The following is a 57671-nucleotide window of genomic DNA, read 5'->3' on the forward strand; positions in this document are numbered from 1 at the left end:
AACATCTCTCAGCTTTTTTATATTTTTCATTTAATTTATTTAGCTTCAAACAACCTAATTAAAATAACGGCTAATTTTAATTATATTGTTCTATAATTTCATGCTTCTCATCTAAATTTATAATCTTGTTACATATTGATAATATTTCTGGTCTATGCGATATTGTTATTAGTGTTTTGTTATTTGCTGATAAATAGTTATTTAGTTTATCAATTATTTCTTTTTCTAGTCCGTAGTCTAAAGCTGATGTTGCTTCATCAAGAATTAGCAAATCAAAATCTTTTGCTAAAGCCCTGCTTATGCAAACCCTTTGTTTTTGTCCTCCCGATAAGTTATTTCCAAATTCAACTACTTTATGTGCTAACTTATTTTCACATTTATCTACAAATCTGTTTGTCCCTGAAATCTCTAAAGACTTTGCTAGTTGTTCTGTGTTCTCTTTGTCATCATCAAATATAATGTTATCTAGAACATCCCCTTCAAACACAAAAGATTCTTGTTCTACTACTGCTACCATGTCATATATAGATTTTTTAGATATATTTTTTAAATCTATATCATTTATTGTTATTTTACCACTATAATTTTCATATATTTTCATCAACAAGCTACCAATAGTTGTTTTACCACATCCGCTTGCTCCTGTTATTGCAATCTTATCGCCTTTTTCAATATAGAGACTAAGGTTAGTTATAACTTCATCTTCTTCCCCGTAGGAAAAAGATACATTTTTAAATCTTATTGAATTAATCTCTGATATATTATCTTTATCTATACATTCTTGCCCGATATCATTCTTTAGAAAATCTAAAATACGATTACTCATTCCTAATGTAGTTTGTAACCCCATATAATAATCTGATAAATTGTTTATAGGCTCATATACATATGATAAATATGAATAAAATGCGACCAAACTACCTACTGTCAATTCATCTTTCCATACAAGATTACTCCCAACTAATAGAACAACAACTGGTAATAATGACGTTATCAAAGTTGTAACTCCATTAACTAGGCTAGTTAAAAACAGATTTTTCTTGATATATTTAAAGTGTTCATCTAAAGTGTTCTTAAATCTCTCTCTAAAATAATTTTCCTTTCTAAATATCTTTATTGTTGTTATCCCTAGTATTTTTTCTTGGGCTTGATTTGTCAGATTAGAAAACCTAATTCTTTCTTGATTACTAATGCATCTTAGTCGTTTATTTAAAGCATTGAACAAAATATAATATATAGGAATGATCACTAAAGTTATTATTGTAAGTGTAACATTCAAATACACCATGATCGCAAATATTAACAATAATCTAATAGTATTTGATACCACCATAGGTATACCAATAGAAATACATTGAGCTACTATTACAACATCTTGCATTATCTTAGCAAGTATTTCACCTGATTGTACTTTTTTAAAGTAACTAATTTCTTTTCTTAGCATTGTATCAAACATCTTTTTTCTCAAGTGCTTCACTGATTTTTGTCTTAATTTATGCCAGTTATAATTCTGTATTGCATTTAACAACACCGTAATTATTGTAACTATTAATATAATTATCGCTGTCCTTAAAACATACTGATACTTATCCCCTTGTAGTATCCCATCTATTAGTAATTTGATAAGATAAGGGATTCCTACACTTAATGCTGTCGTTACTAAGAGTAATATTGTTATTAATATTTGTTCCTTTCTATAGTTGTTAAGCAATCTGCTTAATTCTTTGAATTTATTCATCTACTTCAACCCATATAAATTTCTGCTCTTCTAAAAAGTTAATAAATTCTTTTAAGTTACTTTCTGTTATATTCATATCATTACTTATTGACAAAAGTCTTTTGATTGTGCATTTATCTTCTGTACGAATTATATTAAATAGTTTCATTGAGAACTTATCTAGATATATAGTTTCAAATGTTTTTGTGTTAAATAATATAAATCTATCTTCTTTTTTAGCGGTTCTTATTGGGTATATAGGTAATGAGATACTCATCATGACACCTCAACTTTCTTTAACATTTCAAAATATTTTATACACTGTGAGACTTTTACTTCTTCATCTTTTTGATGAGGTATAAAACAAGGGTAACATTTATTGCCTAGATATTTGCATTCATTGCATGGCTTGTATTTTGTATAAAATGAACTTCCCTCTGTTAATTGATATGGTATATTAAATACATTATCATTCCAAACTTCAAAAAATTTCTTATCTTTAATGCTAAACTTATCTTTTTCATCTTCTTTTACATAAGTATAGAAAAATCTATCACAAGGTGATAATTGTCCCAAATTATTAAGAAAAGCAAATGTAGTACCTGCTCCACAACCATGAGTTATTTCGGGAAAATCCACTCCTAGAATTTCTCTGCAATAATCTATTATGATAGGTCTTGCAAATTTAGGAACTATTTTAAGTTTATCCTTTACTTGGTTATACTTAATTGATAAGTTCTTGACTAATTTTAACTCTTGCTCATCTGTTATAGCCATATTATTATCAGCATTACCCATAGGAAGTAATGCTAGTAGATTTAAATCATCTACTCCAAGCTCTATGCAAAAATCAACCATATCTAAAACATAATCATAGTTAGTCTTACTTATAACAGTATTGATTGTAATATAAAAATGATCTAGATTATTTTCTTTTTTAAATTTTACTAATGATTTTACATTCTTTATTACTATGTCGAACACATTTTTCCCACGGATTTTATCGTTAATCATGGCATTAGGTCCTTCTAAGCTAATTACAATATTTTTTAAGCTCTTGTTTAAATAAACATCTCTAAATTTTTCAATCTTTATATTTAATCCATTTGTATTAAACCCAAATCGGATATCCTTATCCCCCATATAGTTTGTAATCTCTATGAAATCTTTTCTAAAAGTAGGTTCTCCTCCTAGTATGTGTATGTAATCTATAGGTACTTCACCACTTATATCATCTATTATATTTTTAATCTCACTTGTGTTAAGTTCCTCAACTTTATTATCTAATAATTTTGAGTTAAGACAGTGTTTACAATATAGATTACATTTGTATGTTATATCCCATTTTAGCATTAGCCCCACAATTTCCCCTCCTTTTTTTAAAGGGTTATTTCTTAAATAACGAAATAACCCTCTCTGTTTAAAATTATCTAAGCGTTGGTTCACTCAAGCAACCATTACAACCATTACAATTGTTACCTAAAGCTCCTACTGGGTTATTAGCCTTTATAATTCCGAATGATAATGTGTTCATTAGTTCACCTCCTTATAAAACCAAAGTATATTTTAGTGCTTTATCATCTCATTTTTCTAATGAGATAAATTATACAGAATAAAAAATACTTATTTATTCTTTTAGATAAGTTTTTCTCATTTATTTGTAATATGTATTATGGGATATTATAAAGAAGTGCGATGTGATTTTTTGCGAGACTAAATAGGATAGCACTTTGAATTTACGATCTTTTATTTCTATGATTATTATCTAGCGTTATTTGTTCCCTATTTTTTGTATTATTTAAATAATTATTATATTTTTTATATATTATGGTAAATTAAATCTTATATTAAAAAACACCTAAAATAATTAACGTACAAACATACGTTAACATTCTCGGTGTTTTGTGAATTCTACTCTATCTTTATAGAAATTTATTTAGTCCCAAACAACCTATCTCCAGCATCACCTAGTCCTGGAACTATATATGCATGGTCGTTTAGCTTTTCATCTATGCTTGCTACGTATATATCAACATCTGGATGGTCTTCGTTTACTACCTTGATTCCTTCTGGTGAAGCTATAAGACACATTAACTTTATGTTTGTTGCTCCTCTGTCTTTTAAGAATCCTATTGCAGCACTTGCAGAACCTCCTGTTGCAAGCATTGGATCCAGTACTATTAAATCCCTTTCTTTAACATCTGTTGGTAGTTTGCAATAGTATTCTACTGGTTTTAATGTCTCAGGGTCTCTATAAAGTCCTACGTGTCCAACCTTAGCTGCTGGCAGTAAGTTAAGCATACCATCTACCATACCAAGCCCTGCTCTAAGTATAGGTACTATTCCTAGCTTTTTACCTGCTATAACCTGTGATTTTGTCTTTGATACGGGTGTTTCTATTTCTATTTCCTTTAGAGGTAATGAACGTGTTACTTCATATGCCATTAACATTGATACTTCTTTTACTAGCTCTCTAAATTCTTTTGCCCCTGTGTTTTTGTCTCTTATAAATGTTAATTTATGTTTAATTAGTGGATGATTCATCTCAATAATCTTTGCCATATTAGTCCTCCTTTTTAAAACTATATCTAACCGTGTATTATATCATATTACCTGTCTCTATGTCACTAATTTTATTTACTCTTCTTGCATGCCTTCCGCCTTCAAATTCTGTATTAGCAAAGATATCTACTATTTCTATAGCCAAATCCTCTCCTACGACTCTACCTCCTAGGGCTAGCATGTTAGCATTGTTATGTTGTCTAGACATTCTTGCCGAATAACAATCTGAACAAACTGCACATCTTATTCCTTTAACCTTATTTGCAGCTATTGATATCCCTATACCTGTTCCACATACTAGTATGCCTCTGTCACACTGGTCAGTTACAATCATTTTTGCAGTTTTGTATCCAAAGTCTGGATAGTCTACTGATTCACTTGTGTTAGTTCCACAATCTACTACCTCAATCCCTTTTTTTTGTAGGTGTTTCTTTATTTTTTCTTTTAACTCAAATCCTCCATGATCACTTCCTAATGCTATTTTCACACTATCCTCTCCCTTTTATCTAATCTCGATGATTATATATCATCAAGTTTCCCACTGTTTATTATTGCTTTTATTGAATCCTTAATTTCATTAGCACTTAATCTATAATCATCTATAGGTAATCCAAATGGATCACATACATCCATAGTTGGCAATTTATTATTTAACCTTGTAATTTTAGCTTTGTCAATTTCAAGCTCTGTCTCTATTTCCTGCTCCCATCTTTTTATAGCTTTATCTATAGATTGAAGCTCAATTTGTAATTTGTCTTTTTTATCTAAAAGTGATTTGATTTCTCCTAGTCTTTCTTGTTTTAAAAGAGTCCTTCTTTTATTTAACTGTGTGTATAAGCTATTCGTCTCGTCTAGTATACTATCAAAGTCAATATCTTTTAATGAATATTCTTTTAATGTAAAAACTTTATCTTTTGCCTGATTATACATCTTCAAAATAGCTTCTTTATGATGCTTTGTCATTGTCAATATTAAATCAGCTTCTTTAATTATATCCTCGTTTAATCTTCTAGCTTTGTGACTACTTATATCTATCCCTTGCTCTTTCATTACAAATATAGCTTGAGTAGTTGCTAGGCCATTATCTACTGCACATATTCCTGCTGATTCCACTTTAATATCATTATATTTATCAGATAGCTTTTCTAATGCATCTCTCAGTATAGCTTCTGCCATACTACTTCTACATGTATTACCTGTGCAAACAAATAATATCTTTTTCAACACTAATCCTCCTTTGCAATAATAGTTCTCCCTCCTGCTGATTTACTTAGCCTATTCATTATTGCTACTCCAATTCCTGATTTATCTATTGATTCGGCCAATATTATGTCTGCATTTCTTTTATCAAATTCTCTTAAAACTCTAAATAAATTACTTGCTATAGTAGCTGGATTTGATCTATTTCCTACATTTATAGTGAATTTACCTTGATAATACTTTTCAGTCTGTTTTGTGGACATTATACCAACTTTATATCCCTCAGCCTCATATTCTTCATATAGTTTTATTATTACTTTTGGTATATCTTCTAAAATACCTTCTATTACGTATACTTCTGCCTTTGGAGAATAATGTTTGTATTTTTGTCCCGGTGATTTAGGTATTGTTTTTGCTCCTATTAGAACTGGATCAATATTAACCTTGGGAAATATCTCTAGCAAATCATCTCTTGTTACACCACCTGGTCTAAGTATCGTAGGTATATCTGTAGTCAAATCTAGTACTGTAGATTCTAGACCAATACCAGAGTCTCCACCATTGACTATAACATCTACTTTTCCGTATAAATCTTCCTTTACATGATCATATGTTGTTGGGCTTGGCTTACCTGAAATGTTTGCACTTGGTGCAGCTATTGGCACTCCACTTTTTTTGATAATCTCGAGGGCTATATTATGCTCTGGCATTCTTATTGCCACTGTATCTAAGCCGGCTGTTGTAATTTCTGGTACTATGTCACTCTTTTTTAAAATTAACGTTAATGGTCCTGGCCAAAATTCCTCTATGGCTTTGTAAGCGTCTTTTGTGATATTTGTTGTTATCTCCTTTAATTGCTGTATACATGCTATATGAAGTATCAAAGGATTATCTGATGGTCTTCCTTTTGCTTTAAATATACCTGAAACTGCCTTTTCATCTAATGCATTTGCTCCAATTCCATACACTGTCTCTGTAGGAAAAGCAACTAATCCACCATTTCTTATTGTAACGCCTGCTTCTATCAGTTTTTCCTCTTGCGGGTTCTCTTTATTTATCTCTAGTATCCTTGTGTTCATCTTATTACCTCACTTACATATAGATTATTGGGCATAAGTACATATAACCCAAAACTATTCGTAAAATATTAGCAATCATATTTCTACTATTAATGAATATTTCAGGATAACTATATCTATTCCCTAATTCCAAATATATTATATATTATTATAACTTAAATTCATATACAACTTTTATTTATTTTGTTTAATATATCTACACATCAAAATAGGTCATTTCAAAATAAATCATCTTTGAAACAACCCATTCATTGCTCTTAAGCTATATTATCTGAACCGAGCTTCTTTTCTTTGTAAGCCATCTTTAATAATATCGGAGTTATTATTGTTGATACTAACACAAGCAATATTATTGATGTAAATATGTCATGTCCTATGACTTTAAGCTTTAGTCCCAAACTTGTAACTATTAATGCCACCTCAGCCCTTGGAATCATTCCTATACTTATTTGTAATGACTCTCTAAAATTAAATTTAGATATTTTAGCTCCCAATAAACATCCAATAATTTTTCCAAATATAGCAGCTAGTATTACGGCTATGCTCAGCATAATTGAATCTCCAATGCCCTCAAACGTAACCTTAAGTCCTATATTCACAAAAAATATTGGCGTGAATAATGAATAAGCTATTTTTTGTATCTCATGTGACACTCTATTTCTATGAGGGGTAGTTGAAAATATTACTCCAGTTATATACGCACCAATAATCGCTGCAACTCCCATCTCTTCTGCTATAAATGCCATAAAAAAACAAAAAATCAAAGCTGATGTCAATAGTCTTCCTTCTCTTCTCATTACATCTGAATATTTTGTGATAACTCTTGAAAATCCAAACCCAAATAGCAATGCAATAGCAAAAAACGAAATAATTTTAAGTATTACTAAGAATATACTCGTGCCTTCTGATGGATTTACTGTACTAACTACTAGAGTCAATAAAATTATACCTACTACATCATCTATTATGGCTGCTCCTAGTATCGCCATACCTTGTTTGCTTCTTAACTTCTTTAATTCCCTTAGTGCTTGTACTGTTATACTTACACTGGTAGCAGTTAGAATAACTCCTACAAATAGCTGTTCCTGAAAAGTCGATCCGCTCTTGGCTAAGAATACTGCTAATATACCAAATGCAGCTGGAAACAACACTCCTCCTACAGCTATTATCAAAGAAGATTGACCTGATGCCTTTAGATCTTCTAAATCTGTTTCTAGCCCAGCTATAAACATCAACAATATTACTCCTATCTCTGCCATATGGTTGATAAATACTGTTGCTTTTATAACGTTAAATACTGCAGGTCCTATTATAAGCCCTACAATTATCTGACCTAAAACAGCCGGCTGGTCAAATTTCTTGCTAATGTAGCCACCAATGTTTGCAAATAAAAGTATTAGACCAATTTCTAATAAAAATATTGCACCTTTATCCAAGTTAATCATCTCCCATTTGTGCTTAAATTGCATCTAAGCTGTTCTTTACACACTCATGCAATATAGGTAGAAGAATTATATCACCGAGCATGCTCTTTATTTATTTAAACTAGGATTTCGAGTATATATGTAGTTTTAGTATTTTACTGAGTAATTACCCTTTTAAAGACTGCCTACAGGGGTGCCATATTCGACACCCCTCTTTCATACTCTTTATTTAGTATAATACTTTAGAAAGTATTTTTCAAATGAAATTACAAATATTTAATATTTATCCTTCGACATTTTTCAACTTTTCTGCTTGATCAGTTGTAATTAGAGCATCTACCATTTCTTCAATATCACCATCTAAAAATGCGTCAAGTTTGTATATCGTCATACCTATTCTATGATCGCTTATTCTACCTTGTGGGAAATTATAAGTTCTTATTTTAGCACTTCTATCTCCTGTACCTACTTGACTTTTTCTCTCCTGAGCTATTTCTGCATCTTGCTCTGATTGATATTTCTCGTATAGCCTAGCTTTTAATACTTTAAATGCTTTGTCTTTATTCTTAAGCTGAGACTTTTCGTCCTGCATAGCTACTACTATCCCTGTAGGTATATGTGTCAATCTAACTGCTGAGTCTGTAGTATTTACACTCTGTCCACCATTACCTGAAGATCTATATACATCAACTCTTACATCGTTAGGATTAATATCGATTTCTACATCATCCACTTCTGGCAAAACAGCTACTGTTGAAGTAGAAGTGTGTATTCTTCCTCCTGATTCTGTTGCTGGAATTCTTTGAACTCTATGAACTCCACTTTCGAATTTAAGCTTACTGTAAGCTCCTTTACCTTTTATCATAGCTATTACTTCTTTAAATCCTCCAACGCCTTGATCATTAGCACTCATTATTTCAACTTTCCATCTATTTCTCTCTGCATATCTACTATACATTCGAAATAAATCTCCTGCAAAGATACCAGCTTCATCTCCTCCAGCTCCAGCTCTAATCTCAAGTATAACATTTTTCTCGTCATTTGGATCTTTTGGTATTAATAGCATTTTTATCTCTTGCACTAATGTTTCAAGCTTATTCTCTAACTCTGAAGCCTCAAGCTTAACCATTTCTTTAAAATCTTCTTCTAATTTATCCTTAAGCATTTCTTTTGCATCTTCTAGTTGACTCTCTGCTTCTTTGTATTCTTTGTATTTTCCAACTATTGGCTCTAGTTCTGCATGTTCTTTTACGTATTTTTGCCATATTTTTGTATTGCTTATTACCTCGGGGTCGCTGATTTTATTGCTCAAATCTTGATATTTTTCGGATAAAAATTTAAGCTTTTCTAACATGTTTATCACCTCAAAATTTCACATAATTATTTATTTTCATTTAAGCATGTATAGCAGTAACTACTCTATCTAATCCTGCTAAATCTTTCACTATTCTTACATCTTTGAAACTTTTTGATTTCTCTATTATTTTTATAATATCTTCACCTTGATTATACCCTATCTCTAACGCTAACATTCCATTTTTTTTAAGCAATTTAGGAGCATTAATAACTATTTCTCTATAAAACGTCAATCCATCTTTTCCTCCATCAAGAGCAAGCCTAGGTTCATATTTTGAAACCTCTATTTGCAGGCCCTCTATATCTTTTGACGGTATATAAGGTGGATTTGAAACTATTATATCCAACTGTATTTTTTCTCTTAGTAAAGGGCTTAGCATGTTTCCTTTATACAGCTTTATTCTATCTATAACAGATAATCTCTTGATATTTATTCTTGTTATCTCTAAAGCTATATCACTTATGTCTACGCTGTGCATAGAAGCTCTTTTTTCATGTTTTGCTATGCTTATTCCAATAGCACCGCTACCTGAACCTATATCTGCTATATCAATCTTATTCTTATCTTTTAACTCATTTTTGCAAAAGTTTAATACCTCTTCTACTAGTATTTCTGTATCTGGTCTTGGTACTAACACACCCTCTCCTATATAAAACTCAAGTCCCATAAATTCTTGTTTATTTGTTATATACTGTAGTGGATATCCTTTGCATCTTTCTTCAATGAGATTATTAAAAACTGAAAGCTGTTCATCACTTATACCATCATTTATATGACAATATAGATACGCTCTATCTTTGTTTAAAATATGACAAAGTATCAACTGTGTATCAAGTACTGGATTAGATATCCCAGCATTTTCTAATTTCTTGATACTTTCACTAAGTGCCTCTTTAATCTTTATCAACTGTATCTTCCTCTTCCCCTAATCCTAAAGCTCCTTTTAATGCCACTATAGCTACTTCTAGCTGAGAATCATCTGGTTCATTTGTAGTTATTTTTTGCAATAATAGACCAGGATAAGACACTATAAACGCTAGCATAGATTGACTTTTACCCGTAAATCTATTTATTTCATATGATATACCAGCTATTACTGGAAGCATTACTATACGTGATAAAAACCTCAATAATAAATTTTGCCATCCTAACAATGAAAATACTAATATACTTATAAACATAACCATAAATAAAAAACTTGTTCCACATCTTGGATGCAGTGTTGTATATTTTCTGGCATTCTCTACTGTCAAATCCTCATTGTTTTCATAGCAATGTATTGATTTATGCTCAGCCCCATGGTATTCAAAAACTCTTTTGATATCGTTTAGCCTAGAAACTAATAGTATATACGCCAAAAAAATAGACAATCTTATTAGTCCCTCTATTAGGTTCAACCCTATAGCACTTTTAATTTTACTTTGGAAAAAATTCGTTACAACCGTGGGCCCTAACATAAAAATACTTACGGATAATAGTAGTGATATAAATACTGAAATATAAATTACTACGTCATCTGCTTTATCCTTAAATACTCTTTCCATAAAAGAATCAAATTTACTTTCTTTTGTATTTTCCTCTTCTTCGTAGAATTTAGCCGAATACATTAACGCTTTAGTTCCTATTATCATCGCCTCTATCAATGCCACTGTACCTCTAAAAAAAGGCCAACTTAGAAATTTTAGCTTTTCACTTACAGGTGTTATTTTCTTCTTGTCAAGCTCTATATCACCATCTGGCTTCCTTACTGCTATCGCCACATCATTTTTGCTTTTCATCATAACGCCTTCGATAATAGCTTGACCGCCAACGTTTTTGGGCTCTACTTTATGATATATCTGTTTTCTATCAACACTTAATTTTCCCATAAATTTCACCTTTCTCAATAGACAATCATCTAGTTTGTAATCGTACTATTATATTATATAGCATTATCCTATTTATTACAATTATTATACTCTAACATATTCTTATAGTAACAGTCAGCGCACAATGACTGGTATTCAATTAAATCATTGTCGTCTATTGCAACTTGTTCTCCTTCAAATACGAATTTGCCATTTACCTTTCTACCATTAAATATAGCTTTTTTGCCACATGTACAGATTGTCTTTAATTCTTCAATGCTATGTGCTAATTCTAATAATCTTGTACTGCCTGTAAATCCATTTCTCATAAAATCCGTTCTTAAGCCATAACAAATTGTAGGTATGTTTAGTTTTACTGCTACATCAAAAAGCTGCTCAATGTGATCTCTTGAAAAAAATTGTGCCTCATCTACTAATACACAATCTACTTTGTTGTTACTATTTTGTGAGGATACATACTCAAAAATATTACTTCCTTTTGGTGCTAAAAAATCTACTACTCTTTTAACTCCAAGCCTTGATATTATTGCACTATCTCCTTTTGTATCTATCTTTGATTTTATCAATAATACTCTCATGCCTCTTTCTTCATAGTTGTGGGCAACTTGAAGTAAATTGGTAGATTTACCGCAGTTCATTGCTCCGTATCTAAAATATAGTTTGCTCATAAGAAAAAATGCCTCCCCATTTAACAATACTAAAATAGGGGTATCTCAGAAAAGTATCTAAAAGCACCCCTATCATAAACTAATTTATTTAATTTATTACATACCATATTTCTTCTTAAATTTATCAACACGTCCGCCCTTATCTACAAACTTTTGACGTCCTGTATAGAAAGGATGGCACTCTGAACAGATTTCTACTTTTAAACTATCGTTAACTGAACCTGTTTCAAACTCGTTTCCACATGCACAATGTACTTTAACTTTTTTATAGTCTGGATGAATTCCTTTTTTCATCAAAATCACCTCTTTTCTCACTTACTATATCTATATATGAGTAATTACTTTTCAACTTATATAGTATATCATAATAACAGATGCTATGCAATATACTAAAAAAATATTATTTAAATTTATTTAGAACTCTTACAAAATCTTTATTGTTAGGTGTAGCTATCAATCTATCAATTACCATCTCTGTAACTTCCATTGTTGAAGAATTGCTCATTGATTTTCTTATACCCCATATAGCTTTAAGTTCTTGTGGTTCTAACAATAAATCTTCTCTTCTTGTTCCTGATTTATTTATATCTATAGCAGGGAATACTCTCTTCTCTGATAGCTTTCTATCTAGATGTACTTCCATATTTCCTGTACCTTTGAATTCTTCAAATATGACATCATCCATTCTGCTTCCTGTTTCTATCAAAGCAGTTGCAAGTATTGTCAAGCTTCCTCCAAATTCAATATTCCTTGCTGCTCCAAAAAACCTCTTTGGCTTGTGCAACGCTCCAGGATCTAATCCTCCAGAAAGTGTCCTTCCTGTTGGTGGTATTGTTAGGTTGTACGCCCTAGCCAGCCTCGTAATACTATCTAGTAGTATTACAACATCCTTGCCATGCTCAACAAGGCGTTTTGCTCTTTCTAGTACCATCTCAGCTACCTTTGTATGGTGCTTTGGTAATTCATCAAAGGTAGAATATACTACATCAGCTTTAACAGACCTTTGCATATCTGTTACTTCTTCTGGCCTTTCATCTATTAGCAATATTATTATTTCAATATCTGGATGATTTTTTGCTATGCTATTAGCTATTTTTTTAAGTAATATAGTTTTACCTGCTTTAGGTGGTGCTACTATCATACCTCTTTGACCTTTACCTATAGGAGCTATTAAATCTATGATTCTAGTAGATAATTCTCTACTTGTAGTTTCTAGTGACATTCTCTCGTCTGGATATATCGGTGTTAATGTCTCAAAATCTTTTCTTTTATTACATAACTCTGGATCTAAACCATTAACCCCTTTTACATATAATAGTGCCTTATATTTCTCGTTGGATTTTGGTGGTCTTGTAACTCCATATATTTTATCTCCTGTTTTCAATCTAAATCTTCTTATTTGTGAAGGAGATACATATATATCATCTTCGCTAGATAAGTAGTTTTGACATCTCAAAAATCCATAGCCATCTGTATGCAGTTCAAGTATACCTTCTGCTGTGTTTACTTCTCCACCTGTCTTGCTAACTTCTTCACTTAATCTTTCTGGCATACTCGTTTTTATATCAACTTTGCGTTTATCTTTGTGTGTTTCTTTCGGTCTATTATCTACGCAAAATTCCTTTGTTTTATTCTTTGCATCTAAGTTTTCCACTGTTTTATTATCAACTTTTTTTATTTCCTGATTATCAGTATCTTTATTTGATTCTTGATTCCCACTCTGAATGATAAATTCCAGTAATTCGTTCTTTTTTAGCTTTGTATACCCTTTTAGTCCCATAGCTTTAGCTATATCTCTTAATTCATTCAGTTTCTTACGAACCAATTCTTCATTGTTATTCAAACTTTCTTTCACCTCCAAAAAACACAAAACAAATCACAAATATATATGGTGTATATACACAAATAAATGGATTTTTAATAGAAAAGCTTTATAGACAGGTCATTTTCATAATAGCATTTTATTTAATATTAGTCAACTCTTACGTAAACTATATGTTTCTATTGTTCCTAAAAAATAATATTATAAACATTTATTGTAAAAAAATAAGCTAGGACGTATCTTTCTACCCCCTAGCTTTTATATCTATTTATTATTTATGCTTACTCATAAGCCTTGTTAATAAATCATTCTTATCTAACTTATGGTACGCTTTAACAAATCTCAGTGTACCAGTTTTTGATCTCATAACTATTGACTCTGTGATAGCCATATTATTTTCTTGATAAATAACACCTTTTAGTAGCTCTCCATCACTTATACCAGTTGCACTAAAGAATATATCATTTCCTCTAGCCAAGTCATCTAGTTTAAGAACTTTATTTATATCTTCGTCTGTAAGATTTAAATCTCTGCATCTTTCTAGCTCTTCATCTGATCTAACGTTTAGTTTTCCTTGAATCTCTCCTCCCATACATTTCAGTGCTGCTGCTGCTAGAACTCCTTCAGGAGCGCCTCCTATGCCCATAAGCATATCTACCCCTGTGTTTTCAAAGGCAGTTGCTATACAAGCCGCTACATCCCCTTCAGAGAAGAGTTTAATTCTTGCTCCTACTCGTCTTATTTCTTGTATCAACTCGTAGTGCCTTGGTCTATCCTGAACTATAATTGTCAAATCACTTATGTTTTTGTTGAGTGCTTTGGCCACTGCTTTTATATTATCTTCTACTGATGCCTCTAAATCAATGCATCCAGTAGCTTTTGGCCCTACAGCTATTTTTTTCATATATGTATCTGGTGCATGTAACAAACATCCTTTTGGAGCCATAGCTATAACAGCTATTGCATTAGGTAAACCCTTTGCAACTAAAGTTGTCCCATCTAATGGATCTACTGCAATATCAACTTCGTAAGAATCTTCATTTGATGCACCTATCTTTTCACCAATATAAAGCATCGGTGCTTTATCTTTCTCCCCTTCTCCAATTACAACAGTTCCTTTTACATTAACCATCTCAAATGCCGCTCTCATACCATCAACAGCTGCTTGATCTGCTGATATTTTATCTCCTCTTCCCATGTATTTTGCAGAGGCTAATGCAGCAGTTTCTGTAACTCTGACTAACGATATGGCTAAATTTCTATCCAAAACTAATCCCTCCCAAGTTGTAGCATTATTAAGGAACTGCCAAATCACTTTTTGGCAGTTCCAGTTTTTAATACATTTTAGGTAAAATACTAATCATAATATTTGATATTGTTAAAGTATGAGCTTGCTTGCTTATTTGAATGCATCTTCCCAATCCTTAACAAACCTCTTTATGCCGTCATCCGTCATAGGATGTCTTACCATTGCTTTCAATATTTTATATGGCACCGTTGCTATATGTGCACCTTCTTTGGCTGAATCTAAAACATGCATAGGTGTTCTTATACTTGCTGCTATTATCTCTGTATTTATACCATGTATATCAAAGATATCTACTATGTCTCTAATTATAGCAGTTCCCTCGTTGCCTATATCATCCATTCTGCCTACAAATGGACTAACATAACTAGCACCTGCCCTTGCCGCTAATAGTGCTTGAGATGCTGAAAATACTAAAGTTACGTTTGTTTTTATACCTTTACTAGATAGTACTTTTACTGCTTTTAATCCTTCTACTGTCATTGGTATCTTTATTACAACGTTTGGGTGTATTTTTGCAAGGCTCTCTGCTTCTTTTATCATTAAGCTAGATTCTAAGCTCAAAACTTCTGCACTTATCGGACCATCTACTATATCAATTATTTCTTTTAGCACTTCTTTAAAGTCTCTTCCTTCTTTGGCTATTAGAGATGGATTTGTAGTAACTCCACAGATAACTCCCCAATCATTGATTTCTTTTATTTCATCAACATTAGCAGTATCTATAAAAAGCTTCATATTGATCCTCCTTTATTTCCAAGCTTTCCCTGTTGATCCGAACATTCTCATTTTGTCTGCTATTACTTTTTTCATATCTTCTCTTGCACATCCCACTATCTTACGTGGATCATATGCATCTGGATTTTCGTTAACAAATTTTCTAACTGCATTGCTGAATGCCATTCTTATATCTGTATCTATGTTTATTTTGTTAATACCTAAACTAACGGCCTTTTTTATGCTCTCCTCTGGTACTCCTGATGATCCATGTAATACAAGTGGTATATTTAATTTGTCTTTTATCACCTTTATTCTGTCGAAATCTAACTTTGGCTCTCCTTTGTAAGGTCCGTGGGCTGTACCTACTGCTATAGCTAAGAAATCTACTCCTGTCTCATTTACAAATCTAGCAGCCTCATCTGGGTCTGTAAATGTAGCGTCTTTATCATCTACTGTTATATCATCTTCTGTTCCACCAATTTTACCAAGCTCTGCTTCTACTGATACTCCAACTGCATGTGCAATTTCTGCTATGTTTTTTGTTATCTCAATATTTTTATCAAGATCATGCTTAGATGCATCTATCATAACTGATGTAAATCCATTTCTAATACATTGCATTATTTGTACAAAATCTGTACCATGATCAAGATGTATCGCTACTGGAACAGATGCATTTTTAGCTGCAATTTTTGCCATTTCAGCTATATATTCTACCCCTGCATACTTTAATCCACCTTGACTAGCTTGCATTATAACTGGTGATTGGGTTTCCTCTGCTGCCTCGATTATTGCTTGAACTATTTCCATGTTGTTTACGTTAAAAGCTCCTACTGCATAGTTGTTTTCGTGTGCATGTTTCATTAAATCCTTACCTGATACTAACATTATTTATCCTCCCTCTTGTTTAAACTACATTAAACAAATATATATTTAAACGTTATTTTTTAGTTTATCTCTGTCACATATATTATAATATATTTTTTTTTAAAAGCAAGTATTATAATCAGAACAATTGTTATGTAATAAAAGCTCGATTTCATTGGTTTATTATTACAATATAATCATTTGATTATAACCTGACTGAAATCGAGCTCCATGATGCTATTATTTTTTTATTCCTAGTATCTCTCTAGCTTCATCAGGAGTTGCTACTTCTCTACCAAGTTCTTTAGCTAATCTAACAATTCTCTCTACTAGCTGAGCATTTGAAGTTGCTATTTCTCCCTTTTTATAATAAATATTATCTTCAAAACCTACTCTTACATGTCCTCCTAACATTATAGCAGCTGTTGCTAGAGGTAATTCGTATCTGCCTATACCTGCAACTGTCCATGTACTTCCTGATGGTATACTATCTACAAGATATAGTAAATCTCTTAATTCTCCTGTTATTGCTCCTGGAACTCCCATTACAAAATCGAAGTGTATAGGTGTATCTACTAGCCCTTTTTTGGCTAATGCTAATGCATTGTTAATCATACCTTTTTCAAAAACTTCGATTTCAGGTTTGACCCCTAGTTCTTTCATCTTTTGTGCAAATTTTTCCATATACTCTTGAGAGTTCATAAATACGTCAGCCCCAAAATTACAAGTACCTGCGCTAAGTGTAGCCATCTCAGGCTTAAGCTCTACTGGCTGTAATCTCTCCTCTGGAGTATGCCATGTCGCACCACCAGTTGAAGGTTGAAATATAACAGGACAACGTTTTTCTATCTCTTCTTTTATCTGTTTATACACTTCGTAGTCTTGTACTGGATTGCCGTCTTTATCCCTAGCGTGTACATGAACTATACTTGCTCCTGCCTTATAAGCTTCGTATGCAGCCTCTCCTATCTCCTCTGGAGTAATTGGTAAATTAGGTTGCCTCTCTCTTGTAACTTCTGCTCCTGTTAACGCAGCTGTTATTATAAGCTTTTGCAAATCTCTCCCCCCTTAGTCATTTGATATTTATTTTCTTTGCTTATCTTTCGGTACTACGCATGTCCCTATTGCTTTACATACTATTATTGGCTCATCTAAAGCATCACATGCAGAATCATTGATATCTGGTCTAGGTACTATAACTTTTCTTGCTTCAAACTCCATCTTTCTTGATGAGTTACCAGTTTTGATTATTCTTCCTACTGCTTCTATATAATCTCCTGCGTAAACTGGTGCAAGGAACTGTATATCTTCATATCCTGCAAATAAACCTTCATCTCCATCATTTCTAATAAGTAACTCTGTTGCAACATCTCCAAATAATTGAAGCATCTTAGCTCCATCTACTAAGTTTCCTCCATAATGAGCATCATGCATACTCATCCTTAATCTAATCATAGCTTCATGCATAATCTCTTCCCCCTTAATTCATTTATCTTCTCTATCAAGCTTATATCTTTTAAGGCAAAATGTAAACCCCTAACACAGTCCTTTATCTTTATATTATTTTAATATATTAATTAGTCCTATTTTTCACAAATATAATCAAATCGTCAAATATAGTATACTCCACTATTGTTGTTAATAATACAAAAAATATGGCTAAAAATTTATAAAGAAAAGTTATAGATTTATTATTACCAAAATAAAACATTGACATTAAAACATATTTAAAATCTTAAAAATAGACCTACAAAAAAACACAATCTACTATCTTTTTCAATTACCGCCTTCTTTTATTGATATTAATCTAGTTTTTTTAACAATTTAAACCTATAGTGACATAAAGGGGTAAAAATATAATGTTAATATTATTATAGTCATAGTAATTATTCTACATTTTTACTAAAATTTCATCTACCTACTAATATAAAGTCGCAAAATAATTGCCAATCTATATTAATTAAATGACGATGAATCTATATACTCTTCATGTATTTAAAATAATGAATTTTTAAAATTATATTAAACAAAACAGTTAATAAATTCACTCGTATGGATTTATTATACATTGTTTTCATAGAATTTCTCCTCTTGGGTAGTTTGTTATCATGTCATGAAGATACGTTATATAATATTATTTATCTCAATTGAAATCTTTATGAAAACATACTTAATTAATGTATTTTTAGTTGTTGTAGAATTATGCAACCAACTAAACTTATAAAACAAAGGAGGTGTATATATGGGATACATAGGTAATGCTTATGCTCAAGATGCAAGTGTTATGTGGTGTGGTATAAAGGCTTGTGGTGCAGATGCTTGTCTTGTAGAATGTTGTCCACTTGATTTATGTCCAATAGACGGTTGTCTCGTAGATTTTGTAGTAATACAAAGATAATAGGTGCTATGACTATAGTTTGTTAAACTTAATAAATCTTTAGTAAAAGAGGTGAATTTAATGTACATTGATAATCTTTACGATATTGAATTAGCTTCAATGAAAGGTTGTTTTATAAAAGGTTGCGGAGCTAAAGCTTGTGGTATAAATGAAATAGATTTAGAAACGAGATAACTTTGTTGTTAATTTAAATGAAAATTTAGAAAGAGGTGAAAAGTATGTATATTGACAATCTTTATAATGAAGAAAACCTAGGTGAGAGTATAAGATGTTGGATAGATGCATGTGGAGCTCATGCATGTGGTATAAAAGATATATCATTAGAAACAAGATAACTCTGTTGTTAATGTTACTTAAAAATTTATTAATCTTTTTATATAATCTAAAGATTAAATTATTGTTTTTTTAGAAAGAGGTGAAAAGTATGTATATTGACAATCTTTATAATGACGAAAATCTAGAAGCTCTTTTAAAAAACCTAGAAAATGGTATAAAATGTTGGATAGACTTATGTCCAGCTGATCAAATAGATTAACCTTGTTGTTATTGCCTAGAGATAGAAAAAATGAAAATATGCATTATTAAGAGTTTTTATAACAAAAAGACCTAGGTGAAGTAAATTTAAAAGCTGGATATGTTCACATATGTGGTGTAGCAGTTGACAATCCAGAAATAAGATGCAATTAATATAAGGACTTCCATAATAAAATTTCCTTATTAGGAAGTCCTTATATATACTCTATAGATGAAGGGGATGTTATATATGAAATTATCAAAATTCAATCTGTTTTTGGAATTCAATAAAGAAAAAGATCAATTTATACTGTTTAATACACTTAATGGAAATAGCTTCTTAATTAATTCAGATGTAGTAGATAAAATGAAAAACAATCAAATAGAAAGCTTGCCAAATGAATTAAGAAATGAACTCACCCAAAAAAAAATCATTCTATATGATTATATAGATGAAAATAAATACTTCGATTATTATCATAACAAAACTAAATATGGTAAAAACAATTTGTCTTTTACGATACTTCTAACTTGGGCATGTAATTTAAAATGTGTTTATTGCTATGAAGGAGCCGGAGAAAAGAAAAGTTATTCTATGTCAACTGAAACAGCAGATTTAGTTATAGAATTTATAAAGAGCGAGATCTTAAAGAAATCGTCTAAAGTTGTGAGTATTCTACTATTTGGAGGAGAGCCCTTAGTAAATTATAGTACCGGCGAATACATATTGGAAAAAGTCAATGAATATTGCAAAGAAAAGGGAATAATTCTTACAACTTCTATAGTGACCAATGGTGTATTACTAGATGAAAAAATCATTGAATCATTAATTGAATATAATTGCAAATATGTACAAGTGACATTAGATGGTCCAAAAGAAATCCACAACAAACGAAGAATGAAAAAAGATGGCTCAGGTACATTTGATGATATAATTGAATCATTAGAACTTTTATTACAGTATAAAGATAGACTTCATACTGTAATAAGGGTTAATGTTGATAAAAGCAATATTGAATATATGGATGATTTATTAGCTCTTTTAGAAGAGAAAGGACTAGATCAACTTAATATAGATTTTGGAGTAGTTCATGGTGGCACGGAAGCATGTGTTTCATATGAAGATAATTGTTATAGAGAAGAAGAACTAGGAGAAATGCTTAGTAGTTTATGGGATAGAGCATCTAAAACTGGATTTGATATAACAAGAAGACCTTTAAGAAAATGGGCTTACTGTGGTTTGAACTGTGACAATAGTTTTACAATAGAGCCAAAAGGCGAACTTTATAAGTGCTGGGAGCATGTAGGCGAACAGGCACACAAAATAGGTGATATAGGTAAAAATGGACAACCTTCAGAAATGACTTATAGATATTTTGAATGGATGACTAGAAATCCACTGAATGTTGAAATGTGTAGTAATTGTGTATATTTACCTGCCTGTGGTGGTGGCTGTGGAGCTATTAGCTATAATAATGATGGTGTCTATGAATCTGCCGGATGCTTTAAGATTAAAGGGGTAATAGAAGATCAAGTAAGAAATTATTTTACTGAAAAATTAAATAAACGAGTATAAAGAAAGTTAAAAAATAACAGTGCGCTGTTCAAATTATTTTATAATTGTAATATTAATTAATCGAAACAATATTAAGTAATAATTCTAAAAATAAGACTATAATCCCCAAAATTAATAAGTTAAGTTTAATTTTAAAAAAGTGACAACATAGCCAAAGAAACTAGTTAGCTAATAGTCACTTTTTTTGCGTATTCAAAATAAAGTTAAACTTTTCTATACTCTTTTAATTTTTCTCTTAATATATAAACTTAAATCATCAAATATTGTATAAACTACTGGTATGAATACCAGTATTAAAAATGTAGAAAGTAGCATACCACCTATAACTACCGCTCCTAATGGAGCTAATGCCTCTGAGCCTTCTCCAATACCTATGGCTATAGGAACTAAGCCTAAAACAGTTGTAAATGTAGTCATTAATATAGGTCTTAGTCTTATAGGTCCTGCGTTTAATATGGCGTTTCTTCTATTCTCGCCATCATTTCTCCTAGTGTTTATATAACTAATAAGTACGATAGAATCATTAACTACTATACCTGTCAATATGATAAAACCAATTATAGAAGGTACGCTCAGTGATCTTCTAGTTATAAACAACCCAAGCGCTCCCCCTGCATATGCCAATGGAACTGACAGCATTATAACAAAAGGATGTAATAGTGATTCAAACTGCGAGGCTAGTATCATGTATACTAGTAGTACTGCCATAACGAGCGCTAATCCAAGGTCTTCAAACGCTTCTACTAATTCCTTGTTTTGACCTTCTATCTCGTAATCATATCCATCTGGCATTTTATAACTTTGCAATTTCTTTCGTATATCTTCTCCTACACTTCCAACATCTCTACCTACAACAGAGCCAGTTACTTTTACTACTCTTGCTTGCCCCTCTCTTCTAATTGATACAGGGCCTCTTTCTTCCTTTATCTTTGCAACCAGTCCAAGTGGTATATTCATTCCTACTTGTGTTTGTATGTTTAAATATTTTAGCTGCGATGTACTTCTAGTATAGTCATCACTACCTTTTACTATAACATCTATTTCATCCCCTTCATGCTTATACCTTGTAGCTATCTTACCATTTGTAGCTGATTTAATAGCATTGGCTATCTGTGCAGAAGAAAGTCCATAGCTTGATGCACTTAATTTATCTATCACTATTTGAATCTCAGGTACTCCTTCTGCCATATCACTTGTTACCTCTACTGCTCCTTCTATATTGTTTATAATATCTTTAATATCATCTCCTATGTTTTTTAGAGTGTCTATATCATCACCTTTTATACTTAGGCTTATTGGAGTTTGACTAAAAGGACCACTCGCTCCACCTGACATCACCATAGATGATACTTTTACTTCTATATCTACTCCTGCTATATCTTTTACTCGATTTCTAACTTCATTAGCTATATCACTTGTAGCTCTATCTCTATCATCTAAATCTTTCGCTAAAACTGTTATTGTAGCTATATTTTCTGACTGTGTTCCAAAACCCACATTACTATTTGAACCAACTGTTGAATATACAACTTCTAAATCTTCGACATTAGAAAGTATTTTTTCAATTTTGGTTACAATTTCGGTAGTTTCTTCTAATTGGGAACCAGTTGGCATTGTAACCTGAATATTAAATTGCCCTTCATCAAATTCGGGAAAAAACTCCCTTCCAACTGTCAGTAAAGAAGACATAGATACAACAAATAATATTAATGTCAGTGCTATAGATGCTTTTCTATGATCTAAACAATATTTTAATATTCTTTTGTACCTAACAACCACGAATTCATAAATTCTATCAAATCCTCTATAAATCATGGCATTAAATTTGAAATACTCACTGTAGTCATGATCTTCTTTTTTGCTTACTTTCAATATTTTTGATGACAGCATAGGTATTAATGTCAATGAAACACCTAATGATGCTACTAATGATAATGTTATGGTAAGAGCCAATTCTTTAAATATCGTAGAAGTTATCCCTTCAACATACACTATAGGTAAAAATACTGCTATCGTTGTAAGTGTTGATGCAGTTACAGCCATACCCACTTCCTTTGCTCCCTTTATTGCTGACTCTACTCTTGAAAAGCCCTCCTGCCTAAATCTATAGATATTCTCTAATACAACTATGGCATTATCTACTAACATTCCAACACCTAATGCCAGACCTCCCAATGTCATAAGGTTCAGGGTTATATCACTTGCATACAACAAAACAAACGTAACTATTATTGATATAGGTATAGATGTACCTATAATAAATGTCGTTCTTAGATTTTTCAAAAAAATGTACAATATGATTATTGCTAATAGTGCTCCAAATATAGCATCTTTTACTACTTCATTTATGGATTTTTTTATGTATTTAGATTGGTCTATTACTGCCTCTAATTTTATATTTTTGTATTCACTTTTAATATTTGATAACTCATCATTAATTTCATTTGCTACACTTACTGTATTTGTGCCTGACTGCTTCTGCAAAAATAGATTTATACTCCTAGTAGAGTTCATTCTACTTATAGTTGATATGTGTTTATTTGCAAAATCAACATCTGCAAGCTCTTTAAGATTGACAACTCCACCCGTTTTTAATGGCACAGGTAAGTCTCTAATATCATTTATATCTGTGAATTCTCCTATAGTTCTAACTATTAGCTTTTTGCTTCCTTTTTTAACCTCTCCTCCAGGCAAATTAAAGTTTGAAGCAGATATAATGCCTGCTATATAATCTTGCGATAACCCATACCCTTCTATTTTAGATTTATCTAGTACTACCTCTACTTGTTTAGTATTTCCTCCTGTAATATTTACTGATGCAACGCCCTCTATCCTTTCAAGTCTTGGTTTTATTACTTCATGAGCAAATCGCTGTAAATATGTAAGATCTTTGCTCCCATATAGTGAAACCTGCATGATTGCCATTGCATTCGGGTCTATTTTCATGACCATCGGTTCGTCAGAATCCTCTGGCAAGAAACTTTTAATTTGATCTATTTTTTCCCTCATTTCTAGCGTTAGAAAATCCATGTCAACTCCAAAGTCGAGCTCTGCTATTACTATAGACATCCCTTCGTTAGATATAGATGTGACCTGTTTTATGTTGTTCATCGTCATTAGTGATTCTTCTATTGGTTTTGTTATAAGTTTTTCTATTTCTTGTGGTCCTACTCCCGTATAATTAGTAACAACTACAGTAATAGGTACCTGTATCTCTGGTAACAAATCAATCGGCAATTTTGTTAGTGATACTACACCCAAAAGCACAGCTATTAATATAATCATTACCACTGTAACAGGTCTTTTTACAGCGAATTTGTATATATTCATCACTCATCACCTCTTACAACCTTTATGATAGAACCATCTTGCACAAAGTTTTGACCTTTTACTATTATTTGCTCATCAATTTTTAGTCCTGATTTGATTTCTACATTAACTCCATTGTCTAACCCTAGCTCTACTTCATTTAACTTTGCTTTGTTATCTACTACCGTATAAACAACATCTCTGTCAGATTCTTTTACTACTACTTCACTAGGAACAGCTATAACGCCTTCTTTTACATCTATATTAAGCATTACTGATACAAACATTCCTACTCTCATTTTAGATTCTTTATTGTCTAATTGTATCTTGACTGGGTAAAGTTGTGTACGTTTATCTGGAGCAGGGCTTATTGAAAATATCTTTGCCTTAAAATTTTTTATTGAAGCTGCTTTTATAGTTAACAGTGTTTCTTTATCTTTATACATCTGATTAACTATATCCTCGGTTACATCTATTTGAACAAATACAGATTTATCATCTACTATAGTCATGGCTGGTTGAGCAGTTGTAGCATACTCACCTACCTCTACATTTATACCTGCAATTTTTCCATCTATAGGTGCTTTCACTGTTACATTTTTAAGAGTATCAAGCGCTTGTTCATAAACTACTCTTGCTTGATCTACTGATGCCTGAACTGTCTTTATATTATTATCTGAAGCTAATAGTTCTGTTTGCTCGTATTGTGACTTTGATAATGCTCCTTCTTCATATAATTCTTTTGATCTCTTGAGTGTTTGTTTTGCATTTTCTACCTGTTCAGTAGCTTTGCTTAGGTTTGTCGAAGCAGTGTTTAGAGCTGTCTTTGCCTTAGTGACCTGTTTCTTGATATCTGATTTATCTTGTTCAAACAATATATCTCCCTTTTTAATATTATCTCCTACTCTTACGTTGATTTTTACTACCTTACCAACAGTTTTAGGCAATATCATGACCTCTTTGCAAGGATATACTTTACCGTTAACTGTTATTTGATTTGATATTGTAATTTTTTTAGAAAAACTAGTTTCTACGGGTATATACTTTTTCTCTAAAACTTCTTTATTCTCTTTATGACTACAGCTTGTAATAAATATTACTGATAGTATCATCAATATTATTTTAATGTGTTTAAACATTGTCTTCCTCCTCAGATTCAAACTTATTATCTTTATACTTTGCCTCTATCTTATATCTTTTTCAAGAAATCATTTCTAATACTATAGGATTATATCCATTTTTTTTATTGCTTATAATCCCACGATACTATATAATATATACGGTAAAGGAGGGAATGCTATGAAAAAAATTAAATTATTAAGTATTCTATGTGTTTTATTTATAGTTCTATGTGGCTGTAGCTCTGGAACTAAGACAGATTCACCTAAAGGAACTGTTACTTCTTTCTTTGATTTAGTTAAAGAAGGTAAATACAACGACTTAGACAAAGTTGTTGACAATGCTAAAGATTATAACCTCGGTGGTGAAGATAACTTAGGACTTGGTAAAGATGATCAAAACAAAGCTACTGCTGATTTATTAATTAAAGCTATGGGAAATGTTAAAGTTGACATCAAAGATGAGAAAATCGATGGTGATAAAGCAACTGTAAACGTAGGTGTTGATTATCCAAACGTTGGTAAGGCATTTCAAGAAGCTATGCAAGAATTATTATTAAAGAGCATGGGTAAAGAGGCTCCAGATGAAGAAGCAATGGCTAAAGAATTTTTAGACGCTATGAAAAAGAAATTAGAGGATGACATCGAAACATTACATAATGATGTAACAATCAACTTAATTAAAAAAGATGGAAAATGGTTAATAACTCTTGATAATGATATTGCTAATGTTATTACTGGTAACATATATTCAATTGTACAACAATTAATGAATATGGCAAAGTAAATTAAAAAACAAGTTAGCTAATAAATCTAACTTGTTTTTTTAATTTTAGTCTTCTTTTTTATCTTTTATATTTTTGAATACTTCCATTGATTCTTCTAAGTAATCAGATATTACATTTTGTATATTTGAATCCTTTAATATTATTGAAATCTCTATTCTTCTATTTTTTGCATGATCTGATTTACTTGAACCATTTTTTATCGGTCTAAACTCCGAGTAAGCACTTGCAACGAAGTATTTTCCATATCTCTGCTCTAAAGCTTTATTTGAACCCATCATATAGTTTAGCACTGATGTTGCCCTCTTAGCTGATAAATCCATGTTATACTGAGCTGTACCTTCCGTATCTGTATGCCCTTGTATACTTATAGCATCTATGTTTCCTCTAGTATCAGCGTCTTTAAGTACGTTTTCAAATGCTTTTGCAAGATTATCTAGAAGCTCTTTTCCTTCTTTTTTTACTTTTGAAGAATTATAATCAAATACTAATCCTTCGTTTATTACTATGTTACCATTATCAGCTATACTAACTAATCTTTCTCCCTTATCATTTGTAGTTCCAAGCTCTTTTTCAACTGATGTTTTTACCTTTTTTAGTACTCCTACTCTTAAGAATGCAATACCTTGAAGTTTTGACCTTAAATTACCTAGCTCCTTGTTGCTCTCTGCTATTATCTCTTTTTGTTCTTCAACTTCATCTTCTGATAGCTTTAGTGCAATTTCACCTTCTCTAACTTCTGCTCTTGCTTTATCTATTTTATCTTCTAGAAGCCTTAATTGTTTTTGATTTTTGCTAATCTCTGCATTAGAAGCCTCTAACTGCTTACCTGATATGATGTTTTGTATGTACGCTAAAATCATAAGAAAAAACAGTATTAAAGCAATCGTCGATATCATATCTGTAAAAGACGGCCAAAAGTTTTGTTCCTCATCATGCTTTAAAAATCTTCTATTTCTAGCTTTCACATAACAGCCTCCTTCCTCTTCATCATTGTTGTTGTTCTATTTCTTTTCTATTTTATCTAATGAAACTGCTATTTGCTTATATACATCTTTGCACTGCGAAAGGTTTGTTATGCTTACTCTAACATCCTCTGTAAAATTCGCAAAAGCTACATTCATTCTCTCTATGTTAGTCCTTAAATTATAGTTGAATTCTCCAAAGTCTCTAGTATTCTCTACAAATTTACCTAATGCTTGGTCAAATTTTTCTGTTGTTTTATAAAGAGACAGTGATGCATTTTCGATAGACTTTGTTGTGTTTGCTGAATTTTCACTGTATGTTTTTAACATGTGTTCGAAGCTGTTTTCTATATTTTTGCTTAAATCTATAAAAGTCTTTGTAAGATTATCTGATATTATGCTAAGCCTACTCTCTTTTGTCTCAAGGTAGTCTTTAGCTACTACGTTGTCTAGATATTCTTCTACATCTACCATCATTGCAACCTTTTCGCCTTCTACATCAAATCCAATTTTAAGTATAGTCATTATTATAGCTGATCCAATACCAAATAATGAAGTAACAAATGCTACAGACATACCTTTCACTGAATTAAGTAGCCCTGATACTACTGAATCTGTTGAGCTTAGCATGTCAATGTTTGAACCATCTGTAAGAAGTTCTACTAATCTTCCTATTGATAACGTAAGTCCGTAAAATGTACCTAATAAACCTAAAATTATCATTAATGATATTGAAGTTTTTACAAATCTCTCTGCAAAATATGTCTTCGCAAGACTAGCAGAAAAATTCTTTTCAATTATAGCTTGTGTATTCACTTGTTCAATATTTCTACTAGCTGATTGTTTATAATCATTAATTATTCTATTTAGCAAAACATCACTTGATTCATTACCTTCTTTTATCTTCTTTAATTCTTTACCTATCTTTCTATACTTACCTTTAATTCTTATACTCGCTACTACTGCAATAATCAAAATTATCATAATAATTGCAATAATACTTATTGCAAATGGATTTAACTTTGCAAATAAATGTGTCATATTTCTTCCTCCTTGCTTATATTATTTTAGAGTTATTATATCATAGGTAATACTACTATCATATATCTGCCATTAATTTGTAAATAAAATGATATAAGTCTTTCATATTTATAATTTGTTTGTAATATATGATTTGATCAAAAAAATTGGTTTAAAAGTAGAAAAAAATTGAACTCTATTAAAAAAGGTTGTTCTCAACGAACAACCCTTTACTCAATCTATCTCTCTATTATAACTGTCTTAGCCTTGAATATTCCTCCGTTTGCTTCTCCTATTACTAAAATCTTATCATTTTCTTGTAGATATCTTAATGATGTTGAACTTCCTGATTCATTGATATATCTTGTTCTGTTTGTTACATCTATTCTCACAGATTTAGTTTCTTTCTTTACAACATCATATACAGAAATTATTATAACATCTGCATCATCATCAACATATGTTATAGTTCCTTCATGCCTTGTATTTGCACTAGTTGATCTAGCATCAATTTCGGTTATTTCATCACTCTCTATCTCAATCTCCATAAAGTAACCTAATCTCAAATCGTATATTGTCTTATCGTCTTTATTATCTATCTCAATATCAACATTATTAGCAAGCTGATATTGAACTTTTTCATTCTTATTGTTTATAATCGTTATCTTATTGTTCTTACCTATAATAATCTCTTCTATTCTTCCCTCTGTATCTGTCTTTACAGATGTAGCATGTATATCTTCTACAACATTGTATTCTATATCAAGTTCTACATCATCACCCACTTTTAAATCGGTAATTTCCGCTGATTTTTTATTTCTCTTAATATAAACATTGTTTGCAACATCATATGTTAGTTTTACACCGTTCTTTGTCTCTATTGTAAGAACTGGCTTAGGACTAAACTCAAGATTTTTTATTGTACCTGTCACTGTTCTGTTTTTACTTTCAGCTTTTACACCTACTACCATGTTATTTCTGACATCAAGTGTTGCGATGTCTCCGTTGTCAACTTGATATATAAATGCATCATTGCCATCTAGTACTACTTTAGCATTCTCTGATACCTTAAATACTTCACTATGCTTCCTGCTTCCTTCTTTCCATTCTAACTTAATCGAAACAGGATTTGTAAGTAATCTACTTACTATAGTACCTTTATATTCTTTAGAAGTTGAGGCTCCTTTTATTTCAATTATTTTCTTATCCTTTGTTACTTTGGCTACAACATCTAACCCTTCCTTTATATCCGAAAACTCACTTATTTTATTGTCTATATAAATATCTGTATCATCGTTTCCTATATAAACAACTTTATCATTATCTAACCCATCTATTGTTATGTATGCTTCATTGCTACCCATCATCATATTTGTAACACGACCATTTATAGTAACTGTCTTTACATCTTTATTTGGTGTAGTTGGCTTAACATTGTTTGAATTAATATAATCATAGGCTATCGATGACATCTTAGCCATTACAGCTCTTGTAACTGTAGACTTAGGATTGAATTTTCCTTTGGCATCTCCAGTCTTACTAACTATACCCTTCTCTATCATAACTTGTACATATGCTTGCGTCTTTAACGGCATAAGCTCTGAATCTATAAATGGTAAGTTTATTAGTGCCTTACTCTTTGCTTCGTCTTCTAACCCCATAGCTCTAGTTATATAAATACATAACTCATCTCTTTGTGCTAGCTGTGGCACTTTGTTTGTATAAAACTTACTTCTTAGTACATCCTGAGTAACTATACCTGAGTTCAGACAAACCGCTACTCCTTTTCTTGCCCATGTTGCCACTCCTATTTCATTCATAAATGCTTCATATTGTTTAGCTAATTCAGATTTCTTTTGGCTATCTATTTTAAGCATTCTGCCTATCATTACCATAGCTTGCTCTCTTGTCACTTCTCCATTTGGTTTGAAAATACCACCATCATATCCTTTAATAATACCTGCCTTGTTCATTTTCTCTACATATGTTTTTGCCCAATCTGGAACATCTGTAAATGTCTCAGCAAAAGCTGTTGTTTGTATTGCTAAAACTGCTACTACTAATAAAATTAAACACTTGCTTCTTCTCATCTTCATCAGTATAAAACCTCCTTCTTTTAATCACTACTTAACTATATTCTTTATAACTATGTTATCTCCTGCATTGTAATAGATTTTTAACATAGATTCAACTGTGTTTCTATTATATACCTGTCACTAATTGAACTTTTCCTAAACCTAAGCAATATTTGAAATCTAATATTGCTATATTGTAATTGTACATCTCTTTTGATAGATTCAGTTTTGCTTGTTCTAATTCAATACTTGCTACTTTCACCTCACTTAATTTTCCTTGTCCTATTTCATAGCTGAGCTTTGCCAGTTTATATGCTAACTCTGCTTTTTTTAACAGCTAGCTTACAAACTGGTGTTTGTTTTTCAGCTGTTAGCATTCTTATATACGTGACCTAACTGACATTTCTACATTTTTTGTTGCTGCCTCTAACTTTTTTTCTGCTCTTTTCACATGTACAAGCTGTTCTTTATATCTTAATGAAATTTCTGGGTACTTTATATTAATAGCATCTAGTGTCAATATCTCTATCTCATACCCTTTTTTCAGCATGTATATCAAAGCATTGTTTTTTAGTGCTAAGTTTATAACTTTATTAAGTTCATATTTTACTTTAGTTATATCAATACTAATGTCTAACATGATATTATCTTCAAAATCTAGCCCTATTAATATCTCTAAATCTTAGCAACTGTATATCATGTACCATTTTGGCACTAGCATATGCAGACTCTGAGTTCGACAAATTCATCTCCATATCTAACAATTGTTGTTTTGAAATCATCCCTAACTCGTACATTCTTTGACTTTGTTCATGCTGTTCTTTTGCAAGCTTCCTACTATCATCTGCTATTTCTAGCTGCTTCTTTGTATTCATTACATCATAGTATGCTTTACTTGCGTTATAAGTAATCTCGTCAATTCTTATTTGCTTATTCATTTTAGTAGCCTTGAGCCTTACATCATCTTGTAATTTAGTTACTCCTTTGCTCATTAAGAAAACCTGCATGTTATTGTATCTAATATGCTCCTCATTTTCTTTGAACTCTCTAACTCTTTTTTTTGTTTCTCTATGTAATACCTCTGCTTTTTCAATGCTGAGATTTGCTATCTCTATATCTTTACTATGTTCCAAAGCAAATCTCACAGCTTCATCCAGTGACATGTAAATACTTTTTGCAAATGTTAGACTAAGCATCATAACTACTACAAATACTATTATAATAGATTTACAAAGTTTTTTCACGTAAATTCCTCCTATTTTTTTAATTTGATTCTCATTGACTAAAACTTATGCACAATTCTATTAGTATTGGTGGCTATTTATCCACAATATATTAACATTTTGATTATTTTTTTAATCTTTAATCGTCTTTAATAACTCTCTTTTTATTTTTAATATATAATAACTGCTTATGTTTTTCAATTCTGAATACCTTTAAACCAAATTAATATAAAGTCTCATTGTAATTCATAAGTAACAGTACTCTTTTTACCAAACTTAAGCCATTTAGCCCAAATATCACCACTTGCATATAGCCAAAATATAGTATATTATGAAAATGTAATAATTTGTCGAATTCGATATAGGACTTAAAATTAAATAGGAGGTACTTTTTGCATATGACAACGTTTTCAAAATTTAGAAAAATCATCTTAGCTTTAATTATACTAATCTTTTTTGCAATTCAACCTATTCAAACATTTGCTCAGCCCTCTGCTGACTATACTATTAATAGTATTGATCAGGGTATAGGTTCTCTCAATTACAATAAATATGAAATTTTAGAGAATCAAGGAGACCGTATTGAAAGTATTGTCCCAAAGGAAGCCTATGAATCTGACGGAAAGTTCATAGTATTAGAACATAAAAAAAGATCTCTAGGAACTTCTCCTGTAGATGTATCTGTAGTAGATTCTATAATCGACCGTGTCTATCCAGGATCTATTTTATTGGCAGATGAAGCTTATATAAAAAATAGACCTACACCACTATTAGTAAAAAGAAAGCCTATGACATTATCTATTGATTTGCCAGGACTAGGTACTGACAGCAAAATCATTGTAGATAACCCTACCTATACTGATGTTAATTCAGCTCTCAATGAAATTATTGATAAATGGAGTGATGAAAATTCTGAAACTCATACTGTGCCAGCAAGAACTCAATATAACGAAACGATGGTTTATAGTAAAAACCAGTTAAAAATGGGTTTAAACGTTGACATAAATATAGTAGATCAACTGCTAGGAATTGATTTTGAAGCTATATCCAAATGTGAGCAAAAATATATGGTAGCATCATATAAACAAATTTTCTACACTGTTAGTGCTGAATTACCAACTAAGCCATCAGATTTGTTTGATGACAATGTAACTTTTGATGAGCTAACTTATAAAGGTGTAAGTAATGATACTCCACCCGTACTAGTAAGTAATGTAGCTTATGGAAGAACGATTTACGTAGTACTAAAAACAAACTCACAAAGTGATAAGGTAGAAACAGCTTTCAAAGCACTTATCAAAGGTCAAAAGATAGAAGCAGGAACTGAACTAGAAGATATAATAGAAAACAGTTCATTTTCAGTAGTTGTTTTAGGAGGAGACGCTCAAGAGCATAACAATATAATCACAACTGATTTTCAAGAAATTAGAAGAGTTATAAAAGATAATGCTTGCTTCAGCTTGAAAAATCCAGGTTATCCTATATCATATACTACTAGCTTTTTAAAAGATAACTCACTTGCTGCAGTTCATAGCTCTACTGATTATATCGAAACTAAAGTAACTGAATATGAAACTGGTAAGATAACACTTGACCATAGTGGTGCATATGTAGCTGAGTTTTACGTATCTTGGGATGAGGCATCATATGACGATAAAGGAAACGAACTATTAACGCATAAAGAATGGGATGGTAATGGTAAAAATAGAACGGCGCACTATTCAACAGTTATTAACTTACCCCCTAATGCAAAAAATATAAAAGTTAAGGCGAGAGAATGCACTGGTCTCGCTTGGGAATGGTGGAGAACTGTAGTAGATGAGGTTAATATACCTCTTACAAAAGAAATAAAAGTTGCTATATGGGGAACCACTCTTCATCCACGCATTAATGTTAGTCATTAAATAACTTATACAGCTACATATTAACTACACTGAAACTATCTATAGACAATATTACAAATCATACATTATATCGAATATCATATTATTACTAAATATTTCAAATGTAGTATATTGTAGCTTCAAAGAAACATTATAAATTTAAAACAGTACTCCAAGGGAACTAATTAATCCAGAGTACTGTTTTTTTTAGTTAAACTTATTCACAATTATTTAAATGTCTTCAACAACATTTCTAACAAATCTTCTACTAACCTCCATCAATTGTGCTATCTTTCTTTGTGAGAGTTTAGTATGCTTCAAAAGTTTAACTATTATATCTCTTTTCATATCATCAGTGATCTTATCAGTATTATGTTGTTCTATATAATTATTTATAATACTCCAACCGTTATTTTCTGAGCATTTCCTATCATCTTCATCCTCTAGATATTCATTATCATCTGAGATATCATGATATTTAGTGTATTCATCAACTAGAAAAACACCCTCATTGATTGAAAACATGCTTTTAATCAGTTCTGTATCAACTAAGTCAATAGATTCCTTTATATAATCTTTATAGCTACTCCATTTATATTCCTTTACCTACCATTTTAGCCTTTACAGGATTGTTGTGGATATATCTAATTAAATTCAATAAATACTCACTTTTATATCTATTTTGAAATACATATCCTACCCTATTAAATTTAGAATTATAATACATAGTGTTTATTTTTTTTATTACTACACTAATATCATCTACTTTTATTAACAAATGTACATGATTATCTATTATGCTATTAACTCTAATACAACATTTTATTATTATCTTTATTTTTTTCCTTACTATTATATAATAATATTCTATCTAACTAAGGCGCCTCGCTACTCTAAGTATACCCACCACTCCACTTAACTTTAAATATATCAATATTGTGTTCAGTTTTCAATCGGTTTTTTTCTTATATGATTCGGTAGGCTTGTTAGTAGTTGTTTAGAATAAAAAATTAATCACAAGACCAGTAGCGGTATCTATTAATCAAAAGGGACCGTCCCTTAAGAATACAGTAAACCAATCAGACCTGCCTCAGATGGGGCTAAAAAAAGAACCCCTTTGGAATTATCCACTTGGGGTTCTTTAACTATCAAGAAGTATTAGTTCTCAATTTTGTTTTATTAACTCTCAAGAGTTACATTGATATTTTTATTCGATGCTACAGAACCAGCTTTTGAAATTAACTTAACATTATAAGTGTCATCTCCAACCTTTGTTACAGTTATTGTAACTTTATTTAAGTCTACTGATCCTTCTACTGCCGCTTTAACTAAAGCACTATTGTCTCCAGTCATGTCTGTTCCTGCTGGTAACTTAATACCTGCTGGTACTTTTTCTAGTTCCGCTGCTGTTACTGCTTTTGGTACTACAACAGATACTGTTACAGTTTGGCTTATTCCACCTACAGTTAATTCGAATACAACATCTCCTGTTACAGAAGCTGAACCATACGTAACAACTCCAGTTGTTGCTGTTATTGCGGAATTACCAGTAACATCGTTAACGGATACTGTTACATTAGTATCGCTTATTGCTGCAACAACCATATCCTTTACATTTGCATCTGTACCTTCAACTGGATTTAAAGTTGCTGGTACTTTAGCTTTAGCTGCTTCTAGTGTTTCGGTATGTTGATTTGTTGCAATAATTTCTTTATTAACTGTTTTAGATGTTGCTTTTGAATTTAATGTTACTTTCCACTTACCATTAGCTTCTGCTGCTGCTGGCACTGTAACTGTAACCTTGTTAAGGTCAACTTTAGCTTCTATTGCTGTTTTAATCGCTGCTGTTGCTACTGTTGTACCATTAGCTAATACTAATTTGGCTGGAACTTTAGCTAATTCTGCTGCTAACATTGTATTACCAGCTTCTAAAGCTGCTGTTGCTGCTTTTAAATTATCTGTTGCTGTTTTAATATTAGCTATTACATCTGATGCTACTGCGTTATTTACTGCTACATATACTGCATCAGTTTCTGCTCCACCTGCTGCTTTATAAGCAGTTTGTGCCACTGCTGCTGCAGCTTTAGCTTCTGCAAGCTTTTTAGCTGTTTCAGCTAAATCTTTTTCTACTTTAGTAAGTGTTATTGTGTATACATTACCTTCTACTTTAACATCATCACCTTTTGATATTACCGCAAAGTTAAATCCTATAGTATTTCCGGCTTTGTCTTTCACAACTGTATTTTCGTTTACTCTGTAAATCGTACTACTACCTTTAAGCACCATTTGAGTATCACTTTTAAATGTTACTTCACCAACCCCTGCTGTTGGAGGGTTAACTGTTCCATCATTCTTATAAGTTCTTACAAGGTAAAGTGCAAATCTAGAATTCTTCTCTGGTCTTAAATAAATATCAACTCTATCTCCATTGTTTAAGTCAGAGAAATTGATTGCTTGATTATTTTCGTAAACTACAGCTTCTCTACTATCCATTTCGTAAGTAGCTCCGCCATTGTTCTTGAATAATCTACGAGAAGTATTTAAGTCACTCACTGTAGCATTTGATACAAGTCTAGTTGTACCCACAAATTTGTTAACATTCATAATAACATCTGTATCTTTTCTAACTTCAAGTTCAACTATAGTATTTTTTACTAAGTCAGTATCTGTTGTTATTTTATTCTTATCAGTTACAAATGTCTTCTTGTTTCCATTAATTTCTAATGTTACATCCCATTTAGCTTCATTTCTATATTGCTCAACTGATGTTATTAAACCAGTGTAGATATCTTTATTTTCACTTTGGTCTGTTTTGTTAATGATAACTACAGCTACCCTTCCTGATGCCTCATAGATAGCTCCTGTTTTAACTTTGTCAAAGTCATCATTAGCTTCTCCCCAAGTAGATGATTTGTATTTACTTGAGTCAGTTGTATCAAATACAACTGAAGAATCTTTTAATCTTGATCCTGCAGCATAAGTTGCATCGTGTTTTAAATCTGTTACAGGACTTGTAGCTAAGAATTCAATCTTAGTTAAGTCACCATCTTCATCTTTTGTTAACTTAACTAATTGGTAATTAGCTTTTTTACACTTATTCTTAAACTCTTCGATACGAGCTTTTTTTGCATCATCTGTAGTTCCTTTTTCTGTAAGGCCTACTACACGATCATATTCATTATTTGAGTTCAGGTGGTTTATGAAATTGTAAGAAACTTCATCATTTACTTTTTTACCATCTGCGTTAATTACGTCAAATGAATATTCGTCTCCATCTCTTCCTTTTCCAAGATCAACTGAATTAGCTTTTACTAAAGCATAATTCTTAACTGTTGTATCTTCACCTAAATCTCCATCAACGAATACTACTCTTCCACCTGGAGTTAAATAAACTTTTACATCCTTTTTTTCTGCTTTCATAGAAGCTAAAGCACTATTATCTAAATCATTCATTGATGTGTCACTGTCTTTGTATTGACCAGTTATATTATAAGTCTTTCCATCTACAGTAAACTTATCAGTGTATACTCTAGTTACTTCACCAGTTACAGAGTTGTTATAAACCATAGCAAACTTATCGCTCTTGTTGTATAGTAAGATATCTCCATCTTCAATATCTTCTATATCAATTTTCTTATTGTCTTTAACTATAGAATAATCTTCTAATTTAAGCTCATCACCATAGCTATAAGCAATCTCTTTATCTTCGTTAACTTTTTCTACTACTAAGCTATTGAAGTTATGACCATCGAAGAATATTACTTCGTCATCGTCGTTTAATACAATCTTAGCGTAATCAACTGTAGCAACTTTTCCATCTTTGTCTACGCCATCAATATAAACATCTGCATCTTTATTTACTTTATATTTTGAACCATCATTTACAAGCTTAATACGTCCATCAGATAATTTTGTAATAGCATCGTACATAGGCTCATCTATTAAAGAATATGCTAAAATTTTGTTGTTATTATCTACCCAAACTTTTATGTTTAAGCCTTGAACTTCTTCAAAATCGAAGCCAGCAGCTACATAAACTTTTTCTTTTCCTACTTGCATTCTCTTCTTGCTAGTGTTGATATTTGTTACTTTACCTTTGAAGCTCTTAGCATTCATTTTATCAAGCATTGAAGTGTTTTCCTTCTCTGCATATAAGCCATTAGAACCCATTTGAACTGAATTCTTTTCTAAAGCAGCGTTTAATAACATGAACACATTACCTCTTGTTGCTTTAAGTTTAGTGTCAGTTATTTTGATATTCTTAGTAATTCCTAAGTGGCTTGCTTTGAAAAGGTAATTGTTTGGCCATGTTCCGCCTAAACCTTTATCAGTATATCCTAATGCTCTAACTATAAGTGTTATAGCTTCTGCATAAGAAATATTCTTTCCGTAACCAAAAGTTCCGTCTCCGTAACCATTGATTAACATACCTGATCCAATATTGATATATCCAGTTGCCCAACTTGTAGCTGGAACGTCTGTGAATTTAGTTTGACCTGCTTGCATCTTAGCAAGTCCCTCCATCCCCATTGCTCTAACTACCATCGCAGCGAACTGCTCTCTTGTAATTTCTTCTTCAGGTTTAATTGTTCCATCTTTAAAACCTGTAACAACGCCGAATGCCATCAATCTTTCGATAGCGCTCTGATATTCAGTACCAACTATGTCACTTGGAGTTGCAGCAAATGCCATGCTGAACAATCCTAATACTAGTGATAAAGCAAGTACTAATGATAATACTTTCTTCATTTAGAAATCTCCTCCTTATAATTGTATTCATTTTTTTGAAAGAGTTAGCTATATGTAACTAAGCCGTAACTCCCTCATAACCAGCTTAGCTTTTTTAAGCTAGGAATGCAAAATCGTACAATCTTACATTCTAAACTTAATTATAGCATCGTGTTTTTTAACAGTCAATAATATAACAACCCTTGTAATGCAAATGTAATATAAGAGCTGTCTAATAACTGTCCCTAATAAATTATATACTAGAGTATCAATTAAATCCATTACAAAACTATTACATATGGTTTACATTTTATAGTATAATGACTTTATATATGGATGTATAGGTTAGATGCTTGTATTTATCTCATCAATATACGTCCAAATCTTTGTTTTATATCATGATTTCTATTTCTATATATAATGAAGCTTTTTTATGCTATCAATTTATCTTAAAAATATCCATATATTAATAAATCAAAAAAGACAACCTCTTTATCTCACTGAGGTTGCCCCTTATCTCTATTTATTTTTACTAATTATCTCTATAGCTTTATTCAGCTGTCTATCCATTGCTTCGCTGTTTAGATACTCTATAAGAGCCTCTTTTAACGCTTCTTGTGTCTTATCACTTAGTTTACCATCTGGTGTTAATTTATTTGCTTTTTGGAACTTCTTCAGTGCTGTTTGTGTTCTTTCATCAAATACCCCATCTGGTGTACTAACTCTATATTTCATGTAATCTAGGATTTCTTCTGCTACTAATATTTCTAATCCTACTTGTCCTACCTTGTATTCTTTGCCTTTGTTTAATCTATCAAGTAATGCTGTGTCTATTTCACTTTCTAAGTGATCAAATACGTCTTCTATTACTATATCTGGAGTAATCCCTACTTTGTCAACCTTGTTCTTATTTGGCGTAAAATACTCTGCTATTGTCACCTTAAAACCTGCTTCATTTTTTAACGGTATCACATCTTGTACTGAGCCTTTTCCATATGTTTTTGTTCCTATTATTGTTCCTACTTTTGAATCTTGAATAGCCCCTGCAAATATCTCAGATGCACTTGCACTACCTCCGTTTACTAACACTACTATATCGTATTTTGTCTTGCTTAAGTATGACTCTTTTGTATTTGTTGTTCCATCTGCATATTTGATATGAACTAAAGGACCTTTTGGTACAAAGTTCTGTAGTACTTTTAGTACTTGGTCTAGATAACCACCACCGTTATTTCTTAGGTCTACTATAAGTTTTGTGATATTCTTATTATTGAAATCTTTTAGTACCTTTGTCATTTCTTCGTTTGTGTTAGCATTAAATCGTTTTAGTTTTATATAGCCTATATTGTTCTTTAGTGTTTTCACTGATATTGGATTGCTTTTTATTAACTTTCTCTTTATTTCATAGTGCTTTATACCACTTTGTCCTTCTCTTACTATTCCTAATTTTACTGTTGTTCCAACCTTTCCTCTTATAAGTACTATAGCATCATATAGATTATAGTCTTTGATATCTGTACCATCTACCGTTACTATCTTATCTTTAGCTTTTATACCAAGCCTTTTACTTGGACCATCTTCTAATACACTTAATACTGTCACATATCCATCCCTTGTTGCTACTACTACACCTATTCCTCCAAAATTTCCTGATGTATCTTGGTTTAATCTCTTAAACTCTTCAGCTGTAAAATACTCGCTGTGGTCGTCTAGTTGGTCAAATACTCCTTTTATTGCACCTTCTATAAGCTTATCACTATCTATTTCTCCTGCGTAGCGAGATTCTACGTAATTCATTAGTTTTCCAAGAAATACTAAACCATCTTCATATTTGTCTTTTTCTTTCTCTTCTTTGGCTATCACAGAACCAGCTGTAATTGTTAGTACTAATGATAGTACTATTATAAGTCCTATAATGCGAAATTTCTTGTTATTCTTCATGTTATCCTCCTTTTGTCTGAGTATTCATATAAGCTTGTTATTGTCTTCTAAGAGCCTCAACTGGCGGTACTGAAGATGCTGATACTGCTGGATATACTCCAAATAATAATCCTGAACCTAATGCCACTACTATCGCTATCTTTATTGATTGTATGTTTATCGCTGTATTAAATCCTTGACTATCAAATACTTTCATTCCCCATATTCCTGCTACTATCCCTGTTATCGCTCCTATTATACTTACAAATAATGCTTCTAGTAAAAACTGTACTAATAAGTCTATCTTCTTTGCTCCTAATGCTCTTCTTACTCCTATTTCTTCTGTTCTCTCTGTTACTGCTACTAGCATGATGTTCATGATTCCTAGTCCTCCTACTAATAGCGACACTGCTGCTATCCCTCCTAGTAAGAGTGTCATTACTTTTTTGGCATTGTCTGCTTCTTCTATTAGCTGGTTTAGGTTTGTTATTGATATTACTTCTTCTCCTGCCCCTGGTATTTCTGTTTCTACTGCTTTCTCTTCCTTTTCTTCTTTCTCTTTATCTACTGCTTCTGTTTTTTCTTCTCCTTCTGCACTGTTACTTGCTGTCATTTTTGGTGCGCTCGCATCCATTCCTAGCTTTCTTTTTATTATTCTACTTAGCTGTACTACTGCTAAGTCTGCTTCTACTGGTGATCCTGCTTTTCCCCATATCTCTTCTATGGTTGTCTTTTCTGCTATTTTTAGTGCTGATGTGTATGGTATTACTATTCTATTGTCTACATCGTTTGCGTTTCCTGAGCCTTTTTCTTCTAATACTCCTATTATCCTGTAGCTCATCCCATTTAACGTTATGCTTCTTCCTACTGGACTTCGTCCTCCGTTTAATTTTGTTCCTATATTATATCCTAATATCGCTACGTTTGATCTCTGTTTTACATGCCATTTTGTGAAAAATTGCCCTGTCAATATTTTGTGGTCTCTTATATCTGGGTATTTTTCGTTTACTCCTATTAGCTTCATGCTTCCTTTGGCTCTTTTCCATCTCATTTCTGCTTTTGTGTTTACTACTGGCGATGCTATATCCATTCCTTGCACTCTTTCTACTAGGTCATCCACATCTTCTTCATTAAATTCGTACTCTGGTTTGTGTATGTTTATTGATATTACGTTTGCTCCTAGACTTTCAAACTGCTCTATTACTGCTTGTCTTGCTCCTTCTCCTATTCCCATTAAACATACTACTGATGCTACTCCTATTGCTACTCCTAGTATTGTCAGCGCTGACCTTAGTGGATTCGATAGTATCCCATGTGATGCCATCTTTGCTGTGAACCACCATCTTGCTAAGAAGGAATGTATTCTCTTTTTCTGAGTCATCTTTATTCCTCCTTATTTATTCGCCTTTTTTATCACCTTTGTTGTCACTTTTATCTTTTTTATCTTTCCCTGGCAATAATGAATCATCTGATTTAATATGTTGACTTGGAAGTACATCCTCACTACTTCCTGTTATTACTTTGTCGCCTTCTTTTAGTCCTTCTAAAATCTCTACCATTTTATCATTCATCAAACCAACTTTTACCTGCACTACTTCCACTGTATTATCTTTTCTTAATACCTCTACTACCATCTTACCATCTTCTTCTAATAATCCTTCTCTAGGTATTAATAAAGTATCCTTTGAGGTACCAGCATCTATGTGTGCTTTTGCCTGGAAGTTTGGCTTTAATTTATCATTTCCTTCTACATTTATTCTTACCTGATATCTTGTCGTGCCTTTGTCGTCTCCCCTACTGTTTTCTACTCCTTTAACTACTCCCTTAAATACCTCACCTGGCATTGCATCTACTTTAACTTCTACTGGTGCTTCTTCTTTGATATGTAACACTTCTGTATCATCTACGTACGCCGTCATATACATATCATTTGTATTGTATATACCAGCTAAATATTGCCCAACACGCACTGTTTTTCCTTTTTTTGCATCGCTATCTATATATTCTATTACTCCATTCATTGCAGCTTTTATATTAAAGTTACTATATGCATTTTGGTACTCTGCAATTTCTTTCCTTATATCTCTAATTGATTCTATCTTATACTGTATCGATCTTTGCATTTCTTCTCCTGCCATGGATATTATGTTGTCGCCTTTTTTTACTACATCCATGTTATGAACAAATACTTTTGTTACTATACCTTTAGCTCTGTTTAATACTCTCTTTTCTTCTTTAAATCCCTCTATTGTCGCGTCATGAACAAAATAAGTTATACTATCTTCTTTTCTTAAACCTATTCTAGCAGTCATTTTTGGTTGAATTAAACCTGGGTTCTCTCCTTCTATAGAAACCCAATGAATAAACCCACTTGCGTTTCCATCTTTATCTACGTCTGGCACTTTATTTTTATCTATTTCTACTATTGTAGCTTTATAAGTTCCTTCGTAATTATTTATTCTGAGCTCTACTTCTTGTCCTTTTGTTATAGTCTTATACTCTTGTGGTGTTACTTTTGCTCTAATTTTGTATTTTGAATCGTTTACTATATTAGTTACTAGATCACCTTGCTTTAACTCTTTACCTTCTTTTGTTTCTAGCATTGTTATTCTACCATCTATAGGTGCTTTTATTGTTATACCTTGGGCTGGGTTTATTTTTTCTAGATTGTTTTCTGATACACCTGTCATTGCTGATAATTCATCTACTTGTTTTCTCAATTTATCTTTTGCTTCTTTTAGTTTTGCATCTAAATCTGGTGATTTTAGCTTAATTAAAACTTCATCTTTTTTTACTGCTTGTCCTTCTTTTATTAGCACCTCATCTACTATATAGTTCACGGAAATCCTGCCGTATCTTTGTCCAGGCACTTCTATTCCTCCACCCCATGAACCCATGATTCTTCCTGCTGTGTCTACTCCTACATTTATATCACCTTTTTCAACTGGCACGGTTGCATATTGTATTACTTTTTCTCCTGACACTTCTTGGCTCGGCATTAGCTCATTGTACGCATAAAACCCTCCAAAAACTAACACTACTATAATCAACACTATCATTACTATCTTCTGTAACATTTTTATACCTCCTATTTAGATAACTCTGTCACTTCTTCTATATTTTCTATTAATCCATCTCTAAGATGATATATTCTATGTCCGTATAATGCAATCTCTCTCTCGTGGGTTACTTGAACTATAGTTATTCCTGTTTTCTCATTTAGCTCTGTAAATATTTCCATTATATTCTTTCCTGATGCTGAATCTAATGCTCCTGTTGGCTCGTCTGCCAAAATAAGTGCTGGTTTACTTGCAAGTGCTCTTGCTATTGCAACTCTTTGTTGTTGTCCTCCTGATAGTTGTGATGGTAAATGGTGCATTCTATCATCAAGTCCTACTGCTGCAAGTGCTTCTTTTGCTCTTATCTTTCTTTCTTTTCCATATAGTCCTTGATATATTAATGGTAACTCTACATTTTCTAATGCATTTAAATTGCTCAATAAGTGGAATCTTTGAAATACAAATCCTATAAATTGATTTCTTATCTCCGATAACCTACTATCTCGCATCTTTTCTACTTGAACTCCATTTATTTTATATGTACCTTCGGTTGGTAAATCTAAGCAACCTATTAAATTAAGCATTGTTGATTTACCTGAACCTGATGGTCCCATAATGGATACAAATTCACCTTTCTCTATTGTCAAATCTACGCCAGCTAATGCTTGCACTTTGATTTGTCCTGTTTTGTAGCTACGTGTTATACCTTTTAATTCTAGTATAGCTGTCACTATTGTACCTCCTTCGCTATATATCTTTATCTATATATTTATTAAAGTTGTTATTGTCTTCTAAGAGCCTCAACTGGCGGTACTGAGGATGCCGATACTGCTGGATATACTCCAAATAATAATCCTGAACCTAATGCCACTACTATCGCTATCTTTATTGATTGTATGTTTATCGCTGTATTAAATCCTTGACTATCAAATACTTTCATTCCCCATATTCCTGCTACTATCCCTGTTATTGCTCCTATTATACTTACAAATAATGCTTCTAGTAAAAACTGTACTAATAAGTCTATCTTCTTTGCTCCTAATGCTCTTCTTACTCCTATTTCTTCTGTTCTCTCTGTTACTGCTACTAGCATGATGTTCATGATTCCTAATCCTCCTACTAATAGCGACACTGCTGCTATCCCTCCTAGTAAGAGTGTCATTACTTTTTTGGCATTGTCTGCTTCTTCTATTAGCTGGTTTAGGTTTGTTATTGATATTACTTCTTCTCCTGCCCCTGGTATTTCTGTTTCTACTGCTTTCTCTTCTTTTTCTTCTTTTTCTTTATCTACTGCTTCTGTTTTTTCTTCTCCTTCTGCACTGTTACTTGCTGTCATTTTTGGTGCGCTCGCATCCATTCCTAGCTTTCTTTTTATTATTCTACTTAGCTGTACTACTGCTAAGTCTGCTTCTACTGGTGATCCTGCTTTTCCCCATATCTCTTCTATGGTTGTCTTTTCTGCTATTTTTAGTGCTGATGTGTATGGTATTACTATTCTATTGTCTACATCGTTTGCGTTTCCTGAGCCTTTTTCTTCTAATACTCCTATTATCCTGTAGCTCATCCCATTTAACGTTATGCTTCTTCCTACTGGACTTCGTCCTCCGTTTAATTTTGTTCCTATATTATATCCTAATATCGCTACGTTTGATCTCTGTTTTACATGCCATTTTGTGAAAAATTGCCCTGTCAATATTTTGTGGTCTCTTATATCTGGGTATTTTTCGTTTACTCCTATTAGCTTCATGCTTCCTTTGGCTCTTTTCCATCTCATTTCTGCTTTTGTGTTTACTACTGGCGATGCTATATCCATTCCTTGCACTCTTTCTACTAGGTCATCCACATCTTCTTCATTAAATTCGTACTCTGGTTTGTGTATGTTTATTGATATTACGTTTGCTCCTAGACTTTCAAACTGCTCTATTACTGCTTGTCTTGCTCCTTCTCCTATTCCCATTAAACATACTACTGATGCTACTCCTATTGCTACTCCTAGTATTGTCAGTGCTGACCTTAGTGGATTCGATAGTATCCCATGTGATGCCATCTTTGCTGTGAACCACCATCTTGCTAAGAAGGAATGTATTCTCTTTTTCTGAGTCATCTTTATTCCTCCTTATTTATTCGCCTTTTTTATTGTTATCTGGTTTTGTCTCTAATACCTTTACATTATTGTTATCACCATTTAATATTTTTGTCTCTGTTCCTGTTATTATTTTATCTCCTTCTTTTAATCCTTCAACAATCTCTACCATTCTATCATTCATTACTCCTATTTTTACAGGAACTACTTTTACTGATTTGTCATCTTGTAATATTTTCACAACCATTTTACCCTCTTCTTCCAGTAAACCTTCTAATGGTATCAATAGTGTGTCTTTAGAACTGCCTGATTCTATAAATGCTTTGGCTGCAAAGTTTGGTTTTGTTTTTTCGTTACCTTTCAAGTTTATAGTTACTCTAAATTTAGTTATCCCATCTTTGCTATTTCCTCGAGTCTGTATATCTTTTACTCTTCCTTCAAAGATTTCTCCTGGTATTGCATCTAGTGTTATAGTTACTGGAGCATCCATTTTTACTTTTAATACGTCTTGATCATCTACGTAAGTTTCCATATACATTTCATCCATATTATACAATGATCCTAAGTAACCAAATCTCTCTAGTTCTTTGCCTTCTGTAGCACGCATATAACTTACTATTCCGTTCATACGTGATTTTATTTCAAGATACTTATAAGACTCTTTATAGCTATTTATGTTTTTCTTTAACTCATCTATTTCTCTTATCTTCCCTTCTATTGCTCTTTGCATGTCCTCCCCAGCTAGTACTGCGATTTTATCTCCTTTTTTTACTACATCATTACTATGTGCATACATCTTTGTAATGATTCCTTTAGCACTAGCTAGTATTGTAGCCTCATTTGCAAAGCCTTCTATTGACGCTTTATTTGCAAAATAGAATATATTGCCGCCTCTCTTTATTCCTACTTCTACTTCCATTTTTGGTTGTGCTAATCCTGGATTTTTTCCTTCTATTGTTATCCAATGAATAAATCCTATAGCTTTTCCATCTTTGTCCAGATCTGGTGATTGGTTTTTATCTATACTTGTTATTGTAGCTACATTTGTTCCATCGTAACTACCTATTTTTAATGCAACTTCTTGTCCCTCTTTTAATAATTTATATTCGCCTGGAGTCACTTTTGCTCTTACTATGTATTTTGAATCATTTACTATTTTGGCAACTGAGATTCCCTGCTCTAGTTCATCTCCTTCTTTAACTGTAAGCTCAGTCACTCTCCCCTCCATAGTTGCTCTTACTATTATTCCTTGTGATGGACTGATTTTATTTATATTATCTACTCCTGCCATTAAAAGTAGATCATCTGTTTTTTCTCTTAATTTAAGCTCCGCTTCTTTTAACTTTAAATCTAAATCTGGTGATTGTAACTTGATTAAAGTGTCTCCCTCTTTTACAGGGTCTCCTCTCTCAACTAGTACCTTCTCTATTATGTATTTCGCCTCTTGTCCGCCATCAAATAGTATATCTGGTACATCTATACCTCCGCCCCAGGATCCTTCTATTTGTCCAGATGTTTTTACTCCTGCTACTATATCTCCTTTTTCTACTTCTTTGGTAATATACTCTACTACTTCCTTTGAGGATACTTCTTGCTTTCTTACTGATTCGTTATACGCATAAAATCCTCCAAAAAGTAATACTACTATAACTAATGTTATTTTTAATATTCTCTCAACCATTATTAATTTTACCTCCTATTATAATAGTATATATTTTGTCTATATGATCTGTCGTAACAGCAATGCTATATATTATTTACTAACTTAATTTACTGTTTGATTTACATTTGCTAGATATAAGACTTAATACTCCGCTTCTATTTTAATTTTATTTTCTCTTCTTTTTTATATAAAATTAACTGCTCGGTGATTTGCCTCCTCTCATTTACAGAGTCTCCTTATTATTAGACGCCATTTGTAACTAAAAAGTTTCTAATTTTTAATGTTTTTTTGTTGTTATGTCATTTTTATTAAAGATTGTATAAAATATAATTTTGACCCTCATTATATTTTAGTCTATTATCCTATATTATTCAATACTGCAGATTTTGTCATATACCTGTAACACTCTATTTCATTGGTTTTTCAGTTATATTAAAATTGTTTTACATTTCTAAAGAATTTCGCATATAGCAAATGTTATATTTACAAAAAAAAGGTACCTCGCTTTGGAGCTACCTTTTGAAATGTTGTAGAAGTTTAAAATGTTCTTGTTACTATGTTAAATTATAACTCTATAATGTGAAATCCATGTGAAATTAATAAAAATAAATGTAATTAAATCAATTTTTTAACGTTAGTTGTAATTGATTATACTATCTCTATATTCATCTTTAAGCTCTACTTGTAAATAGTTTATAAATCTATTTAAAAACGCTGCGGCTTCTTCTCTACTCATATAATCATTAGGATATACATAACCATTATTTCCACTCAAGAGATTAATCTGTTTTGCTACGTAAATAGATTTTTTAGCCCACTGTGGTATACTACTATCGTCTTTAAATGATGTTTTAAATGGTGGATTTGGTGCAAGCCTTTCTAGTCCTATCGATCGTATAACTATTGTTATTGCTTGCGCCCTTGTCAATTTACCCTTAGGCATAAATGACCCTTTTCCTACACCTGACATTATTCCTCTTTCCTTGATTATTTTTATGTATTCATAATCAGGATTTTCTCTTGTTACATCTACAAAAACAGGTGCATTTGCATCTTTTTTTGTAAATGATCTCTTTGGTTTATTATCTTCTTTGACTAGATTCATAGTCTTTCCAAGCCACCTTGCAAATTCTCCTCTCTCTGCTGGTAGCTTAGGCCCAAAGAATTTCTTTGAACTATCAAATACTCCAAGACCTGCTAGTCTTTTTATATCCCACTGAGACCATATTCCCTTTATATCTTCATATTTTGGTATATAGAGCTTTTTTTGTGTTGGCAATGTGTCATATCTCTCCACTCCTGTTCCTTTGTTTCTAACATTTGATGTACTCGTACTCCCTAGATAAGGCATGTCATAACTGTACTTCATCACTGTTTCCTTTTTTTCAGTTAATGTATATCCATCGGAAAAACTAGCTTGGTACGGCAGATTATCAAAATACTCCATTTCTTTTGTTCTATTGAATGAAATATTCATCTCTGAGCTACCTGTCCATTCTATTTTGTCGGTTTTAGTATTTACTTTTTTCAAATACTGCTTGATTTTCTGAGTTTCTGTTGCGCCCCAATAGTGGTCATATCCATATATTCCACCTGTAGTTTCTGCTATTATTTTTCGCTCACCATCGTTTATCGTATATGTTTTGGTTCCAAGCCAATTTCCTGAGTAGTAATTAATCATAGGTTGATTATCATCTATAGTTGAGTTATGAAACTGATAGTCTTCTAATACATAAGTATCTCCATTACTATCACTTATTTCTTCTTTGTATCTGACTATGTTGTTTTCTTCTCTTACTTGTTTAATACTCTCATTGTCTTCTATGATTCTCTCTAGCTCTATCTTTTTTTTCATTGTTACTGTTCCATCTTTACTCTTCATATCTACATAGTCATATGTCAGTTTTTTATCTTTGACAAGCATTTTTACCTTACCATATAGCACTACTGGCTTTCCTGTTATAAATATAACTTCTTTATACTGTTTTTCTCTTTTGTAGTCTTGTTCGTCTTTGTTTATACCACCTTCAAAGCCTGCATTGTTTATCTGTGCAAATGATGATGTTGAAAGTGATATTATTAATGTTATAATACATAGTATTTTTTTCATACTTACACTCCTTATGTCCTATTTTATTAACACTATATCTCCTCGTCCATTTTTCCTGAGTATATATAATTTATCACCTTTCTTAACATGATCAAATCCAACTATCTTACCATCTTTTATGAATATAGCTTTTTGTGCCATTAGATAAAGTGAAGCGTTGTTTAGATTCCATTTGTTTGTAAAGAAGCTATAATCCTTTACATCTTTCAACTCTAATGTTATGTTTGCTTTATCTATATCATCTACTGTAGCTATGGTTACTACTTGAGACTTTGTAGAATTATCTATGATATTCATTGCCAGCACCATGCCATTGTACTCCACCGCATAGGCATATTTCTTATAGTAATTGTTAGGATCAGAGGATTTCAAATGCCTACTATTTAGAAAAGCATCTACTGTTACATCTACCGCTTGCGCCTTTCTAGTATCTATAATCTTTGTATCATTACTTATATTGAATGTTGTCTGCTTTTTCTCTTTCTGCCACTTGTTGTCCTCTAGATAATATATCTTATCTAAATCTATGTTGTATTTGTTGATTTCGTCTATTCTACCTCTATATACTACTAGTCCATTTGCATCCTCTTCTAATACTGATATGAATGCTGCATGAGGGTTGTTAACTCCATATGAATATACTAATATGTCGTCTCCTTTTGATAGATTGTATGGGTGTATTAATCTGTTATTCTTGACTATAATCGTACTATCATAGTCAAAACCTATATTTCTATACTCGACCCTTAGAGTATTTGAGCCATACTCTATCTTTTGTATTGAGTTATCATATTTTGTCTCATAATTATTCTTAACTATTAGTTTAATAGCTTCGTCTTGCCCAAAGTTCTTTTGAACTGCTATATAAGCTTCTTTGCCCTTATAGTTCTTTAACTCTTCTAATGATAAGCTTACATTGCCAACATATATCTTACAACCTTGATTTATTTGAAGGTCTTTTTTCCCTTCTTCATTCATCCAACTACCGTGGTTGTAGCGTTTAATATCTCCTAATATAAGCTGTTTACGCATTGTATCTACATCTTGCAATTCTACTTTATATAATGCAGAAATTTGTATATCTGCTGATGATATCGTGACCTTTGATGGCCTATTCGTATTGTAATCATCAAATTCTAGTCTTAGTAAATCTCCATCTTGTATTTTTTGAAAGTCTACGTTGTTACCATCTTTAATTATATTTGCATATCCATCTATAATGAAATTTTTAACTTCATTAGGTGTAGCTAATGTTACCTGCCCACTATATTTATCTTTTGATAATACTTTTCCTGTTATTATTTTATCTCCCTTTTCTATATATCCTTCTTCTCCTATTTCTAGGTTACTTGATATACGAGATATTTTGTTGTTTGTAACTTCTACTGATACTTCTTGTCCATATAATAAATCTTTTGCTAAAATACTATCCCCGTTTACTATTATATTTGCTCCTTTAGCTAATTCATATTTATACAGAACATCGTTAAAATCTTTAAATGATATATATCCTCCCTCTACCTTTTCTATAAATCCAGTGAGATTTTGTACTGAGTTTGCAAGTCTTTCTACTAAAACTGCCCTATTATCGTTATCTATATAGTATCTAACTGTATCGCCTATTTTTAATCTATTCATGCTCGAAAGTCTGTTGCCATCTATTACTATAAAGCCTTTAGAAGTATTGCTACTTCCAGCTTCCTGCACATGTATGTTTTTAATACTTACATCATCAGCTATTGTAAATACTTTCACCTTAGCTGTGTATGTCCTGCCAGTTAATCCATCTGTTTGTTTAGATATGGCTTCTTCTATATTTTGAATAGTTGCCGTATTAATTTGATAACCGTTTTTCACCATTATCGGCCTTGCTATTTTGTACAATATCTTTGTCATCTCCGCTCTGTTGATTGAGTCTTTTGGTCTAAATTGATTCGTATTATTTCCTGATATTATTCCATTTTGAAGTACTGCTTCTATCAACGGAAGATAACTTGGCGTTATTTTAGAGTAATCTTTTAATGTGTATATTTTTTGCCTTTTACTTCCAACTATTGGCTTTAGGCCTATTGTTCTTGCAGCAAATACTGCCACTTGTTCTCTTGTAACTGATTTTTGATATGTATATTTTCTAGTTATTTTTTCTTTCAGTTTAGCTCTAATATTTGCTAGCTGTATTTGTGTAATTTGCAAATTAGCATCATACCTAGCCATCTGGGTGTCTATTTCATCTTCTATTTTATCGGAGGTGCTTTGGTTTGTTTTTGTAATCGCGTTTATTTCTTCTTGTGTTATAATACCTTTGTTTTTTGCTACATCTACATAGCCTTTTACGTAGTAATCATGAGCTGATAATATGTTATAACCTGCTGTATCTGTATTATTGTTCATATCTTGGCCTCTTTTTTGTGCCTCTTCTTCGAGTCCAAGAAGTCTAACTAATAGTATCAGTGACTGTTCATATGTTAATTTACCACTTGGATTAAAACGAGAACTTCCTGCACCCTTTATTATTGACAATGCACTCATTGTATTGATATACTTTTCAGCCCAATGCCCCTTTATATCACTAAAACTAATATTTTTCTTTAAGCTATCATAGGATGTAATACCATCTATAGCTTGTCCAACCTGTGCATATACTGTATTAATTGCTAGTACTGTTATTAATACTATTATTACTAGCTTACTACTTTTAACCATGCTAACACCTCTTCTGTTTATTATCTAATATTTTACATCAAAAGGGGCTGTCTCAAATTTATTTGTTGAGTTGCCCCTTTTGTTGTAACAAGATAAATACGATTTATATACTGAACACCGAATATATTTTGTTACAACTCTCTCTTTATCTATTATATATAACTATTAATTTTTTGTCTTCTTTTATTGCTATATTTATTACATATTTTGCAGTATCATTGATATGTTCCATCACGCTTGATACTTCATATGACTCTGCTTTTAGCTTGTTTGTAGGTTCATCATAGCTCATTATACTAATCTTATTTTGTTTTACTTTATTTGTATCAACTAGCATACTAAACGTAAAACCTTCTAACATTTTGAGTGTACCTTTATTTTTGCCTTCTTGTAATACTACATTTACATCATATAGCTCTGACACTGATTTCTGTTTTCTTGATAGTCCTTTTGTCACTCTTGCCTTTTCTCTAGAATCTACTTTATCTATATTGATTATTACATTTGTATCCTTTTCTTTATATAGATGTTTGTAAGCATTTACTTTCATATTGACTAATGGAACGTGAAGTTTAAAATCATCTTTTTGAACATAAATATACCCTTTTCCTGCTAGTATTGCTTTCATAGGTATGGTTATAGACAATTTGTCGCTCTTCCTATATACATCTCCTCTCAAATCAAGGATGTACTGCCCTTGAGAGAATGTTTCTGGTAGTTTAACTGATATACTGTCTTGATTTATTACTGTTTTAGTATTTTCTTCTACTACTTCCTCATATTTGTCGTTTCCTTCATCTTTATTTTCATTAAATGTTCTACAATTAGCATATGCATATTTAGCTGATTCATCATATTTATTTACTGACCATAACTTGAAGTAATATCTAGTGTTTGGCTCCAAATCTCTTAAAAAATATTCACAGTCTTTAGTTTCTCCTATATACGAATACTCTCTATCTCCTTTTGTTTTTCCAAAAATCTTATAGGTCTGTGCTCCCTCAACCTTGTCCCATTTTAAAACTACTGATCTTTCATGACCTGGTTTTGCTATGAAACCTGTTGGGTCAGTTGGCTTTGGAACTACGTATTTTATCCCATTTTTTACTGTTGCTACTCCACCATCTTTATTAGTTATTGTGACATCTTTGAAACCTAAATCCTTCATAGTTGCAACTGGTGATTCTACAACTATTGTATTGGTATCTATTACTTCAACTTTAGGACAAACTAGATTGCCAAATTTCACTTCTAATCCTTGTATGAACTGTGTTCCTTTTATTGTTACTTTTTGACCACCTGTTATAAAAATCTCATTTGGTGTTATACTGTTTGCATCTATTGTGGGAGTTGAAATATATTCAAAAGCCTTTTGTTTTACGCTACTTGTATTGTAGTCTATATTTTCAACATAAACATCAACTAATCCTACTATATTACTTGCTGGAACTCTAACTACTAGTTTGTTTATGCTTTTTTCTAGTATTTGCGCTCCACTTCCACTTGCACTATACCCAAATATAACTTTTATATTGCTTGCAAAATTTTTACCTTTAATTATAACTGTATATCCACCAGTTGCACTACCCTTTGCTGGTTCTATTGTATCTATTATCGGTTCATCACCACTGATGACTATATATCTATAATATACTTTTATATTCTCTGTTGTTGCTCTAGCTCCATCTTCGTTTTGTACCTCTATCAAATACTCTCTGCCTGTCTGTAGGTTTGTGTTCATTTTATGAGGTTTAACTAGTATTTTATTTTCATTTAAGTATTGGAAATCGTCCGCCTTTAGTGGATAACCTCCTATTCTAACTGTTATACCCTCCTGGATAAATTGTGTTCCCTCAATATAAAATGGCTGTCCACCTGTTGTTGGCGCTTGTATTATAAGTTTACCACTCTCGATTTTAAATGGAACTCCTGTTACTGCTGTAATCGTTGGATTACTTATTGGGTTTTTGTATATATATTCCATAGCGTTAGAGGCATTATCAGGATTTTCCATAACTACATCTACTGTTCCTACTGTATGATAGTTTGGAGTTTTTGCTAATAGCTGTGATGCATATTTTAATGTTACATCTTTTGAATACCCTCTTGTAACTATGAGCCTTCCATCTTTAACTTCATATTTAATATACTCATATCCAACATAGTTTGGCTTTGTTGTGTCAATATTTTTAAGCTCTACTACATCAAGATATTTGGTTTCATCATTATAGACATATTTTTTCCTGTATGTTTGATCTCCTTCTTTTATGGTTGTAGTAAGGTCTATATTTCCTGTGCTAGAATCTAATACATAATCTACTGTCAATCCACCGTTTAGTTCTATATGCGTCCTGCCATTTATTATTCTTCCAGAATTAGCATGGTCTTTTGGTAACTTTGCATTAGATATACTGCCAAATCTCACTAAATATAAGTTTTTTGTAGTCGTTACTGCTGGATTATCATCAAATATATCTATCAAACTCTTTTTAAACCCACTCCCCATAATATCTACAGCTTCATTTCCTTCTTTTTTACCCATTTTAGGTGTTATCAAGGAAATAACTGGGTTGGATTTTTTATATTTATAAGGCACCGAATTCGATTTTCCTGAATCGTTATTTATCACACATAAATCAACTGTTTCTGCTTTCGTATGTTTTGGTGCAATTACTTGTATATATCCTGTTGCTGAGTTAAATGCAACTATTTTTGCTCTGACATTACCAAAGTACACTTTTGGGAGAACTGGTGAATCATAATAATGTGTATATTTATCATGCACAAAAGGTAATTTGTATCTAGCATCTACATCGTCTTTATTGTTCATATTGTCCCATTTTAAGTCTTCATCTAAATCATCATATTCAAAATTTGCTTCACCTATATCTCCTGTATATGGTTCATGGAATCTAAAATCATATCCGAAGATATCGACTATCTCTCCACCTGCTGCACTACCTTCTTTTGGATATATTTCTTTTATTCTTGGTACACTGTTAGCTATTATATATGTGAAACCATCATCTTTTACTGCTTTTCCACCATCTTCGTTTACTATAACTACTGGTACAGTTTTTCTATCTGTCGTAAAATCTTCACTTACATCTCCTGGATACTTTGGTACTATTACTGTCAACTCTCTCATATTGTTGCTTAGAGTTACATCTTTATCAGCTATTCTTACCCCTGCTATATATACTGTACTTGTATCTTGGAATTCTTCTCCAGATATCACTATTGGTGTACCGCCCTTTGTAGTTCCTTGCTTTGGTACTATGTTTATTATCCTTGGGTTTGTTGTAGGGCTTTTATAGTACATGAATCCATCTTCGCCTGTTTTTGTATCACTTTTTGTGTCTGGGTTTTTAACGGTTACATCGTACCACTTTTGTATCCCCAATGGTGGCACTAAAAATCTTATTTCTTTTTTATTCACTACTTTAGTTCTATGCCCTGTTATAAAATTGTTTGCATCAAAGTAATACAGTGTTTCTATTTCTAGTACTAGTTCGTTTGCATTTCCTCTGTCTATAAATATCTGTTTCCTATTTGCATCTATTTCAAAGCTATATTTAGTGCCATTTTTTATTGCTACTAAATTCCCACCATCTATACCAATACTGTACTCTGTATCGTTACTATTACTTATCTTTACTTTTCCTTTTTGATCAACAAATATTTTAAAATATTTGTTTGCGCTATTTCGTAAATACAAACTATCAAAATAGTCTGATACAATGATTTTTTTTGTTCCATTTTCAAGTTTTTTTATTGATATTACATCATAGTTAAATGTTGCTTTTAGATTTACTCCATCTATTGTTATGTTATTGTCTGTAACTGTTACTGCTACATTTGTCCCATTTTTTTGACATGTATAATTACCTGCGCTATCAACTTTTATCACATAACTATTTCCACCTCTTGTTAATACAGCACTTCCCTGTGAATCTACTCTAAAGGTATATATATTATCAGGTGAACCGATTTCAGCTATTGTGGCATATTCCTTATATTTAGATATTCTTAGCTTATAGTCTTTTACTTTAATCAACTTTTCTGTGTTTAATTCAGGCAATGTATATGATATTGGCTTTTCTGGTATGTCTGGATTACCACTGTATGTATTCACATCTTTACCATCTAATAATATTCTTGTTCCTATTAAATTGTATATTCCCATACCAGCTACATCGTCTACTGTTAAATCCGCTTTAAAAAAGTTATTTCCTTTGACTACTACTAGCGTCCCTTTAGATCCTTTATTTGGGCCTATTGAGTTTATTTTCGGGTCTTGATTTGCAGATTTTACATATACAAATTGCTCACTATCAGAACCTCCATCTGGATTTATAACCTGCAACACCGTGATTCCTTCTCTTCCTTTTGGTGCTGTGAATGTCAATGTACCTTCTGTTGTTGCTGGATCTGTATCTCTTACTACTCCGCCTACTTCTTTACCATCTATATATACTTTTATACCATCTAAAAAGTTAGTACCTCTAACTACTATTTTTTCTCCACCTTTTATAGTAACTATATTTGGACTAATCTTGTTTATTTCTGGACTATTTATCGCTTTTATAAATTCGATACCTGTATCAGCGTCATTTTTTGAAACCAATGGTCCATTAGTATTTCCACCTTTTATTGGGTTTGCTATTGCAACTGCCGACTGTACTCCTATTAATCCTTGCTTTATCTGTCTACCCGCTGGAATTTTAACTATTATTATCGTCCCTGTTTCGTTGCCTGCAACTCCATCCACCTTGTTTCCTGTCTTATCTAAAATCTCGTATGTTGCACCAGGTATTGGATTGTTATCTGCATCTACAACTTCTGTTTCTGCGCCTACTCTTTTTAGTGATATCTCTCCATCACCAGGAGTTGTACCGTTAGTTCCTAGAACTACTATTGGGTAATTAACTTTAACTGTACCACCTGCATCTGTATAACTATATACTTTAAAATTCTTACCTTGCAAAGCTATGACTGTATCTTCTTTGACTGTGTATGGTCCTGTTCCCTCTACCTGTACTTTATTTGGTGATGTCTTTGTTATCTCTGGTGCTACAAAGCTAGGTACAAATTCGTAAGCATCCTCCTTTACTGCTGTTTCTGTAAAAACTACTGTTCCCCCACCATTTAAATGTATCGTTGTTTTTATCTCTATTATTACATCTTTTATTGGATCTGCAAGCTCACTATCTGATATTGGTTTTGTTTTTACCAATAGCTTATCAAAATCTCCACCACCATCATCAAACTTAATTGCATTTATATCTGGAAAATTTGTTGTTCTACCTATTGTAACTAACAATTCTCTCTCAATATTGTCAACGTCTCTTGTGTTGTATTTTATTCCTGTAGCATCATAAGTTAGTTTTAGCTTTTCACCATCTATCACTTTATTGTCATATTCTAAATTACCTCCACCTGTTACCTGCAAGCCTTCTATGTTTAATTCATCCATATACTTACCTATTATATTTACATTTGACCCTGAATCTGGTCCTGATGAAGGTTGTACAAATTGAATTTGTGGAGATATGTCTGCATCTATAACTACAAACTCGCCTATTATTTTCTGTTTTATTACATACCCTGTCAGATCATCCGTATCGTTTGTTCCTTGCGATATACTATTAGTCAAAACTACTTTATAAGTTTCTCCTGTAGCTAGCGAATCTGGAACTTTTACTTTTATATTTTTGTTATCCACACTTTTAAAATAATCCCTTCCTTTGTTACCATGCTTAAATGCATCTGTTATATCCTTCATAAAAAATACTGAATAGTCCTCGTTAAATGTATCTGTAGTACTTACAGATATTTTTGTTCCTGGTTTACCTTTGTTCGGAAAAATCGTTATGTTAGTCGGGTTAACTGTTATATCGTCATATATACGAAATGCATCTATGTATCTGTATGACAAACTCACATTTAC

General features: G+C 31.9%; 42 protein-coding genes (1 of these 42 running past the window's edge). 4 read left to right on the top strand and 38 right to left on the bottom strand.

The genetic code is table 11. From position 1 onward, the window contains the following. Positions 1–76: 76 nt before the first annotated feature. The 19 genes from P3X86_RS16795 to kal form a co-directional block, all read right to left on the bottom strand. The gene (locus P3X86_RS16795) at positions 77–1738 is read right to left on the bottom strand and encodes an ABC transporter ATP-binding protein (RefSeq protein ID WP_483293888.1); all 1662 of its coding nucleotides are present in this window, start codon (positions 1736–1738) and stop codon (positions 77–79) included. Next, positions 1731–1994, bottom strand: a complete 264-nt coding sequence (locus tag P3X86_RS16800; RefSeq protein ID WP_483293889.1) for a hypothetical protein — start codon at positions 1992–1994, stop codon at positions 1731–1733. Before P3X86_RS16800 ends, P3X86_RS16795 begins: the two co-directional genes overlap by 8 nt. Further along, a complete protein-coding gene (locus P3X86_RS16805) occupies positions 1994–3070 on the bottom strand; it encodes a radical SAM protein (protein ID WP_483294041.1) in 1077 nt (358 codons plus the stop codon). The genes P3X86_RS16800 and P3X86_RS16805 overlap by 1 nt, the downstream gene beginning before the upstream one ends. 579 nt (positions 3071–3649) lie before the next feature. Next, positions 3650–4279 (bottom strand): uracil phosphoribosyltransferase, encoded by a 630-nt coding sequence (gene upp / locus P3X86_RS16810; protein ID WP_483293890.1) that lies wholly within the window; start codon positions 4277–4279, stop codon positions 3650–3652. Positions 4280–4316: 37 nt separating this feature from the next. Then, the gene (gene rpiB / locus P3X86_RS16815) at positions 4317–4766 is read right to left on the bottom strand and encodes a ribose 5-phosphate isomerase B (protein ID WP_483293891.1); all 450 of its coding nucleotides are present in this window, start codon (positions 4764–4766) and stop codon (positions 4317–4319) included. Positions 4767–4798: 32 nt separating this feature from the next. After that, on the bottom strand, positions 4799–5503 hold the full coding sequence (locus P3X86_RS16820) for a low molecular weight protein arginine phosphatase (protein ID WP_483293892.1): 705 nt from the start codon (positions 5501–5503) through the stop codon (positions 4799–4801). A gap of 2 nt (positions 5504–5505) precedes the next feature. Further along, positions 5506–6558, bottom strand: coding sequence for an L-threonylcarbamoyladenylate synthase (locus tag P3X86_RS16825; RefSeq protein ID WP_483293893.1), 1053 nt, complete (start codon positions 6556–6558; stop codon positions 5506–5508). A 257-nt stretch (positions 6559–6815) separates the two neighbouring features. Further along, positions 6816–7994 carry a cation:proton antiporter gene (locus P3X86_RS16830; protein ID WP_483293894.1) on the bottom strand — a complete coding sequence of 393 codons (1179 nt, stop codon included), beginning with the start codon at positions 7992–7994 and terminating at the stop codon, positions 6816–6818. Between the two features lie 271 nt (positions 7995–8265). Beyond that, positions 8266–9336: a peptide chain release factor 1 gene (prfA, locus tag P3X86_RS16835; RefSeq protein ID WP_483293895.1), complete on the bottom strand. Its 1071-nt coding sequence runs from the start codon at positions 9334–9336 to the stop codon at positions 8266–8268. A 40-nt stretch (positions 9337–9376) separates the two neighbouring features. Continuing rightward, entirely contained in the window at positions 9377–10246 is an 870-nt protein-coding gene (prmC, locus tag P3X86_RS16840) for a peptide chain release factor N(5)-glutamine methyltransferase (protein WP_483293896.1), read from the bottom strand. Then, positions 10233–11207 (bottom strand): DUF1385 domain-containing protein, encoded by a 975-nt coding sequence (locus P3X86_RS16845; RefSeq protein WP_483293897.1) that lies wholly within the window; start codon positions 11205–11207, stop codon positions 10233–10235. Before P3X86_RS16845 ends, prmC begins: the two co-directional genes overlap by 14 nt. Positions 11208–11275: 68 nt before the next feature. Further along, on the bottom strand, positions 11276–11875 hold the full coding sequence (locus tag P3X86_RS16850; protein WP_483293898.1) for a thymidine kinase: 600 nt from the start codon (positions 11873–11875) through the stop codon (positions 11276–11278). A 96-nt stretch (positions 11876–11971) separates the two neighbouring features. Beyond that, positions 11972–12169, bottom strand: a complete 198-nt coding sequence (gene rpmE / locus P3X86_RS16855) for a 50S ribosomal protein L31 (protein ID WP_483293899.1) — start codon at positions 12167–12169, stop codon at positions 11972–11974. Positions 12170–12275: 106 nt separating this feature from the next. Further along, positions 12276–13718 (bottom strand): transcription termination factor Rho, encoded by a 1443-nt coding sequence (rho, locus tag P3X86_RS16860; protein WP_483293900.1) that lies wholly within the window; start codon positions 13716–13718, stop codon positions 12276–12278. A gap of 250 nt (positions 13719–13968) precedes the next feature. Continuing rightward, the gene (gene glpX, locus P3X86_RS16865; protein ID WP_483293901.1) at positions 13969–14964 is read right to left on the bottom strand and encodes a class II fructose-bisphosphatase; all 996 of its coding nucleotides are present in this window, start codon (positions 14962–14964) and stop codon (positions 13969–13971) included. 132 nt (positions 14965–15096) lie between these two features. After that, on the bottom strand, positions 15097–15741 hold the full coding sequence (fsa, locus tag P3X86_RS16870) for a fructose-6-phosphate aldolase (RefSeq protein WP_483293902.1): 645 nt from the start codon (positions 15739–15741) through the stop codon (positions 15097–15099). Positions 15742–15753: 12 nt separating this feature from the next. Then, positions 15754–16614 carry a class II fructose-1,6-bisphosphate aldolase gene (locus P3X86_RS16875; RefSeq protein ID WP_483294042.1) on the bottom strand — a complete coding sequence of 287 codons (861 nt, stop codon included), beginning with the start codon at positions 16612–16614 and terminating at the stop codon, positions 15754–15756. A gap of 216 nt (positions 16615–16830) precedes the next feature. Next, positions 16831–17646, bottom strand: coding sequence for a 3-keto-5-aminohexanoate cleavage enzyme (kce, locus tag P3X86_RS16880; RefSeq protein ID WP_483293903.1), 816 nt, complete (start codon positions 17644–17646; stop codon positions 16831–16833). Between the two features lie 27 nt (positions 17647–17673). Then, positions 17674–18057 carry a 3-aminobutyryl-CoA ammonia lyase gene (kal, locus tag P3X86_RS16885; RefSeq protein WP_483293904.1) on the bottom strand — a complete coding sequence of 128 codons (384 nt, stop codon included), beginning with the start codon at positions 18055–18057 and terminating at the stop codon, positions 17674–17676. A 775-nt stretch (positions 18058–18832) separates the two neighbouring features. Between kal and P3X86_RS16890 the strand changes: the two genes are divergently transcribed. Together P3X86_RS16890 and P3X86_RS16895 are read left to right on the top strand one after the other, a co-directional pair. Further along, a complete protein-coding gene (locus tag P3X86_RS16890) occupies positions 18833–18988 on the top strand; it encodes a Cys-every-fifth RiPP peptide CefA (RefSeq protein ID WP_483293905.1) in 156 nt (51 codons plus the stop codon). 763 nt (positions 18989–19751) lie between these two features. Continuing rightward, positions 19752–21077, top strand: coding sequence for a Cys-every-fifth radical SAM/SPASM peptide maturase CefB (locus P3X86_RS16895; RefSeq protein ID WP_483293906.1), 1326 nt, complete (start codon positions 19752–19754; stop codon positions 21075–21077). A 213-nt stretch (positions 21078–21290) separates the two neighbouring features. Here P3X86_RS16895 and P3X86_RS16900 read toward each other — a convergent pair whose 3' ends face one another. Together P3X86_RS16900 and P3X86_RS16905 are read right to left on the bottom strand one after the other, a co-directional pair. Continuing rightward, positions 21291–24407 carry an efflux RND transporter permease subunit gene (locus P3X86_RS16900; RefSeq protein WP_483293907.1) on the bottom strand — a complete coding sequence of 1039 codons (3117 nt, stop codon included), beginning with the start codon at positions 24405–24407 and terminating at the stop codon, positions 21291–21293. After that, the gene (locus P3X86_RS16905) at positions 24407–25525 is read right to left on the bottom strand and encodes an efflux RND transporter periplasmic adaptor subunit (protein ID WP_483293908.1); all 1119 of its coding nucleotides are present in this window, start codon (positions 25523–25525) and stop codon (positions 24407–24409) included. The genes P3X86_RS16900 and P3X86_RS16905 overlap by 1 nt, the downstream gene beginning before the upstream one ends. 160 nt (positions 25526–25685) lie before the next feature. On the opposite strand from P3X86_RS16905, the gene P3X86_RS16910 reads away from it, so the two are divergent. Then, positions 25686–26291: a hypothetical protein gene (locus P3X86_RS16910; protein WP_483293909.1), complete on the top strand. Its 606-nt coding sequence runs from the start codon at positions 25686–25688 to the stop codon at positions 26289–26291. A 45-nt stretch (positions 26292–26336) separates the two neighbouring features. Here the strand turns inward: P3X86_RS16910 and P3X86_RS16915 are convergent, their stop codons facing one another. The 6 genes from P3X86_RS16915 to P3X86_RS16940 form a co-directional block, all read right to left on the bottom strand. Next, complete coding sequence (locus tag P3X86_RS16915; protein WP_483293910.1) at positions 26337–27257, bottom strand: OmpA family protein; 921 nt, start codon at positions 27255–27257, stop codon at positions 26337–26339. 36 nt (positions 27258–27293) lie between these two features. Then, positions 27294–28295, bottom strand: coding sequence for a MotA/TolQ/ExbB proton channel family protein (locus P3X86_RS16920; RefSeq protein WP_483293911.1), 1002 nt, complete (start codon positions 28293–28295; stop codon positions 27294–27296). A gap of 218 nt (positions 28296–28513) precedes the next feature. After that, positions 28514–30370: an S-layer homology domain-containing protein gene (locus tag P3X86_RS16925; protein ID WP_483293912.1), complete on the bottom strand. Its 1857-nt coding sequence runs from the start codon at positions 30368–30370 to the stop codon at positions 28514–28516. Positions 30371–30476: 106 nt separating this feature from the next. Then, positions 30477–30611 carry a hypothetical protein gene (locus P3X86_RS16930; RefSeq protein ID WP_483293913.1) on the bottom strand — a complete coding sequence of 45 codons (135 nt, stop codon included), beginning with the start codon at positions 30609–30611 and terminating at the stop codon, positions 30477–30479. 117 nt (positions 30612–30728) lie between these two features. Further along, complete coding sequence (locus tag P3X86_RS16935; protein WP_483293914.1) at positions 30729–30989, bottom strand: hypothetical protein; 261 nt, start codon at positions 30987–30989, stop codon at positions 30729–30731. Between the two features lie 10 nt (positions 30990–30999). Next, a complete protein-coding gene (locus P3X86_RS16940) occupies positions 31000–31593 on the bottom strand; it encodes a TolC family protein (protein WP_483293915.1) in 594 nt (197 codons plus the stop codon). Between the two features lie 377 nt (positions 31594–31970). On the opposite strand from P3X86_RS16940, the gene P3X86_RS16945 reads away from it, so the two are divergent. Then, positions 31971–33476 (top strand): thiol-activated cytolysin family protein, encoded by a 1506-nt coding sequence (locus P3X86_RS16945; protein WP_483294043.1) that lies wholly within the window; start codon positions 31971–31973, stop codon positions 33474–33476. Between the two features lie 210 nt (positions 33477–33686). Here the strand turns inward: P3X86_RS16945 and P3X86_RS16950 are convergent, their stop codons facing one another. The 11 genes from P3X86_RS16950 to P3X86_RS17000 form a co-directional block, all read right to left on the bottom strand. Next, positions 33687–33980: a hypothetical protein gene (locus P3X86_RS16950; protein ID WP_483293916.1), complete on the bottom strand. Its 294-nt coding sequence runs from the start codon at positions 33978–33980 to the stop codon at positions 33687–33689. Positions 33981–34634: 654 nt separating this feature from the next. Further along, complete coding sequence (locus P3X86_RS16955) at positions 34635–38204, bottom strand: S-layer homology domain-containing protein (RefSeq protein ID WP_483293917.1); 3570 nt, start codon at positions 38202–38204, stop codon at positions 34635–34637. 498 nt (positions 38205–38702) lie between these two features. Then, the gene (locus tag P3X86_RS16960; RefSeq protein ID WP_483293918.1) at positions 38703–40124 is read right to left on the bottom strand and encodes a S41 family peptidase; all 1422 of its coding nucleotides are present in this window, start codon (positions 40122–40124) and stop codon (positions 38703–38705) included. Between the two features lie 37 nt (positions 40125–40161). After that, on the bottom strand, positions 40162–41484 hold the full coding sequence (locus P3X86_RS16965) for an ABC transporter permease (RefSeq protein ID WP_483293919.1): 1323 nt from the start codon (positions 41482–41484) through the stop codon (positions 40162–40164). A 16-nt stretch (positions 41485–41500) separates the two neighbouring features. Beyond that, positions 41501–43180: an efflux RND transporter periplasmic adaptor subunit gene (locus tag P3X86_RS16970; RefSeq protein ID WP_483293920.1), complete on the bottom strand. Its 1680-nt coding sequence runs from the start codon at positions 43178–43180 to the stop codon at positions 41501–41503. Between the two features lie 11 nt (positions 43181–43191). Beyond that, positions 43192–43884, bottom strand: a complete 693-nt coding sequence (locus P3X86_RS16975) for an ABC transporter ATP-binding protein (RefSeq protein ID WP_483294044.1) — start codon at positions 43882–43884, stop codon at positions 43192–43194. 59 nt (positions 43885–43943) lie between these two features. Then, positions 43944–45266 carry an ABC transporter permease gene (locus P3X86_RS16980; RefSeq protein WP_483293919.1) on the bottom strand — a complete coding sequence of 441 codons (1323 nt, stop codon included), beginning with the start codon at positions 45264–45266 and terminating at the stop codon, positions 43944–43946. A 16-nt stretch (positions 45267–45282) separates the two neighbouring features. Continuing rightward, on the bottom strand, positions 45283–46926 hold the full coding sequence (locus P3X86_RS16985) for a permuted SH3 domain-containing protein (RefSeq protein WP_483293921.1): 1644 nt from the start codon (positions 46924–46926) through the stop codon (positions 45283–45285). 616 nt (positions 46927–47542) lie between these two features. Beyond that, on the bottom strand, positions 47543–49018 hold the full coding sequence (locus P3X86_RS16990) for an S-layer homology domain-containing protein (RefSeq protein WP_483293922.1): 1476 nt from the start codon (positions 49016–49018) through the stop codon (positions 47543–47545). A gap of 18 nt (positions 49019–49036) precedes the next feature. Next, positions 49037–51721, bottom strand: a complete 2685-nt coding sequence (locus P3X86_RS16995; protein ID WP_483293923.1) for an S-layer homology domain-containing protein — start codon at positions 51719–51721, stop codon at positions 49037–49039. A 145-nt stretch (positions 51722–51866) separates the two neighbouring features. Then, positions 51867–57671, bottom strand: partial view of an IPT/TIG domain-containing protein gene (locus P3X86_RS17000; protein WP_483293924.1) — the 3' portion only. 615 nt of this gene lie beyond the right edge of the window; the window shows 5805 of its 6420 coding nt (coding positions 616–6420); its start codon lies off the right edge, out of view; the stop codon is at positions 51867–51869.

It is taken from the genome of Abyssisolibacter sp. ZYX002 (genome assembly GCF_056892235.1).

Bases quoted from the DNA above. Each gene is read 5' to 3' on its own strand.
- P3X86_RS16805 (WP_483294041.1), bottom strand. From the start codon at position 3,070: ATGCTAAAATGGGATATAACATACAAATGTAATCTATATTGTAAACAC.
- P3X86_RS16935 (WP_483293914.1), bottom strand. From the start codon at position 30,989: ATGTTAGACATTAGTATTGATATAACTAAAGTAAAATATGAACTTAAT.
- P3X86_RS16795 (WP_483293888.1), bottom strand. From the start codon at position 1,738: ATGAATAAATTCAAAGAATTAAGCAGATTGCTTAACAACTATAGAAAG.
- P3X86_RS16925 (WP_483293912.1), bottom strand. From the start codon at position 30,370: ATGAAGATGAGAAGAAGCAAGTGTTTAATTTTATTAGTAGTAGCAGTT.
- P3X86_RS16845 (WP_483293897.1), bottom strand. From the start codon at position 11,207: ATGGGAAAATTAAGTGTTGATAGAAAACAGATATATCATAAAGTAGAG.
- P3X86_RS16955 (WP_483293917.1), bottom strand. From the start codon at position 38,204: ATGAAGAAAGTATTATCATTAGTACTTGCTTTATCACTAGTATTAGGA.
- P3X86_RS16800 (WP_483293889.1), bottom strand. From the start codon at position 1,994: ATGAGTATCTCATTACCTATATACCCAATAAGAACCGCTAAAAAAGAA.
- P3X86_RS16985 (WP_483293921.1), bottom strand. From the start codon at position 46,926: ATGGTTGAGAGAATATTAAAAATAACATTAGTTATAGTAGTATTACTT.
- P3X86_RS16970 (WP_483293920.1), bottom strand. From the start codon at position 43,180: ATGTTACAGAAGATAGTAATGATAGTGTTGATTATAGTAGTGTTAGTT.
- P3X86_RS16890 (WP_483293905.1), top strand. From the start codon at position 18,833: ATGGGATACATAGGTAATGCTTATGCTCAAGATGCAAGTGTTATGTGG.
- P3X86_RS16995 (WP_483293923.1), bottom strand. From the start codon at position 51,721: ATGGTTAAAAGTAGTAAGCTAGTAATAATAGTATTAATAACAGTACTA.
- P3X86_RS16950 (WP_483293916.1), bottom strand. From the start codon at position 33,980: ATGTTTTCAATCAATGAGGGTGTTTTTCTAGTTGATGAATACACTAAA.
- P3X86_RS16980 (WP_483293919.1), bottom strand. From the start codon at position 45,266: ATGACTCAGAAAAAGAGAATACATTCCTTCTTAGCAAGATGGTGGTTC.
- P3X86_RS16920 (WP_483293911.1), bottom strand. From the start codon at position 28,295: ATGACACATTTATTTGCAAAGTTAAATCCATTTGCAATAAGTATTATT.
- prfA (WP_483293895.1), bottom strand. From the start codon at position 9,336: ATGTTAGAAAAGCTTAAATTTTTATCCGAAAAATATCAAGATTTGAGC.
- P3X86_RS16900 (WP_483293907.1), bottom strand. From the start codon at position 24,407: ATGAATATATACAAATTCGCTGTAAAAAGACCTGTTACAGTGGTAATG.
- P3X86_RS16895 (WP_483293906.1), top strand. From the start codon at position 19,752: ATGAAATTATCAAAATTCAATCTGTTTTTGGAATTCAATAAAGAAAAA.
- fsa (WP_483293902.1), bottom strand. From the start codon at position 15,741: ATGAAGCTTTTTATAGATACTGCTAATGTTGATGAAATAAAAGAAATC.
- upp (WP_483293890.1), bottom strand. From the start codon at position 4,279: ATGGCAAAGATTATTGAGATGAATCATCCACTAATTAAACATAAATTA.
- P3X86_RS16910 (WP_483293909.1), top strand. From the start codon at position 25,686: ATGAAAAAAATTAAATTATTAAGTATTCTATGTGTTTTATTTATAGTT.
- P3X86_RS16850 (WP_483293898.1), bottom strand. From the start codon at position 11,875: ATGAGCAAACTATATTTTAGATACGGAGCAATGAACTGCGGTAAATCT.
- rpmE (WP_483293899.1), bottom strand. From the start codon at position 12,169: ATGAAAAAAGGAATTCATCCAGACTATAAAAAAGTTAAAGTACATTGT.
- kal (WP_483293904.1), bottom strand. From the start codon at position 18,057: ATGCATGAAGCTATGATTAGATTAAGGATGAGTATGCATGATGCTCAT.
- P3X86_RS16960 (WP_483293918.1), bottom strand. From the start codon at position 40,124: ATGAAGAATAACAAGAAATTTCGCATTATAGGACTTATAATAGTACTA.
- P3X86_RS16990 (WP_483293922.1), bottom strand. From the start codon at position 49,018: ATGAAAAAAATACTATGTATTATAACATTAATAATATCACTTTCAACA.
- P3X86_RS16825 (WP_483293893.1), bottom strand. From the start codon at position 6,558: ATGAACACAAGGATACTAGAGATAAATAAAGAGAACCCGCAAGAGGAA.
- P3X86_RS16905 (WP_483293908.1), bottom strand. From the start codon at position 25,525: ATGTTTAAACACATTAAAATAATATTGATGATACTATCAGTAATATTT.
- P3X86_RS16965 (WP_483293919.1), bottom strand. From the start codon at position 41,484: ATGACTCAGAAAAAGAGAATACATTCCTTCTTAGCAAGATGGTGGTTC.
- P3X86_RS16945 (WP_483294043.1), top strand. From the start codon at position 31,971: ATGACAACGTTTTCAAAATTTAGAAAAATCATCTTAGCTTTAATTATA.